The following is a 57,671-nucleotide window of genomic DNA, read 5'->3' on the forward strand; positions in this document are numbered from 1 at the left end:
TCGAAACGTGAGCATACACAGGTACTGGTGCCCCTAATGCTTTTAGAATGTTGATTTGGCGAGGCGTGTTGTTGATATGGTCTTCACCACGGATAACGTGGGTAATTTCCATATCCCAGTCATCAATAACCACACAGAAGTTGTAAGTTGGTGAACCATCAGTACGACGAATAATTAAATCGTCCAGCTCTTGGTTACTAAATTCAATTGGCCCACGAATTTTGTCGTCAAAAATAACGGAACCTTCTTGTGGGTTACGGAAACGAACAACGTGCGGCTCATCAGGTGTATGGTTGTGTGCATGGTCACGGCAGCAGCCATCATAACGAGGCTTTTCATTATTTGCCATTTGCTCTTCACGTAACGCTTCTAAGCGCTCTTTCGAACAATAACAACGATAAGCGGTACCCGCATCTAACATTTGGTCAATGACATCATTATAACGGTCAAAGCGTTTAGTTTGATAGTAAGGGCCTTCATCCCAATTTAAATTCAACCAGTTCATACCGTCCATAATGGCGTCGATAGCTTCCTGAGTTGAGCGTTCTAAGTCAGTATCTTCAATACGCAGGACAAATTCGCCCTGATTGTGGCGACTAAATAACCAGGAATACAGAGCGGTACGTGCACCACCAACGTGTAAATAGCCAGTTGGGCTTGGTGCAAAACGGGTTTTGATTTTACTCATCGAGATTGCCTTAATTGCAAAACATGTTTTTGAAGCGCTTATCTGTTTACTGTTTAGAAGACTAAAAACAGGCACAATTAACTTGATGGCGAGTTTGATGTTCTAAGCAGTGAAATGTCTAAGCATTGCTAAAATGTATATCTATTCTATCATCCTACAATGATTCCTCAATCAAGTTATCAGGATAGAAGACAAGAAATTAGTTTGTTTCGCCAAATTTGACATAAATAAATACACTTTAAAAATAGTTTCTGTTTTTTTCTTAAAAGAATAAAGAGAAAATGATAGGTAATTGATTAAAAAGGCAGCTTTTCTGGTGAATATTGAAACATCTTGATTATTTTTGCAACGAACGAAAAAAATCTATTGAAAAAGCGTTGACTCAGAACTCAGTATCCCTATAATGCACCTCCATCGACGACGGGGCGATTAGCTCAGTTGGTAGAGCACCTCCCTTACAAGGAGGGGGTCAGTGGTTCGAGCCCGCTATCGCCCACCACCGTTGACGATGAAAAATAAATAATTGGGCGATTAGCTCAGTTGGTAGAGCACCTCCCTTACAAGGAGGGGGTCAGTGGTTCGAGCCCGCTATCGCCCACCAATTATTTATTATAATGTAGTATAAGTCATGAAGTGGGCGATTAGCTCAGTTGGTAGAGCACCTCCCTTACAAGGAGGGGGTCAGTGGTTCGAGCCCGCTATCGCCCACCACTTCATCAGTTACTTGCATTGAAACACAATTTAGATGGGTCGTTAGCTCAGTCGGTAGAGCAGTTGACTTTTAATCAATTGGTCGCAGGTTCGAATCCTGCACGACCCACCATCTAAGCAGTAAAAAATCAGATCTTCCAAGATGGGTCGTTAGCTCAGTCGGTAGAGCAGTTGACTTTTAATCAATTGGTCGCAGGTTCGAATCCTGCACGACCCACCATCTCAAGCAAATAATTCAATTTAACAACCACCTAAGTAAACACTCAGTCGTTAATCCATACCTCGACAAGCTGGTTGCAGGTTCAGCCCGTAGGGTAAATCCGAAGGATTTCAATCCTGCACGACCCACCATCTCAAGCCATTATCAAGCAAGTAATCCAATTTAACCGTCACCTAAGTAAACACTCAGTCGTTAATCCATACCTCGACAAGCTGGTTGCAGGTTCAGCCCGTAGGGTAAATCCGAAGGATTTCAATCCTGCACGACCCACCATCTCAAGCCATTATCAAGCAAGTAATCCAATTTAACCGTCACCTAAGTAAACACTCAGTCGTTAAGCCGTACCTCGACAAGCTGGTTGCAGGTTCAGCCCGTAGGGCAAATCTGAAGGATTTCAATCCTGCACGACCCACCATCTCAAGCCATTATCAAGCAAGTAATCCAAACTAATACTTAGCTAAGTAAACACTTAATCACTAAATAATACACATATTTTGTAAGTTACATTTTCTAAGTAACATGATAAGAACTTGGAGAATTATCGGCTACACAGCCCGCCTAATATGTGAAATAATTCAAGATGTACTTTGAAAAGCCACTTAGTTTTTATGTCTATATTCCAATATGGCATTAGCAGGATATATTTTAAAATATAATGACGTCATTTAAGCATAAATGAATGGCTAATTACTCTTCAATAGAATGGACGAGTAATTATCATTTTTTATAAATAGCTTTCATTATATCGTAAATATAAAAATCTGTAATTTAGCTATAAATGCTTAAATTGTGTTTATTTTTAAAATTTTGTATTACCCTTCATCCTGAAAAAAACAGAAACCAGTGGAATCAAAAACAGACCGTCGATGAAAGTTATTTTTCATAATTTTGTGATATTCATCTAGTAAAATGAATAATAAGCTTTCTTAACGTTATGGTTTTGTTATGTTTGGTACTTGTAGATAATAAATCCATCTCTTGCTACTTTAAAAATTTAGTAATTTACTAATTGTAACAGTTTAACTGGCTTTTTAACGTACTGATATTTTGCCGAATTAGAGAGTTTTAGAGATAAAATTGACTGTTTTTACCATTTTTTACATAAAAGTATCATTTATAGTGGGTTTATCACTTTTCATCGAGTTTAATTGTATCAATAACATTAATATTGTTACAGTGTTAAATAATTCTATTTATTTCCTTTATTTTTAGGTTATACATCGGCTACATAGGTCTTTTTTAGATGAATATTCCAAGGATTTAGGCATATCCTCTGGAATATTACTATGCAGTGATACACACGTTGCGTGTAACTTTGTGATATTAAAGTATTATTTTGATTTTAAACACGAAATGTATAGCATGAAATACTTTGTTACATAGTTGCAATGTCAATTTAGGACTAGTTGAAACTAATTATAAGGGTAGTATATCATTCTGTTAGATATATGCTGAATCGTCTGTAGCATTATCAATGTTATACACATAAATATAAAAAATAAAATATGTAGATAATTATCTGCTAATTTTTATTTCCTTAAATATAAATTGAAGCGAGAATGTTTATGAACACGAAATATCCTGTCGCTTGTGCAGTTGGACAAAAAATAAAAGCCCTTAGAAGAGCTCAAGGCTTTACTGTTTTTCAGTTAGCTAAAGAGATAGATATAAGTGAACAGCAGCTATTTCGTTACGAGCGTGGTGTGAATCGTATCGATATAGATTGTCTAGTTCGAGTATTAAAAGTTTTAGACGTTAACATGGGTGAGTTTTTTAGTGAAGTCCTGCAAGAGGATACTCAAGTAGATGAGAGCACGGGTAATAAGGGGTTTGAAAGCTCTGCATATACTCTGGTGTAACTAAATATCTATATTGTTTTAGAATGAAACGTAATTCGCTTTAATTCTTAATTGTTTCAATTAGGAACATAAATTAAATATACCTGCTATTTATAGCTTAAAATGACAATAGCTGTTTTTATCTTATGTTTCATTAAAGAACAAATAAAAGCCCGAAAGGGCTTTTATTTTTGTATCCTTGAAATAATTATAACTTAAGATTTTACTCAACATCTAAGAAAAATATTGGGTAAGATATTTATGCTCCGTTAACCTTCCTGCTCTTTGATTGGCTCTAATATTACGGTTACGATACGTGTGCCTATCATCTCTCCAATTCTTAATTGCAGTTGATCTAATTTTATGATGGTATCTTGCAAAGGTTCCGATATAGAAGCGTAAATAAATTGGTTAAGAGTCCTTTCATCACTATTATCAATTTGGATACCATAAGATGAGTAGATCTCATTTAATCGAGTCGTTCCTTTTAGACTTAGCCCTGTATCGGGAAGTTCAATAGGAGTGTGTTCAGAGATGTTTTTTTCTGAAAAAAGGCGTTCAAGAAAAATACGATTTTCAGGTTTAAGAACAACGAATAAATGGTCTTCAGCATGAAAGGTAGTTGAACCCCTTGGAGGTAAAACACTTTTTTCACGCGTAATCATTGCAATGACAGTTTGGTCAGGTAATGCAAGTTGCGATAATCGGCGACCCACTGCAGAGCAATCCTCTCCTAATGTATATTCCACTAAATCTGCGTCTATTTGTTCTACTGCGGTAATATCTAAAGTGGCCGCAGGGATCAATGGAGGTGGCTGCATTAAATTTAATTTACGTGCAACGTAAGGCAAGGTTGAGCCTTGTAAGGTTGCTGAAATTAATACCACAAAGAAAACCACGTCAAAAATTAAATGGGCATTAGGTAGCCCGTAGATAAACGGGAAAATAGCAAGAATAATAGGAACAGAGCCACGTAACCCTACCCAAGAAATTAATGTTATTTCAGGTTTAGGGAAACCAAATAATTTTAGAACAGGTATTACAGCCAATGGCCTCGCGATAAACGTTAAGACCAGAGCAATAATTAAGCCTTCAAGCCAGACTTCAATAAGAGAACTTGGGTTGACAAGTAACCCTAGCATAACGAACATGATAATTTGGCTTAGCCATGCTAATCCATCATGGAACAAAAATGTATTGCGTTGAAAAACAAACCGATGATTACCAATCACAACACCAGTGACAAAAATAGATAAAAACCCACTGCCTTCTAAATTACTGGCGAGACCGAAAGATAGTAGTCCACATGCCGCGACAAGCACAGGATACAAACCAGTAGCTAATAGCTTAATCTTATTGATAATTTTGACTGAAACCCAGCCAACGCTCAAGCCAACAACAGTACCTATTCCCATTTGGCTAAAAAACAGCAGAATTAATTCACTACCTGAAGCTTGTGGGTTCATTAAAAGTTGTAATAAACCAACAGTTAAAAATATGGCCGTAGGGTCATTTGTTGCACTTTCTATTTCTAAAGTGGATTGCAATCGTTCATTTAAATAGATCCCCGCGTTGCGCAGTAAGGAAAAAACGGCGGCGGCATCGGTAGAACCTACTATAGCGCCTAATAATAGCCCTTCAAGCAGAGGAACGCCGAGAATATAGGCAGCAGCGAGACCTGTTACACCTGCGGTGACAAGAACGCCTAATGTTGCTAGTGTAAAAGATGGTTTCCAAACTAGACGAATTGATTTTACTGATGTTTGTAGACCCCCATCAAATAAAATTAAAGCAAGGGCGAGAGAACCAACGGCATAGGAAACATTCACGTTATCAAATGTAATCTTACCTATCCCGTCTTCGCCTGCTAACATGCCAATAAACAAAAACATGACTAGCATAGGTAAACCGAGCCTAGCAGACAATTTGCTAGAGAAAATTCCCAAAAGAATGAGTATAGAAATCAATAAAATGAGTTGTTCAATAGTTGGCATAATCAGTTTAATCTGTAAGTGAATAAAACGCTGACGATGCATCGTAAAGCGCGCGTAGAAAGCAAAAAATGAAAAAACAGCAAGACGACTAAATATACATAGAGAATAGATTATTTTAGCGAAAAGCTGATAATATCCATTAAAAAGTATATCTACATGATTATAATATAAATAAATTTAAATAATTTGATTATTTATCGCATTTTTTATTATTAAAGTGAGTTAAATCACGTAAAAAAACGATAAATTTGAATAAGTAAGCACCGCAGTTCACTTTATTTTTAATTTTTTAACTAAAGATAATTTTGAAATGAGGGACATAAGCATTGAGGGGAAAAATAGGCACTTATAAAGTAAGCTAAAAGAGAGAAGGCCGAATATTCTTTCGACCTTCACGATCTAATTAATGGAAGCGCGCTTTTTTCGCTAAATAGTCACCAATAAATTGCATGCCTTGTACGATAATTACTAATGTAACAACGGTGATAGCCATTGCGACATTATCAAAACGTTGGTAGCCGTAGTTTAGAGCTAAGTCACCAACGCCACCACCACCAACGGCTCCTGCCATCGCGGTTGCACCGACTAAAGTAATACTTGCAGCGGTTAAACTTAAAATTAATGATGACTTTGCTTCTGGTAAAATAAAATGCCAAACAATTTGCCAATTAGTCGCTCCCATAGAATCAGCCGCTTCAATAATACCCGAATGTACACTGAGTAATGAATTTTCAACTAAGCGTGCGGTATAGGGCGCAATAAAAATGACTAATGGCACTATTGCTGCAGTTGTTCCTATTGAAGTTCCCACCATAAAGCGTGTGAGAGGGATCATAGCAACTAATAAGATGATAAAAGGCAGTGAGCGAATAATATTAATAATCGGGTTCACTATACGATAAATACATTTATTTTCCCAAATACCGTCTGGTCTCGTTACAACAAGTACGATACCTAATAAGATCCCAAATATAGAACCTAATACGAGCGCAACGCTAACCATCGTAAAAGTTTCTGACATCGCTAATAAAAACTGTTTAGTTGTTAAAGCGGTTTCGAATAATTGTGTCATAGTGCCCCCTTATTAACTGCAACTCCACGTTGGCGAAGAAAAGAAACTGCATCTTCAATTTTTTCTTTATCACCAATAAATTGGACAAACATGCTGCCTAGCACGACACCACTGATCTCTTTCATATTGGCAAACAAAATATTTATTTTGACAATTTCTTTCAGTATTAACTCATTAACAACAGGTTGTTGCGCAGAGGACCCTAAAAATTCAAGACGATAAACATCTTGTTGGTGTTCTAAGTTATGTAGAACGCGTTCTGGAATTTCTTCATTTAACACTGTCCCTACAAATTTTCTGGTTGTGTCTTGATGAGGATTTGCAAAAATATCAAGTACAGTTCCTTCTTCGACAATTTTTCCTGATTCCATAACGGCTACACGGTTACAGATTTCTTCAATGACTTCCATTTCATGAGTTACGAGCAAGATAGTAATATTTTGCTCTTGATTGATTTTTTTTAATAATTGCAAAATTGAGCGAGTTGTTTGCGGGTCAAGGGCTGAAGTGGCTTCATCACATAACAAAATTTGTGGGTTATTGATCAAAGCACGAGCAATACCAACACGCTGCTTTTGCCCACCGGATAGCTGCCCAGGGTATTGGTGTTTTTTATCGCTAAGTTCGACATATTCAAGAATGCTATCAACTCGCCGAGTGATTTCTTGTTTATCGACACCTGAAAGTAATAAGGGCATCGCAATATTTTGAGCAACAGTTTTAGTTTCTAGCAAATTGAAATGCTGGAAAATCATACCAATGCTTTTTTTATGTGAACGAGTTTCTGCAGGGGTATGTTCAGCAATATTCTGGCCATTAATAATAACTGCCCCACTGGTTGGTTTTTCTAATTGATTCACCAAGCGGATAAGTGAACTTTTACCCGCTCCGCTATAACCAATAAATCCAAAGATATCACCTTTATTGATATGCAAATTAATGTCTTGCAATGCAACTAAAGACTGCCCATCTTTTTCATAGACTTTTTGAATATTTTGAAAGGTAATCATGATTTACTCTACATTATCAGTTAATTGCACGCGTTCTGAAGGTGGTGCAGCGGGTTGCCACTCATCACCTAATAATTCAGCTTCTTGGCTATTTTTGACTTGCTCAAGGTGTTGTTCTTGATGACTCAAGTACAATTGAGCTGCAATATGGTCAGCCAATCGTTCTGCCCCAACATTAGTTCCGGGGATTAACCCTATAACAGGCCCCATACTGAGCGATGCACTTAAGTTAAAAAAATATAACTGATTGATTTTTAGTGTGTCTTGCTTGTGTTTCGCTTGAAATTCAAAGTGATTACCTAAATAAGGATGTGAAGCTAACTCTGTATTTTCTTCATGAATGGATGGCGTGTATGCATCTCCCCACGTTTTAACTAGCGGTGATAACCGATGAAAGGCGCTGTGCTTGGCCCAATTAATCCGATAACCAGTTGCCAAGATCAAATAATCTAATATAAATTTACCTGTCGTTGTCGTGACATGTAACTTTTTGTTTTTTAATTCAATAAATTTAACTTGAGTATTGAAATTGAAATAAGCATTCTCATGACGAGATACTCTTAGTGTGCTTCCGTGGGGCGCTGGTGTTTTGGCTTTGGCTACATAGTCCGTGTAATGCCATTTTTGAGCATCGGTAAAATAGGCATATGCATTGGTAAAACCTGCGCTTCCAGCAACTTTCCCTCGGTTTACACGAGGCATATCGCTAGCACGAATTAAAATTTCAACCGAATTAGCACCATTTTCTAATGCCGTTGCTGAACTATCCATAGCACCTGCACTATAGCCAACAACACCAATGTCTAAACCTTTAAAGCGACGATAGTCAGTACCTGCATATGAATGTTCCCAATAATTCGTTGGGATGTCATTCATAAAGCTAGGGATATTAGCTTCACTAAAAGACTCCATACCAGTCGCTAAAATTACATGTTGCGCTTGATAACTGACCGTTCCTTCTGGGGTATCAAAAATTAATTCACGGTAGTTATCATTTAATTGCACATCCACTAACCGATATTGATTAAGCACATAGGGTTCTGTCATGGTTTTATACCACTGCAGATATTCTCCCCACTGCAAACGTGGAATTTTATCGAGTTCATCCCATTTTTGAATGCCAAACTGGGCTTTAAACCAAGCTTGAAAAGTTAAAGAGGGGGATGCAAGCGCAGGGCCAACCACATGTTTTGGGGAACGCAATGTTTCCATTAATGCAGGGCTTTGCCATGGGCCTTCTTTGCCAGCAGGGGCTTGGTCGAAAACAATTGCATTGATACCACGTAATTTCAGAGCGAATGCGGCTGTAATACCTGACATACCCGCACCAATGATAGCGACATCAATAATTTGGTTTTCAGGGTTATTTTTTGATAATGACCAAGACGTTATTGGTAAATTTAAATACTGCAAATCTTGTTTTATTTGCGCTTCTAATGCCTCTAAACCCATAATCAGTTCCATTGAATTACTCCTTATCCTCTACTATTTCAAAGGGCTCACCCAGCGATAACATTAAGCGGTTCGCCCATGAAAAGAAGGCCGTTGATTGAACTAAATCAAGTAATTCAAGTTCAGATAAACCCAAGTTTTGTAACTCTTCAATTTGTGATGGTGTGGCTTGGATGGGGGTTGCAGATAAAGAGGCGACTAAATCTGTGATGGCTAGGAGTCTGTCATCAAAACCTTCAGCAAGTACTGAACCCGTCGCAGTTGCTAGTAATTTATCAACATCAGCACGTCGTTCTTTTGCATACTGACTGGCTTTTCTAGCATGTACAGAAGCGCAGTATATGCAGCCATTAACTTTACTCGTTACCGCCGCAGCAAATTCACGTTCCCAGCGGGGTAACCCTTCTGAGGTATAAAACACGCCTCGGTCAACTAAAGTTCGTAATTCTAAAATTTTGCTTTGATGTGCGAGTAGTAAAAAATATTCAGAGTTTAATTGGCCAAATTTTTTCATAACCTGAGCTTCTTCAACAGACAATGTCTTCGCATCCCTTGCTGAAATCCAAGCTTCCCATCCTAAGTTATCTTGTGTAAAAGAGGTTGGAGAAGAGTTCCCTTTTCGGGTTAATAGTTGATGGTTCCATTTACCAGCCACAACTTTGGACGAATTACTTGTAAGGCTGCTATTATCTGTCAGTAAAAGGATCCCTTCGATTAGCCGAGCTTGATAGGTGACATAAGTTATTAATTGGGCAAGTAAAATGATGTCACTCTCTTGCCAACCTTGTTCAGTTAATGCAGCAATTAATTGGTAATGGGTGTCTTTAGGTGATTGCGTTAAAATTTGCAGATATTCTTTTGCTGTGGAAAGTGGTTGGGTAAGAGGTTCATCAGGAATTGAGTCTATTAATTGCAAATAAAATTCAGCGAGACGGGGACTTCCCGTTATTTTCGCGACTTCATGAGCAAAATAATATTTCACATCATTTGTGAGAAGTGTCGATGGCGTAGAAAAAATAGCTTCAAATACGGCTTGAGTATTTTCAGTCGCGACTGAGCGTTCATGGCGAATTTTAGCTAGATTGGAATCTGGTGTTAAATTAGTTAAATAATTAATTACATCATTATAGGAAATAGTCATAAAGCAACTCACTTTTTTTAAACGTTTTTATCTCCTTCATTACATATCAATCACATCACTAATCGAACGATCTATTTGTTATATATTTATAACCAAAAAGAATTACAAGTGACTCTTATATTACTTTTGTATTAAGTTATAACGATATAGTCTAAGTTGTGTTCTTTAATTATGATTATACTGCCCAAAATATCTTTACAGGGTTGTTACATATGTTAAAACAAAAAATAATAGGCTTATCTTTAATTACTACTGCTTTAGTTGTGTTGGCAGGGTGTGGCGATAATAGCGAAAAAGATAATCCTAATAAAAAACAAATTACAATAGGCTTTGGTGTTGGCAATTATATTGACCAAGTGGATAAAGGTATTGTACCGATTTTAGAAAAAAAAGGTTATATCGTTAATTTGCGCCAATTTTCACAGAATAGGCAAATAAACCCTGCTTTTGAAGAAGGCTCTATTGATGCTTCTGTAAATCAAAGCCGTGCCTATATGGAGGCTTATAACAAAAAAAATAATATTAATATGGTGGCATTGACAGACTCACCGAGTGCGCCTCAAAGCCTGCGGTCAAATAAACATAAAACGCTGGATGATGTGAAAGATGGTATGATTGTTGCGTTATCTAATGACCCCGTTAATGCAGAGCGTGGCGCTAGGATCCTGGAAAAGTTAGGTTGGATTACAATTAAGCCTGATGTGAGTACATTAAGTTTTAGTGTTAATGATATCTCCCCAAATGAATATAACTTAGATATTCGAGAAACCGATGCGGCTCAAGGGTTGCGATTATTAGATGATGTTGATTTTGTTGTTGTGAATGGTAACTATGTGGCAAGTGCTGGCCAACGTATTGCTGATGGTTTAGTTGTAGAAAACTCACCGCTAGAGCATCGCGTTATTGTGACTGTCATGCAAAAAGACCTAGATGCTCAGTGGGCAAAAGATTTGAAAGAAGCTTTTGAATCTAAAGAGTATGCAGATTATATTCGTTCTCAGCGTATTTATGATGGTTTTATTGAACCTGACAGCTGGAACAAATACCCTAAATAAAATCCTAGTCTATTTTTTTATTATTAATATTATGTTAACCACTAATTTTTATTAATTAGTGGTTTTTTGCTATAAAAGATAAATATCTTACTGATTTAATATGAAAAAGATTCGTGTTGAATTTGTAGACAACAGGATGTTTTTTCGTTATTTAATAGGTTAGGAAAGGCATTATAAAAATAGTCTGTAGATAATTTTATTTAGAAAATAGAACTGACAGGGGGAAATATGAGCAATGAATTAATTGATGCATTTAATGTAATAAAATCTAAAAAATGGGTTGATTTGACACATAGCTTCGATAAAGACTCACCGCATTTTTTTATGTTTGACTCTGCTGAGTTTAAAACATTATTTGGCTATCCAGAAGGTTTCTTTGCACAGCAATTTACATTTCCAGGACAATATGGCACCCATATTGATGCTCCCTGTCATTTCGTTGAAGGGAAACGTTATTTACATGAGCTTGAATTAAAAGAACTTGTTCTGCCATTGATTGTTATTGACCAGTCTGAAAGGGCAAAAGAAGATCCTAATTTTGCATTTTCTCTTGATGATGTCCTTAATTTTGAAGCGAAATATGGCCGAATTGAATCAGGGAGTTTTGTTGCATTACGTACTGACTGGAGTAAACGTTGGCCATCACAAGAGCTGATGGATAATAAAGATGACGAGGGCAATAACCAAATACCGGGTTGGGGAATGGATGCACTTAAATTTTTATTTGAAGAACGCGGAATAAAAGCGATTGGCCATGAAACATTTGATACTGATGCAGCAAAAGATTTTCGAAAAAATAATGCGTTACTTGGTGAGTATTATGTATTAGAACAGGATACATACCAAGTTGAATTACTGGCTAATTTGGACCAAGTCCCCACTCGTGGTGCTGTAATTTTTAATATTGTTGCTAAACCAAACAATGCTAGTGGTTTTCCTGTTCGTTCTTTTGCAATACTGCCATAGAATTTATAATTATAACCAATCTGCTAATGTAATAGCAGATTGGCTAAAACGACTATAAAGCAAATAAAATCCATGCAGCAGCTAATAACATACACAAGAGTGCTACAACTCCCCCTGATTTAGAAAACTCACCAAAAGAAATTTTTACGCCATATGCCGCTGATTGTTCGACCACGATAATGCCAGCAAGACTACCGAAAACCAGTAAGTTGCTTGAAAAACCAGAACCCAAAACGAGAGCTGCGCCTAACGAATCGGCATTACCTTCAGGTGTTAAGAAGGGAACGAGTAACATGACTGAGGGGTTGTTTCCAACGATAGTACTTAGAACACCAGTAACTAAAAATAGAGCTAATGGATTGTTGAGATCCACACCATAGCTTCGCAAATCAGTTAATAATTGCTGAGGAAGACCTGTGGCGGCAAAAGCGGCATTGACGACAAATAATCCCATGATGAGTAATAAAAGATTGCCATCGACGAGTTTAAGCATATCACTCGAGGCAATGGATCTATTTAATAATAAAAATCCAGCAGCCGTTAATGCTATAAGTTCTTTAGGAATATCAGTCACAATAAAGGTAATGATAACTGCGAAAGTAATAACGCCAGCTTTTGCTGTTTCCCATACATTTAATGTTTCTTGGGTGGTTTGAGGGGGAGTTGATAGCGCATTTTCTTTAGTCAAATACCAACGATTACGATATAACCAAACAAGTACCAACCATGTTAATGGTAAGGAAAGCAGGGCTGGTATTGCAGACGCCTGTAATAAGCCAACAAACGAGATATCGAGTCCTTGCGCTGCGATCATATTCTGTGGGCTACCAATTAATGAGCCCGCCGCTCCGTTATTAGCCGCGAAACAAAAGCCAAGTAAAAAAGGAATTGGGTTTAAACCGCGAGATAAACTAATTGATACTAATAATGGTGTCATAGCGACAACAACAACATCATTCGTGAGCAATGCAGAAAGAAAGCCGCCGACAAGAATTAAAACAGCCAGTAATATTGGTGGTGAAACTTTTAGCATCGCCACCCGGTTTGCGGTCCAGCTATAAAAACCAGAAACAACAAAAGAAGCAGAAACGACCATAAGCCCAAATAACATACCAATAGTTCGGTAATCAATAGCATTCCATGCATGGGGAGGGGTAATACTATCGATAGCCATCATAGCTAAGGCACCAATAACCGCAGCGCCAGTTCTATCAACTTTGAAGCCAGGTAGCTTACCAAAGCCCATCGCAATATAAACCAAAAGAAAAACAATAACGGTTAACGTCATGATATTCACATTTTAATTAAGAAAATTAGATGTAATTTATCGGTGAACACCTGATGAAGCAAGGCTAAATAATGTATTGATAATAATGCGTTGCTGTTGGTTCTATTTAAGACTATCTCAAAAAGACGGTGGCTATAATGAAATAGATAATACGTTTAGTAATTTTATTACAAAATTGAGAAATGATCTGTGCGGGTGAGAAAATGTTGGCAGTTCACTGGGTAGAAAAAGATAAATAGAAAATAAATTGTGATGATTGTCACCAATTGAAGATAAATTGTGATTTTTTCTTTGTGATTAAAATCACGAAAAATGTTTTTTTAGTGCAAAAAAAGAGCAATGTAATTTAGTAACACGATTTTTTTGTGATCTTTGTCAATATAAAGATGGGGTAAGTAGGGGGTGGATGGTGATGATGGTCACAAAAAGGCCCGCGTGGTGCGAATCTGATCAAGCTCATGCTAGAGTGAAAGTGTTGAAAAAATCACAGACGTTATTTGGCGATAACGTTACAACTTTATCATTTTCGTACCACGGGGTTCTGTCATGGTAACATCAAATATCAAATTAAAGGTACAGAATTTTGGGCGTTTCCTCAGTAATATGGTTATGCCTAATATCGGTGCCTTTATCGCTTGGGGATTAATAACGGCGTTATTCATCCCAACTGGCTGGTGGCCTAATGAGACATTAGCTCAACTTGTTGGCCCTATGATCACTTATTTATTACCACTATTAATCGGTTATACTGGTGGCCGTTTAGTTGGTGGAGAGCGGGGCGGAATAGTCGGCGCAATAACAACAATGGGGGTAATTGTTGGTGCTGACATGCCAATGTTTATGGGGGCAATGATTGCTGGCCCATTAGGCGGATATGCAATAAAACGTTTTGATTTGTGGATAGAAGGCAAAGTTAAAACAGGTTTTGAAATGTTGGTGAATAATTTTTCCTCCGGCATTATCGGCATGTTATTAGCCATTTTGGCTTATTTAGCTATTGGGCCTCTTGTTGCAGGGCTATCCAAAATATTGGCAGCAGGCGTGAATGTGATGGTGGAGAATAATTTACTTCCACTCACGTCTATTTTTGTTGAGCCCGCCAAGATATTATTTCTAAATAACGCGATTAACCACGGTATTTTCTCACCCTTAGGTATTCAACAAGCGACTGAAACTGGCGCATCTATTTTCTTTCTTATTGAAGCCAACCCTGGACCGGGTTTAGGTGTTTTACTTGCTTACATGTTTTTTGGTAAAGGAAATGCGAAGCAATCTGCACCAGGAGCCGCAATTATTCACTTTTTTGGTGGGATACATGAGATTTATTTCCCCTATGTCTTAATGAACCCTCGGTTAATTCTTGCAGTTATTCTGGGTGGGATGACAGGAGTGTTTGTTATGAACCTTTTTCATGCAGGGTTAGTCTCTCCTGCATCACCGGGTTCAATATTTGCAGTTCTGTTGATGACGCCTAAGTCATCATTGGTCGGTGTGATTTTATCAGTCACCAGTGCGACGTTAGTTTCCTTTATTGTTTCCGCGATTTTATTAAAGAAAACTCGCATAGGTGATGATGATGAGCTCGAAAATGCTACGAAAAAAATGCGTAATATGAAATCGCAATCAAAATCATCGGCAGCAGTAGAAATCAATCAAAATACCTCTGTTAATTTAGCAGAAGTACGCAACATTATTGTAGCTTGTGATGCAGGAATGGGTTCTAGTGCCATGGGAGCAGGGGTATTAGCTAAAAAGGTGCGTGATGCGGGCTTATTAGGAATTTCTGTTACGAACATGGCAATTAACGACCTGCCGGATAACGTTGATATTGTGATAACGCATAAAGATTTAACACAAAGAGCGAAAACATTTGCACCAAATGCAATGCATATATCGTTGACTAATTTCCTAGATAGCCAAACGTATAATGATCTTGTAACAAACTTAATAGCTAAAAAAAATCCTAAAGCAGCAAATGATGGACGACTGATTAAACAAACGATTATTGCAGCAAATGATGAATCCTATGAAATGGAAGATCATGATGATGCGATATTTACATTGAGTGCAAAGCATATTCATTTAAACCTATCTGCACAGAATAAAATGCAAGCCATTCAATTTGCGGGGCAAAAATTAGTTGAGGGTGGATATGTTGAGCCTGACTATATTGAGGCGATGTTAGCTCGCGAAAAACTGACTTCAACCTATCTAGGTGAATCTATTGCTGTTCCTCATGGCACCATAGAAGCAAAAGATCGAGTATTAAAAACTGGCATTGTTATTTGCCAATATCCTGAAGGCGTACAATTTGGTGAAGAACCTGATGAAATTGCCCGCTTAGTTATTGGTATTGCAGCACAAAATAATGAGCACATTGAAGTTATCACACGAATTACTTCCGCTTTAGATGAAGATGGGGTTATTGAGCGTTTATGTGAAACCCAAGATGTTCAGGAAGTACTCGAAATTTTAGCGTCTCAAAGTGCAGCATGAGGAGAATAATAATGAAAGTCATTCATTTTGGTGCAGGAAATATAGGCCGCGGTTTTATTGGTAAATTATTAGCAGACGCAAATTCACAAGTAACTTTTACTGATGTCAATCAGCCATTAATTGACCAATTAGCACATCAACAATCTTATAATGTTCATGTTGTTGGTCAGGAAAATCGTATTGAGAAAGTCCAACACATTCACGCTGTTAATAGTAATGACCCTAAAACGATAGAGTTTATTGCAACAGCAGATATGCTTACAACAGCAGTCGGGCCACAGGTGCTGGAAAAAATTGCCTCAACGATAGCTAAAGGCATTATTCATAGAAAATCGTTGGGAAATAACCAGCCGCTCAATATTATTGCATGTGAAAATATGGTAAGAGGAACTAGCCAACTAAAGCAACATGTATTGGCTCAATTGCCTGAAGAGTTGCATCAATGGGTTGAGCAGCATATTGGCTTTGTAGACTCCGCAGTTGACCGTATTGTTCCTCCGATGGATGCAGCGAATGATGACCCGCTTGACGTTACTGTCGAATCCTTTAGTGAGTGGATTGTTGACCAGACACAATTTGTTGGTGATATTCCTATTATCAATGGAATGGAATTAACGGATAACCTAATGGCATTTGTTGAACGCAAACTATTTACGTTAAATACAGGCCATGCGATGACAGCGTATTTGGGACAATTATATGGATACCAAACAATTAGTGAGTCAATTGGGGATTTGAGGATCCATACTGTTGTTAAATCGGCTATGCAAGAAAGTGGACAAGTTTTAATTCAACGTTATGGCTTTGATTCACAAATACATAATCAATACATAGATAAAATACTAAGTCGCTTTGCAAACCCATATTTAAAAGATGATGTTAGTCGAGTAGGGCGACAGCCTATGAGAAAGTTAAGTTCTAATGATCGCTTAATTAAGCCGTTGTTAGGCACATTTGAATACCAATTACCAAATGAAAATCTGATCATAGGAATTGCTGCCGCATTGCATTTCAGATGTGAAGCTGATCCTCAAGCAAATGAAATGGCAAAGTTAATTGCTGACAAAGGTATATATCAAGCGGTTGTTGAGCTTTGTGGGTTAGAGCAATATCCCGAGGTTGTTGATAGAATCTGTTCCCAATACCAGTTATTGATATTGAGTAACAAGTGATATTACGGATAATAGATTGATTAATTGAGGTTCAGTCACTTTATGGCTATCTACAGTATGATAGTAAGTAGTATAGCTATAAAGTGATAAAAGAAGCTAATATGGAAAATAAACAAAACATTGAAAATCAGATTCTTGAGCGGTTAAATCAACGGCCGGAAGTAAATTTATTTGTTCAAGAGGTCGTTCTTTTAATTTCACAAGCTATTGATAAATTAATGTTAAAAGTTTTTAGAAAGGATGATTATGCGGTAAAATATGCAGTTGAACCACTTTTAACTGGAAATGGGCCATTAGGAGAGTTATCGGTTCGTTTGAAACTTCTATTTGCATTAGGGGCGATTTCTCGTGAAACCTATGAAGATATAGAATTATTTCTTGCTTTGAATGAATCGTTATCAGCAGAAAATTTAAATATAAATTTTACAGATGATGAAATTTTAGGCAGTATTAAAATGCTTCATTGTATGGAACCTTTACCAGAAATGATGAGATTCAATCAACCAGAGGATCTTGTCGATAACCAATTAATTGAATTGCAAAAACACCGTTTTCAACAAATGATAAAATCATCGTTAGTATTATCTGTAACTGCTTTAATTACCCAAATTATAGAAACCGATGTATTTTAAAATTGTAAACTCAATTCTCTGATATTTTATTGTTTACTTATCAAAGTAAATATGTATGAAATAATGCTTTATTATCCGACTATCAATAGAATATAGAATGAATATTATTGTTGCACATGAAATCACCACTGAAGATAAAGAAGAACTACTTGCAGGGTTACGTAGTTTTAATATCCAATATTTGAATGCAGAACGTTTTAGTGAGTTAGGCGTTTATTTTAAAAATGACTCTGGTGTTATGCTTGGTGGATTACTGGCTTCTGTAAAGGCAAATTGGCTTTGTATCGATTTTTTATGGGTAAGTGAGGACGCCAGAAAAACGGGATTAGGCAGTAAATTGATGTATACCGCTGAACGAGAAGCAATAAAATTAGGGTGTATTCATAGTTTAGTAGATACATTCAGTTTTCAAGCCTTACCCTTTTATGAAAAATTAGGATATGTAAAACAAATGTCCTTGCCTGATTTCCCAGAGACAGGCATGGAAAGGCATTATCTCACTAAAACTGAATTATCATAATCATATTTACTGCATTTAATCTGCTGTAAGTTGACATTGTTGTTATCATTTAAATTTATTTTGTGCGGCTAGCATTTGATACACGAAGAGAAGATATGAAAGTTTGTATTATAGGAACATCTGGAGCAGGGAAGACGACGTTATCTGCCAAGTTATCTGATGAATTTAACACGCCCGTGTATGGTTATGATGAGATTTATTGGGATAAAACTCAGCAGGAATATATCAAAAATCCTCAACCTATTATTAACGCCTTAGTTTCAGCGATAACGTCTAAAACGGAATGGATAGTTGAAGGTGCTTACGATAGGCGTTTAATACCATTTTTTAACGATTGTACGCTGATTATTCGCTTAATTATACCTTATCGTATTTGTGTCTTTAGAATTGTAAAACGATACCTTTCATCGAAATTTACAACAATGGGGCCTAAAGAAACGCTTTTTAATATGATTGAACTGCTACGCTTTGCAAAGCAATTTGATAAGAGACTTGATGATTTCTTTGCTAAAAATCCTTTATTTGCATCTAAAGTCATCATCATAGATAACTCCGAACAATGTATTGATACGATAAAAAAACATTTAGAGCAAATAAAATAAATAGAGTTGGTTTACTACCAAGCACCTGCCTTTATAACTAATCTTTGCGATAATTTTATTTAAGATGATTAAGTTTGGGTTACTACCAACCGAGGCTTATGCGAACACAGCGTTTGTGTCTATGGTACTTCTTATTTTCTTAATGTTTAGATATTGTTTGATTGCTGATCTGAACTTACAAACTTATATAGGTCTAAAACTTAATATAAGTGTAAATATGAGGTATGACATGAGGCTGTTTATAATAGTTTTTGCAGTAATGCTTTCCGCTTGTGCATCTTCTGGGCGTGAGTTAAGTAAAGAAAATCCTAAAGATGACCCTTACGTTGATAGCACATTAAACAGTATTAAAGCTGGTCAGAATATTCAAATAGAGCGGAAAATGCGACGAGGATATTAATCTAGCAATAGAATAATTAATAATAAACTAAGAAGTTTGCCTATGAAGTGCCTTCTACTAATCGTTGGGCAACTAATTACTGGGGGGCATTTCATCGTTATAAATTTTTCTTTTTGGCGATTTAGTATTTTAAAAGCCAAGACATAGGGCCGTTGTTGACATATGAAGATACAAACCTTAGGTATCGGTTAATTCGTATGCTTTTTTTGTGTCTTGCTGTTTCGATTTGGCTTGTATTTCGCTTTATAGGGGGGATTGAGTATGAGTAGTAGACATGACTAGCTTGATGAGGTTTTTGTTTAGGTGGGAATAGCTGGGTTTAGCTTGCTGTGGTGTCCCCTGCAGACTTCGAATTTAACTATTAATTACATTGATAATAAAAGATATTATTATGTTCGAAAAATATAGAGGCCCCCAATTGAGCCCCTAAACGTATTTGCATTGATTTTGAAGTCGAACAGGGTACTTTTTATCCCATCCTAAATTATAGTTTGGGTTCGTAGCACGGAATCGTACTTGTTACCATCTTCAAGTATGTTTTCCAACATCAGGTTGAATGATTTTAGCATAATTTTATTGTATAAGTACCTCTATTGATAGTGGAGGACTCTCATGGAGATCGTTAAGATGATCTCCAACGTAAGCTTGATTACGTTATAGATATAGGACGAAGGAATGTAAGGGGAGATGACTTACTTAACGCTTTATCTTTTAAAGAAACTCTTTTGTGCTATTCAGCACATGAAAACCTAATTCAGTTAAGATCCAACTGTTAGATATGTGCCATTGGATTAACTCCTTTTTTTCCAGTGATCTGAGCGTTCTTTTATTACAGAGTGGGCCATAATTGAGTTTTACATTACCCAATGTTTTTAGTTGTCGTTCTGATAATTTCATGATGTTAACCGTATGGTTAGGTTGTTTATAACGCACTGTGGCTATAGTTGTTCACGACCAGAAAAATGCGCATGCATTTGCTCTGTGAGTACCCATAACGCTTTATTGAGCTTAATATCCCCATCAATCCCATTCACTGAACGCGTGCGAGCGCGTTTACCTTTCGCATTTCTGCCTGATAATCCCCCTTTAATTAAATTTTCTTGTAAACGTTGATACACTGTCCAAAGATCGTCCTTCTTATCTTCTACACGGCGTGGCTGTAATACTTGCGTTTCTGTGATCGGCTGATGCGCTTCACCATAACGATATGTGAGAGCAGATTGAGCAAAGATGTGTTGTGCGGGTGGCGGTAATATCAAGCTTTGCATTTCTTCGCGTTTATCTGCGATGGCATCGAAGGTACCTAATACTTCATAAGCCCCTTCAATGACTTTATTCACCACATCGCCCTTGTGCGGCACTCTTACTTCACCAAACGCGTCACCGCAAACGAGGCCATTACAGCAAATGGCTCTAAAGAAGCCGGGTAACATTTGATAGCTACTCGATCCATCATGGCTATTGAGTAAGATGATTTCAGGCACTTGTATACCCGTGATTTGGTCATGACGACGTAACCGTAACATATGCTTGGTGTACTCTCGACGGCTGGCATCGCGTACACGAGTCTGGCAAGCGAAGAACGGGTAGAAACCTTCGTTTTGAAGACTATCGAGTAAGGTAATGGTTGGTATGTAAGTATATCGGTCACTTCTGGATTCGTGTTTCTCTTCAGAGAAAACACTCGGTACAGTACGAAACAATTCTTCAATGGTTAACGGGCGGTCACGACGAATGCTATTTGCCGCACCAAAGCGAGAAGCTAAACGAGACATAGGGGGTCTCCTCAGTGATAACACTGATAAATTAAAATAAGATAAAGGAAATAAGTGAGGTGATAAGCTGGTGGACGCTGTATTAAAGCGTTATCAATAACTTAGTCAATTAGGTGAAAGATTTGTGCTTGCTCGGGATGTTGCATCGCATAGTCACGAAGTTGGTAAAAATACTCTACCAGCACAGAACTCTCGGTTTTAAACGACCAGATGCTATACACCATTAGACAGACTGCGATACCAGCTGCTTCAGGGCTTAACTCAGCCTCGTTATCATTATGAGGGTTAAACATCGGCAAGGTAATTTCAATCATCTCAGGCCAGATAAAAGCCCCCCCATTCGATAACATGGTGAACTCCCAAAACGCGCCCTGATAGCGATGACAGAGCTTCGCCATCATGTTAAAAATATCGCCCTCGATACGTTGCCAATCGGGTACCGTCCCAAAGTAGAAACGCCAGAAGATATGACGGCCACTGGAGTGAACGAGATTGGTTTTGATAACAGTTGATTCTTGCTCTTGTAAGGTAAACATAATAGAACTCCAATTCAGTCGATATTGATAGACAGTAATAAGCAAAAAAGCCCTACACCTTGCGGTGCAGAGCTTTCTAGAAATGATAGGTATATTGAGTATCATTTTTAGTGACTCATTCTGATGATTGATTCACTAAAATAATATAGATATAAAAATAAATGTAAGTTAATTAATGGGTTAGTCTGATGATGCTTTTATAATGAATCAGATTCGGGGATCCCTTCATCTGCTAATTGATAACCGATGTTATTCACGACGGTTTTGGGATCTAGTTTAATCTCAACAAGGTGCTTTCCTGTCTCTACGGATCCTTTATAGACATCGAGGGTGCTAAAAGGCTGACCTTCTTCATTACTGCCATCACTGACAAGATAGGTAGTATCACCATTACGTATAGTAAACTCACTGATGCTATAAACCCGATTACTTTGACTAGCAAATGAAGTTCTGTTTGCAGGTACAAAGATATCCATCTCTTTTTTTCTACCCCCACTTTACCAAAAGAATAAGATACAGAAGGTGAAACAATGCAGATCTCAACTTCCTTCTTATGGTTCGCTGTTTGAGCGTAAAACACAGGTTTAGCACAACGAGATAGATGAGCTTGGCGTAAATCCTTATGAGGAGTTGCATAGCTCAATGGAATAACCAATAAAGAAGTAAGAACAATTAACGGTAGTTGGATTGATCGTTTCATACATTTTCCTTTTCGTAGATACCCTGTCAGAATAACATAGTGAATCATAAATAATTCTACCATCATACTATTTGCCGCACCAAAGCGGGATGCTAAGCGAGCCATAATGAATTTCCTTTAAAATAAAGTAGATAGATAAGAAGGCGGCGTAAATAAGGGCGAGGTTAATCGATTAAATGGAAAATAGCGGAACGTTCAGGATGTTGCGCCGCATAATCACGCAATTGATAAAAGCGATCGACGAGGGTGTCACTTTCCGTTTGAAAGGACCATAAACTGTACATCATCAAACACACAGCTATGCCCGCAGCTTCAGGACTGAGTTCCGCTTCGTTACCATTATGCGGATTGAATAGCGTAAGCTCCTCTTGATTCAAATCGGGATAAATAAAAGCGCCGCCATTAGATAAAGTGCAATATTCCCAATACCCGCCGTGGTAGTCCTCACAAAACTGGCCCATGGTAGTAAAAATCACCACTTCAAAGGTTGAAAAGCCTTTAACGTTGCCAAAATGAGTTTGCCAAAAGTGCGTGCGCTGGCGGTTGAAAGCGGGTGTTGAGATGATGGGTTCAAGTGTCATAAAAAAGCCCTTTTGTGGATGTTACGAAATAAAAAAGGCAGACCGATTGGTCTGCCGTTATGTTGAATCTACATTGAAATAGTTGAGTTTTAGTGGTCACTAAATAGCCCGTTGAGTAGTCGTTCAATGGCTCCCCCCAATAAGGTTGTGCAAGCAAGCGTCGCCCCAAGTCGAGCCGCTTGAATTTCCGTGTCGGAATACTTGCCTTCAAGCGCAAGTTGTTCATTGACCGTCTTCTGGGCGTAGTAGGTGATAGACACCAGTGTCACAACACTCACAGAGGTGGCGATAAGTTTAAAAATGGACATAGATTACCCTTTAGTCAGGCGTTCACTGAATATGAACGCCGAATAGTGTGTGAAAACTCAGTATTGATATCGGGCGATATCCGGTTTTTGAAAGGATTGTGTTTGGTAGTAAAATAACGCTTTTGCTATTCCGTTAATAATTTGAGGTGTTTCAAGCTTACCTTGGTACGCCCATGCGACGGCATCCGTTCTTGCTAAACGGCTTAATGTTTTTTCCATCATAGGGGTAAAATCTTCCCGCCCTTGTTTATCCTCTAGGTTATACAGAACATGGGTTAGAACAGGCTTTTCAGGGTTAACGAGGCTCCAAATAAAAACTTGGGTGATTGACCAGTCCTGCGCATTTTGTTGTGCGCGTTTTAGGTCTGTGATGTATTGCTCCGTGATTTGAACGCCTTCATTTTGCTGGTGTTTAAATTGTGTTAACGCATTGGCATTGTGTTGCTGAAGCTCAGAGACCTTTTTCCGGAGCATTGCCTCGACATTTTCTGTTTGGTTTAACCACGGTAATAAATACAAGCCAACATCAGGGGCGTGGTCATTCAATGTCTCCGTTAACGCATTCCACGCTTTAAGCTGGTGCTCTGCTTCCTCTGACGGGGTATAATCGGCATTAAATACAATTGGTGTCATCATCGCATAGGGCTGGTCAACATTGCCTCGGAGCAATGACCAGTCATGTTGAGACAGTGTTGTGATGAGCTGTAAAACCTGTGTAAGCCTCTGCTCCTCAAGGGTTGAATCTGTTTTCGGTGTTTCCGCATTGGCAAAGCGCGGTATGAGTTTAGTCATACCGTCTATTGCAGTTTGATACCAGTTATTTAAATCGTGGTTAATGGCGGTTTGTAATGCCCCTTCAGCTAACTGACACTTATAGACTACCAAGGGCCTTTCTTGTTCATCCGTTAAGGTTTCCCATGTAGGCGAAACACAGTCTTTACGGTGGTTGAGTACACCGCCGAGTGTGACACTGCGGTCGTAATCATAAATCAATCCTTGAACACGCAAAATGTCTTGGGAAACGGTCTTAGCAGGGGGGGATGTTGCATCATCACATCCCAGCAATAGCGCGCTGCTGATGCAGACTGCATAAAAAATAGTTTTCATCTTAATACCTTATAATTTAAAGAGTGATTGAATATATTGGTAATGGGGCAAGGCTTGAATGAACGCCTCTTCACATAACCGCTGATTGAGGTCTTCACGATAACGAAAGCCCCGCGCTGTCATGACCACATCTTGCAGTGCCATCACATCAAAGACATGAATGTGCTCCGCGATATCGGCGGCGAGATACCAATGACCGTGGTAATAAATCAACTTATACGGGGCAACGTTCGTGATGTTTTTTCCTTGGTGGGCAAATTGCAGTAAACGCCGTTTTACAATGGCTTGTGTCAGGATATAAAAGCCCCCGAACAGCGAGGGACGCTGCTCAGGAGGCGTATGATAGACAATGAACGGTGAATCAATTGTCGGGTCGAGCAGAACCGTTAACAGCTTCCTGTCTAAGGCCGGAAACAGTGAGGTGATATGCGTAATGGCGGCAAAACGCAATATGTCCTTATCGGTACGAAAGGGACGCTGTGACGCGGCTAATCGATAGCCACCTTGGTGATATTCCAAGTCCAGATACTGAAGGCGTTCATTAAAATCACGCCGCAGGGTACGAGTCGAGACATTGAGCTCTTCTGACAGCGCCGATAAATAAACGGTTTCTCCTCGAAATAATTGACTGATAATAAACGCCAACCGAGACGCAAGCCGGTCATGGCGAGACACAGATGTCGACATGATATTGTCCTTGTTAAAATAGCTCCGGCAAGCGGATAGAATGGGAGTGATAAACCTTATTGTGATAAGGCCTTTTGTCGTAAGTACGCCACAATGATGCAGGCAGGAACGGTAACCCGATAAGCAGGGCCCGCTAGGTCAGCGACAAGCCATGCCGAGCTCACTGCAAGACCAATCGGACCCGCAATCAAGGAAAGTGCTCGGTGTGCGGCAAAGAGTGTACCAATGGTGGCAATCCCGCCGAGCGCATTAATCACGCCAATGGCTGAGAGTGTGGCCACTTCCAGTGCGGCAATGCCAGAGGTACGGATAGCCGCTTGAACCGCAATCAAAATCAGTTGAGGTGTGGGGTTGGTGAGGTTAAGTTGCAACTCACGGGAGAAGGTTTGTAGCTCTTCTGTGGTCAGCTCATTTAAGCTTTTTTCTAATACTTTCAATAACAAATTTAATTCCAAGGTTTCGGTATTACCCTCCTTTGGATAATTGACATCAAGGTGGTCACAGACATCTTGTAAAATTTCACGGTACAACACGCCTTTATTGCCTCGAACGAGACTCATCAAGCTGTTAGCCCCAAAGGCTTGCAGCTCTGCCGCAATCGACATCCAGTATTGCTGGTGCTCAGGGTGGTAGAGTTGATATTCAGGTGAGCTGGTTAAGGTTTCAGTCCAACGCTTTTGCCCATCCTTACTGTCGTGAGTCAGTACAGACACAAGCAAACCCAGTTCTTCATTACTGCATTTACGTAAAAACGCTAAATCGGTATCTAATCGGTAAGTTGCCATCGGTGTTATTCCTCAGTTTGAAAAAGAGAACACTACGATAACAACCTCACCGGACAGGTTATGTCCGGCTATTTGACTTTTTTTCGGGGGAAAATGGAGGGGAAATGACAGGATATGTCCTTGAAAAACATTAACTGATTGATATTTAAATTATTTCAATATCACAATAATACTGTATATCTGATTATTTTTTGATTGTGAACGATACAAAAGAAAGAGTACGTAACTTTATTTTTTCTTATGGCGTTTTGCTTTCATTGAATTTATACAGGCAACCCCGATACTGCGAGCTTTAGGCTGCTGATATGTTTGTTTCGCTAATCTAAACAAATACCCTTTAAATTGGATGGCGTTCATTTCATTTGTAAAATGATGGAATATCGTGTCGTCATTCCAGTCAGGATATAATATATGCAACATTGAAGTTTTATCTCGCTGCACACTTCTGACATATTTTTCCGTTTTTTGTTCATCAGAAGGCTCATTATTAATAGGTGTTAGATTATTTCTACTTCTCCGTTTATTGGCATCTTTAGTCCAAAAGAGCAAGCTTTCATACCCACCTTTATACGAATCTTTTGTTTGTGTTAAAAAAAGGATTTTCCCTTCTAATTGGTTTTTAAATAGAATAGAATTCCAAACCGATTTTATCTCATCAGTCATTCTATTATTGAACTTTCCATTTGAAATATATAAGTGAATACGAATGTATTTTTCATCAGAGGCGCTCACTTTTAGTGAAGTCCAAAAGTAACCTAATATATGTTCATTTAGCATAACTCGCGAACGAATATGGTTAAAAAAATCCGTCACACATTGCATTAAAGCGTTATCTTGCTTATCCTTATTATCCTTATTATCCTTATTATCCTTATTATCCTTATTATCCTTATTATCCTTATTATCCTTATTATCCTTATTATCCTTATTATCCTTATTATCCTTATTATCTACTTTAATTGAAAAAATAAGATGCCCCGCCTTTTTATTCCTTTTCATCATCGTTTGATGGTATTCATAAAGCCTATTAAAGATATTGTTTTTTTGATTCAAAGACCTTTTCAGTAAGGTTATAAATTTAGCGCCACCTAGGATTTTAATCTCACCATCGATGACACCTTCGAAGTTTGCATCAATAAAATCAATTAGATTTATTGATGTATTTGAGCCGGTGGGAAATCCACTATAGAGGACATATTCATCCGCCAACGCAACGATTTGTTCGTTGATTTTCTTGGTCCTTTCAATATTAATTCCATCATCTTTTTTGTCTAACAGTAAAAAATCAAAGTCGTTATGCATCGATTTGAGTGACATTCTTATCTCCCTAGTCTGCTCAATTACATACTGCCTCATCATACAAGTTAATTTGCTATTATAATACAAGTTAGTATTACATATAGATACAAGTTAATTTACCTCTACTGCCGCATGGTTTTCAGCGGATAAGTTTGTATCATTAAAGCCAGGATAGTTTGAATCAATAAACTAGGCGTTTCGCATGCAAGTAGCGTCGTTTTTATATTATTAGATGTGAGATATGTTAGTAAAGCAGTAGCGATTATAGCTCTAGACTAAATCTAATACTTATCGCCCCCTCAGCAATCATCATACACTTTGACTAAAAAGTCATCAATAGGAGGCAATAGAAGCTCGTTTAATGATAAAAAAGATCGTTCATTAGCATTATTAATAATTACATGTGGTACATAAAAACTGCTTCACTGTGAATGTTTCGCCAAGTTTAAACACCATTTGCATTATTTATTCGAATAGGCCCCTAAGTTTCATGTTTATATCTAAATAAAATGGCCTAAGTTAAATTATCCCATCTACCTCATTTTTATTTCGTGGAGACGAGTAGTACCATTTTTTTTTATTTTACATCGAAATATGAACAAACATTCGGATTGCATAGCTTTTTAATTTAGTTCATTATAGCCATGAATTCCCACTATAGGTGATAGTAGATAAAAAAACAGACTGAGCACCGAGTTTAATATCAAAGCAGCATACCCAAAACAACCAAAACTGGCATATAAAAATTAGTGCGTGTCTTACGTCTATATTGGTGAATAGAAATGATTGTCTAGATGTTAAAGTTAACAATACCTAACTTGATTTATTCATTGAGTTAAAGATTGTATTGTTATCACAAAAATAACGTGAATTCCTTATTAAAAAAAGACTAACTTTCACCTCTGATAACTAAGTGATTAAGCCATTATTTTGTGTGTAGGGTGCACTTTCGTGTTTAACTGGTCTTAAAATAATGGGGATTAATCTAGGATTGTTTATTATTATAACAACATCACAATTACAGAGTCATTACAATAATAATTAACTATTGCGATTAAATATAACTAATCATTCTATTTATAAATAAGCCACATGAAAACGAGAGTGATTAAATACACAACAACTCCGGTATTGAGACGCTGTATTATAATGCTTAATTGCAATATGAAACGAAAGGGTAAGAATCTCCTATCCAGTTAATCTCTGACTCTCTTGTTCGATTACAAGGTAATTAGGTTCGTCACCTAATGACGCAATATCATCGCGTGGCTGACATAACCCGAGTCGAAGATATAATGTCACCTTGCTACTATTGCTCCTTAAGACAAAATTATCTACAGGCTCTAACCTTACCCAGCTTACAGAACGCCATGCTATCTTAGTATGCTGTGTTTTATTGTTTATAAACATATTGGGTTATGCTATCAGTCCCTATTGACTGCCAAAGTCAATGTAATCGCTCCAAAGCAAAGCCCCTTTGCTGATGATCGCTCCCCAACCATTTGCAATCAAAAATTAAAAATAACTCTCTTGCCTGATGATACGAACCTTTATTCGAACACAGGCAAATAAAATGACAAATCGTGCACTACACTTAAATCAAGTTGTTCTCTCAACCACGTTTGAAAATGACCGTTTAACGCTCACTCGAGACCACTCACTGCGTGAGCTGGTGTCTCTACTTATGGGAAATATTAAACACCTTTCAAAACGTCTAACTCATAAATTAGATTTATATCAAGGCATTCCCTTGTCACCTAATAACCCTCGTTTGCAGCTCACCTCGACATCTCCCAAAGGTGAGCTCTTTTTAGAAACGCTCAAGTTCACCCGTTACATTCAATCAATGAAAATATCGCAAATACAGCACTTGCATCCCACTCTTGTGCTCTTGGTCTCTCTTGTTAACAAATACCGCTTAAGCGACATACTCACAGACAAAGATAAATACTGGTTGGTAGATAGCCCTGAACACGTTCAGTGCCTTAACGAGGTCTTCCGTGAGTTTCAAAGCACATTGAAGAGCCCTGACTACAAAAAGCAAGTTCATACCTTCGAGCAAGGCGCTCAGAGGAACTACAGACGGGCTCAGCAGTACATTGACTCGTTGTATCAACGTTACTCCAAACTGTTAGTTGTGCGTGTAGACCTGTCTTACAAAAGTGGTATTTGCCATAGAGTCAAAGCTCACCACCTGCGCCAGCATCGCCAAGCCCTGTACAAAGCCATTAATAGCGACCCACTCTTTTCACACTGTGTTGGGTATATCTTGAAATTGGAATTTGGCATGGAAAAAGGCTTTCATTACCACGCCTTGTTTTTCTTTAACGGTCAGAAAGTGAGGCAGGACATCACGCTGGGCAAACTCATTGGTGAACTCTGGCAAGAACGTATTACGGACATGGCAGGCCTGTACTTTAACTGTAATTACCAAAAAGAAAGATATCGTGAACTGGGGATTGGTTTACTGAAACGTACTGATGCGGAGAGTAAGAAAGGGTTGTTGAATGCGGTGAGGTATTTATGTAAAGCGGATGCATGGGTCCGTCTGGCTGTGCCTGAACTTAAACGCACCTTTTGGCGAGGTGAAATCAAACCGAGAAAACGCCAGTAGTTAGCAACCAAGTTATTTTTTACACATCCGGTTAATGATGTGGAGTGATATCCACATCCTATTTTTCGATATCGCTCCTGCTTTTTACCCACATTAAAAACAGGAGTTTTACCATGAGCACGCAAACTGAAAATACTGCATTACTTAATGACCAATTCATTGATATGAAATTTATCACCGTATTAACAGGATTAACGGATAAGTGGTTCTATAAGTTGATCCAAAATGGCGAATTCCCAAAACCCATCAAGTTTGGTCGCATGTCGCGCTGGTTAAAGAGCGAAGTCGTACAATGGCTACAAGCACGCATTGATGAATCGAGAGGAACCAACTCAGCCCTTGGATCCTAAGGTACTAGCGCGAGTCGCCGTGCATTTTTCATAGCATACCCACCCATTACCCACCAACTCACTTTCAACCACACCTGGTGCGATTGAACGCGTTCTAGGCAACGTTGCATCCTAAACATACGAACCTGACTCGATACGCATGCAGCCTATGCTCAGTGGTCTTCTAAGTTTCAAGGTGGGTTGCCGAGTGTGGATCCTGAATGTTGGGTACTCAGAACGTTTAGTTTAAATTTTACAGAAGGAGCACAACCATGCTTAAATTACATGAAGTCAAAATGTCGCTAGCCTTAACGCAGAACAATCGTTTCGCGGGAGCCAATCAGGAATCGAGTTATTCACGAGAAAACTATTACTGTGCTCACTGCGGTGAGCCCGTCACACTGCACAAGACGCCAACGGAGTCATGGTTTACCCATTCTGATCCTCAGACCGCAGAGCACTGTCCGCGGGTCATCAGTAAGATCAAGAGCTTAGAAGACAAGGCACGACTGAGCACACAGGTTCGATCAGTGTCCCCTATTTTAAAGGTCACGGATTGGTTTTGTGTGCAGTGTCATGAGTATTTTACAAACAATCAAAAATGTTGCCCGAAGTGCCATGAGGGGATTTGGTGTATTCCTGAAGAGAATGTGACTGATGAACATCAGCCTAAAACAAAGAGGTAATTTCCAGATAAGCGATTTAAATATTAATGGATTTTAATAATTATGCCGCTATTTATTTTATAATCTAACTCGCACCTATAGCCACCATCAACTGATGGCCGTATAAGCATTCCAGATACTTACAGGTGTACCCGCACCAGATATTTTTTGAAATTGATATACGGTATTACTTGTGAGGTTATTATTAACATTATAAAAAAGCGGGTTACAACAGAGTTAAATAAAACAAAGCTTAATCTTACTTGATTTTAATATTGCTAAGTGCAACCTTGATAGGTGAATACACTAACAAAATGAACATGTAAATGTCGGACTTATGATAGTTGCATGGTGATATTGCTATTAATCTAATAAAATAAATAAGTTATAACTGATTCTTTGACTGAAATATTTGGTTACATAGTTTATTTCTATGTACATTAGAACTTACTGGGCTTATCGCGTTTCGGTCTATTTTTTGTTCGATGATTATTCTGATTTTATTTGTTTAAGGTGTTTTTATCAGCATTATATAGCGATATTTCAACCAGTTTACGCTAAGTCACTTATCCTAGAGAGATACAAACCAGCCCTCAGGTTTACATATCATTCATCAGATTTTATTATCCTTCAAGTAAATCTTACCGTGCGCACTGGCTGAGATGACGGAAATTAATCGATAATTATGTCGACTTAACTCAACTTGTTATTCTGGATAAAGGATATCGCTATGCCAACTCCATGTTATATTTCCATTGAAGGAAAAACCCAAGGCAACATCACTGCCGGTGCATTTACGGCGGATTCTGTGGGTAACATCTATGTACAAGGTCATGAAGACCAAATGTTAGTGCAAGAGTTTTCTCACGTTGTGACTGTACCGACTGACCCACAATCGGGACAACCTTCTGGCCAACGTGCGCACAAGCCGTTCCGTTTTACAGTGGCATTAAATAAAGCGGTTCCACTGCTATATAACGCATTAGCCTCGGGTGAAATGCTGCCGAAAGTCGAACTGAAATGGTACCGCACGTCAGTGGAAGGCAAGCAAGAGCATTTCTTCACCACCACGTTAACCGATGCGACGATTGTCAATATTGATTGCCAAATGCCACATTGCCAAGACCCGGCCAAAGCGGATTTCACCCAGCTTATTGAAGTGTCTCTGTCTTACCGCAAAATCGATTGGGAGCACACCGTTGCAGGCACATCGGGTGCGGATGACTGGCGCGCGCCGCTCGAAGCGTAAGTTTGAATTTAGCGAGCCTTTCGAGGCTCGTTTGCGTTTTTAGCTTTTTCTCCCGTAGAGGAAATTCCCATGTCTTGGACAGACCCCAATAAAAACAAACGACTCGGTAGCCCCGAAAATAACCCGCTTATTCACGGTGGTGGGTATGCGGGTGGCAGAACCTATGCACAGGACCAAGCCTTGCAAGAAGCCCATGGTCAACTGCTAGACCGTATTATGAATGGCGAAATGGGGACGGGATTGGTGTTCACCTGTACGATTGGTGGGCTACCTGAAAACACGTTTCAAGTCACTCAGTTTGATTTGCAAGAAGGGCTTTCCCAACTCTTTTCACTGTCGATTCAGGCGGTCAGCCCGTTACCCGAGATTGATTTTCAAAAGGTATTGGGTGTGGCCTCTTCGCTGACCGTAAAACGAGATGGAAAAATTCTTCGCACGGTACAAGGCATTTTAGCCGGGGCAGAGCAAGGCAATACCGATGGGGTTAAAACCTGGTATCACTTTGTGATACGCCCTGAAATGTGGGTGATGACGCTTAAGCAGGACAGCCGCATTTTCCAAAATATGACGGTGCCGAACATTCTCGAAACGTTACTGAATGAATCCCACATCAAATATGATAAGCAGTTTTACCACCCCGAAGAGCATCTGAAACGCGAGTATATCACCCAAAAGCGTGAAACGATGTATGAGTTCTGGTGTCGGCTTGCTGCTGAAGAAGGGATTAATTACTGGTTCGAAGAAGGACCGCAACTGTTTTACAGTGACCGCCATTTAGGTATGAAAGCGGGGATATCGCTCACCTATAATCCGCAATCTGAAACGGATATCACTGACAGTACCGCCACCACATGGCGCTACGCTGAGCAGTTGTGCAGCGATATTCGTGTGGATAAAGATTATAATCAACTTCGCCCCTCTTACCCACTGAGCCACCAAGTCACTGGGGAAGTGCATCAACAACATGAAATCTTTGAAAGCTATGGTCGCTTTCAAGAAGATGCGCAGGGGCAACCTTTTAACCAAATTCGCTACGAACAATCACAAAACCAGCGGCAAGTAGGAACGGCTACGACGAACTGCATTGAGTTAGCACCGGGGCGTATTTTTACCTTGTCTAACCATCCTAGCCCTCGAATGAATACGACGTGGCAAGTGATTAGCGTATCCCATCACGGTGTGCAACCTCTTGCTGATAACAGTGGCGGTGAAGGGACTCAATTGAGTAACCAGCTTTCCTTTATTCCCAGCACTCAAGAGTGGCGACCGCCCTATCGGTATAAACCCACAGCGGATGGGGATGAGCTGGCTACCGTTGTCGGGCCACCGGGTGAAGAAATTTACACCAATGCGCAAGGTGCCGTGACCGTCTATTTCCATTGGGACAGGCGTGGCAAACCTGACCATAGTGCGTCTTGCTGGGTGCGAGTCGCCCACGGTTGGAACGGCGATGGCTTTGGGTTTATGTCCATCCCCAGAATTGGGCAGGAAGTCATTATTTCCTATCTTAACAATGATATAGATAAACCGATTATCACCGGATGTACGTACAATGGCAGAAATAAACCGCCATTAGACTTGCCAAGTGAGAAGACTCGGACCACGTTTAGAACCAAAACCCACAAAGGGGACGGGTTTAATGAACTGCGATTCGAAGATGAAAGTGGTCGAGAAGAAATTTATCTGCATGCGCAGCGCGATAACAACATTCACATTAATCGCAACAAAACCCAATATGTCGGGAATGATGATAGTCATACTGTGGCGAATGACCGTAAGCATGAAGTGTGCCATGACGAATTTATACACATCATTAATGAGCAGACCGTACAGGTTGATGTCAATCAATTTGAGCAAATCGGGAAAGACCGTATTACACGCATTGATAACAGTTGGAAAGAAGTTATTCACGCGAGTCACTTTCAAGAAGTGGGTGAAAACAAACAGTGTGACATCCAAAATGATTACATGTTAAAGGCCGCAGGCGGTATTCATACTCACACCAAAGTCCACACCTTGCAAGCGAGCGAAACGGTGATTATCAAAGGGAGTGCGGGGTCGATTCAATTGGATGCACAAGGCGTGACTATCACAGGCAATATCCTGCTAAAAGGTAATGTGTCAGTGACCGGAGGGGCACCCGAAGCGGTCGCCTCATTGGAAGCGGCGGTTAATGAAGGGTTACCGTTAGCGGAAGATTGCCGAGCAAAAGCGATGAAAAAAGGAACGGCCTAATGCTCTGGAGTCCAAATACAATTTATAAGGGGTATTGGGTCGCACAGTGCCGTTATACGCGAAACAATGAGCAATTTCATGGTATTATGACGGTTGCTGGTGCTAACCAATCGCAGGCTATCGAGCGGATGCGCCAGTATTTTACGGCTCACTCCGGACAATACACGTTTGCTGATTATGAAATATTAACACCTTTAGTCACTTACATTGAGCAGAGCTCAAAACTGGCGCTACCGTTAGTTCGACAAGTGCGTGAACAACATGATGCAAATGTGTTGGCTGTATTGGTGGATGAACGCAATCTTACCCATCCTAGACCGTCAGAAAAAGGGGATATCCATTACGCGAAGGGGCAACCTGTATTTAGTGATGGGGTTCACCTCTATGCGGTGATTGACAGCGGTGGATACCACAGGCAAACAGGGCAGTATCTTGTGCCGATGTTACATGGCAGCCAATTGCCGTGGCAATCGTTATACCAAGGGGAAACGCAAGACAGCCTTGAAGACCAAGCGCCCTATTTGATACACCTTCTCCCTAATCGTGCTGGAGAGGTCTTTCTTGAGCACTGTTCTAGTTTACCTCACAAAGGCACTTTAGGAATGTTCATTCACAGTCTTAAATCTTTTACCGATATTCATCGTCAATTACGTAAGATGACGTATTTACGTAACCAGCGCCTTAATAGTTGGAATTTTTTCCGTTTTTACGATGTGTCACATTTTATGCCATTTATTGAATCATTGACCCATGGGCAGTTACTTAATGTGGTGAGTGGAGTCAAGGCGTTCTACGGCTACAGTGCCAATTACCCTGATGGGGTCAAAATCACCTTTCATTCTGATTATTTATATGATACTCGCCCCCGTGAGCCATTGTTTATTAATGAAAAATTGTATCGGCATTATGCAGCATTGACCTTGGTGCAGACATTGAATAAAGCCAAACAATTGATAGCGCAGTGCCCGCCCTTGTCAACATCGAGCGAGCTATCAGGCTCTGCCGACTTAGAGGCATTTTGTTTACGTATCATGAATCAGGCTTTTTTAAGTGATATCAGCCAAACACAAGCGTTGTTGTATTATGTCCTTGCTCGCCATGCCTGTACTCAAAACGAAACGTTATGGCAATCAGCAACAGAGCAAGCAAAGCCTTATGAAGCAAATGCCGTGACGTTTAATTATCACCGTTATCGATACTGCTTATCGTCACAAGGAGTGACCCCGTGACCTCAAAATACTTAACCCCAGAAGAAAAACAGCTCCGCAAAGTCGTCGAGGCAGTGAATCAAGCATCCCCCAGAAATTTACAAGCCGATGCGGTCGTTTGCCCCTGTGAGAATGAACATCGTCCAGTGTATCCTGTGCGTTATGCCTACTCAAATTTGTATGGTGATAAAAATGCGAAAGCGGCGGTTCCGCCCGCTATTTCGACGTTACTGTCGGCTTCGTCAATCTCTGACACTAAAGGGTTTTCGGCTCGATTACTGCGCACAGGCTGGGTTTATGTCTTTGAGGAAGGTGAATTTCCCACCCGCCTTGATACTAAAGGACAGTTGCTGATTTTTAAGCATGTTGTGCAACATTACGATAATGGGTATGTCTATTCGGATGATGATAACTCCAGTGAAGCAGTCAGTGCGAAAGAAAAAGGGGATGCAGAGGAAGGATTTATCCCTTATTTGCGTGACCCATTAACTCAATCGGTACAAGCCCAATCTTGTCAATACCCGTATTTACCGATTAAAAAAGACGTCATGGAGGCGTTGTTTTTATTCAGTGATAGCCCCCTGTCTGATTATGTCTTAGATAAAATGGAAACGGATGCCTCTTATCGACAGGCATTTATGCAAAAAATCAATTTGGTGGATTTTAATGGGAATCCCCATGCGCTTGAATTGAACGCTGAGCATATTGACTATCTGGTTGAAGAATATAAAACCGAGTCAGACCAGTTTTCCGCCTTTACTGAGCACACAAAATCTATCGGTAATCCGCTACCAAAAGAGTATTTTTCCCATATCACGGGAATGAATAGTGCCAGTAAAAGTACCGATACCCTGTTAAATCAAGCGAAACAAAATTTAGATTACAAAGAAAAAAGTTGTTTAGTCGCACTGTATGACCCAATCGGCTATCAAAAAGATATTTTATCGCTTTATACCTTTGTGACAGCAACGTATGCGATGTTCCAACGTTATTGGCAGTACCCAAATAAAGTGGGTCACTATCTTTCGGCGTTAGAAACCCAGTTTGATAATCCTGACATCGCGAAAACAGAGCAAGGAAAAGCATTAAAAGATAAATTTACCAAACACATTGATGTTCAGGGATGGAAAACCTATTGGCCGCAAATTGAAGCGGGTAATCAAGAGTTTGAAACATTGCAAGCCAATATCGTCCAACTCTACCGTGATTTTTTAAGCAACCCAACAGTTAAAAATCAGGTCGGTGGCATTAAAAACTATCTTGACCATGCTTTTTTAATTAAAGAACAATATCAAAAAGGGGATTTTTGGCACCCCGCGTTTTTTGATGAATTAGAGGCCTACAGCCAACTGCATGAACAGCTATTCACCCCCTTAAAGAGTTCGCCGTCAGGGCGCGTCACACTCGATTTATTGTTATCAACCGACAGTGATGACGGGGAGGTTTGGAAGGAGTTTATTACCAACTTGCTGGATGTATTGAATGAGGATGTGATAAAAGATAAAGCGCTCAGTGAATTTAAAGAGCGTGTTTTACCGTCATTACGTTTAGCCGTCATGATATGTTGGGATGCCTTGGGGTACGCGTATACGGAAGCACATACCCATCTGAATAATTCTAAACATTATGTGCGACGTATCAGCCAAGCGGGGTTGGATTTTCTGGCACAGAAAGTGCTCCCTGCTTTCTTGGCGTATTTCGGTATTTCCGTGAGTTTTGATGAACTCGCGACCTTAAGCGCTGAAGAGTTCAGAAAATGGATGAGTTCACTGAAAGGGATGAGTCAGCCACTCCAACGTTTTTCGAAAAACATGAAGAAGGTCTTTGACTGGGATAATCGATTAAAATCGGCAGGACTCAAGCGCGTTATTACCACTGCCAAATTTAACCTGATGGCAGGTTACCGTGCTGCGGGATTGCCCACGGATAAACAAGCCTTCATTAGTCACATCAAATTGGGGGCAGATGTCTACACATTGCTCACGAGTATCATTGAATTCAATGCAGTCGCCCATACGAAAGAGTTTGATAAGCAAGACCCATTAAATGCCGCCGCCGTGAATATATTTCGTATTCAAATGGTGGCCCATATTTTAAATACCGCAGAGGCGGTGGTTGAAATACGTCAAGCGGCTAGAGGATATGCAGCAGCGGTGACGTTTCCACCGCTTCAGCGGTTACTCACCAAAATTCAGTTGCCTGAAATCCAAACTAAATTAGGTAAAGTGGGATTAAAAGGGCTCGGGTATACCGTGGCGATTTTAGGGGTTGCCTTACCTATCGCCGAAGCCTCAGCTGAATTTTATAACAGTAATTACATTACGGGCTCGGCAAAAATTGCGGAAGCAGCAGGGACATTGGCGTTGTCGGTGGGGTTAGCGGCATACGGTGCCACGGAAGGAGTGGTGGCGACCGCCGTTGCAGCATTTGCGTGGGAATTGATTATTATCGGTGCCATCGTATTCGGAATTGGTATGGCGGTTTACACTTACTTTAAAACGGATGCGTTTGAAGAGTTATTGAAGCAGTGTTTTTGGGGGAATGGTCGCAAGTATTTTGCAGGGGGATATAAACTAAAAGAAGACCAAATTATATCACGTTCCCCTCAAAAGAAAGAACAGTTAGATTATTACATAGAATATGCAGAGTCATTTCAGGGATATTATCAAATAGAACTTCAAGAATTTGCGAACCTTTTCTTTACCTCCCAACTACAAGCTAATGCAATTCCAAAATCAAAGGCGGGGTTAGGGCAAAGCCATTACGGGGCTGCACATTATGTCATTCAGTATCAGTTTACGCTGGGTAATTTTCAATGTGGTATTTCGGATATTGAATATCAATTGGTTGAAAAGAAAGCCTTGTTTGCTTATCCCGCAGGAACACCTGTGGCCTCTTTACCCAAACAAAGGGATACGGTAGTCAAACATCGTGGGATTGATTATTTGGCTTCACAGCAAACAAAATTTAACGCGGCGTTTGAGGCAGCTTTGCAAGATGCGTTAGCCTGTACGACTCTGCGTGATGGAGAGCTTGTACTGAGTTTTGAGGTTGAAGCGGGGATTTTTGTAGGGGATCCTCTGGGGCAATCTATCCCATCCATTTATTGGTACTACTTGGTGGATCGTCTTAAAGGTGAGATTGCGCCATTGCGTTACCGAAACGGTGATCCTAATGATAAACTTTATGGCTGTATTGATGAGGAAGGCACCGAATGACGAGTTTATATACGGCAACAAAGCACCCGGATCAATTAGAAACCACACCATTAATTGCACAAAGTCATCACTACGATGATCCGTTGGAGCCTCAAAAACTGGTATTTTTAGATGCAGTCAATAAACAGCGTTGTGTGATTAATTCTCCACAGCGGAATAGTCAACTAACCAATACGATACCTTTTTTTATTATACTTTTGGCGATGGCCTGTTATACACTGTTTGGCTTTATTTCTGAACATATAAATAATAAAAAGCATTTTCAAGCTATGGTCGAAAAAGTAGAGGCTAAATATAGTAATGAACCTAACTTAGATGCGGTCACATTAAAATATGTAAATACGTACAGGCCTTATTTTGGGAAAAAAAGTATAAATTACTGGGATTATATATTTGCTTATAACTCTGGCGAGTTTTTTACTGATGGTCAATATGATAAATACCTTGTTATCGGCTGGTTGATCTTTTTCCCCGGCTTTTTGTGGCTATTGGGTTACCTCTCTTTCTTTACCCCTCCGGTGTATCTCATTGCTGATAGGCAAAGAGGAATATTGTATAGCTATGGGATGGGGAAAGTACGTTTAATGCGCTATGAAGATGCACAATTCGGCTATGCAGGTAAAATGCTGGCGATTAAACTGTATGGCATTGATGAAAAAACAGGGCAATTGAAAACGATCCTCTATCGCCCGAATGTCTCACATTACTCCAGTTTCCTGACCAGCACCGACAGTGAAAACCATCGTTTTATCACGTTTCTCAATGCTTATATGCAAGAGGGGCGAGATGCCGTTTCGTCAGTCGATTACCAAGCTCGTAGACCCTTTTTGTCTTTTGGTAAGAACCCACTTCCTGCTGATTTTGAGCTACAGGTCGAACAGATTTTAGCAAAGCTTGATCAGGAGAAAAAACGCAATGCGTAGTCTTGTGAATGGCAGAAAACTCATTTTAAAAAATGATACGACGAATACCGGTGGTACGGTGCTGACAGCTTCTTCTCTCGCCAAGCAAACCCAAGGAGTCGCCTGTGTGGGCGACTCTGTTTATTGCCCTTCGTGCAAAAAAACAGGGGCTATCGTTGAAGGCGATAGATTAATGAAAATCAATGGTATCCCTGTCGCATTAGAAGGCCACAAAGTGGCTTGTGGGTGTTCAGGCGGTTGTGTACTTGTCGCAGCGGGTTAAATTATGGGGCGACATCAATGTTCTGAGTAAAAAAATAAAGCCTAAATAATGGCCACCTTTACGGATGTCCATATAAGGTGGCTAAATGGATGTTGTTTCGTTTGATTTGTGTTCTAACTCCATTCAGGGATCTCACTTAGCTACTTACTCGCTTCTCAGCCAGCTGTATATAGCCCTGTTACCTCAGGCGTGTAATCAGGGCTTTGCATATATCATATCAGGCAGGGTTACCTATTTGGGGTCATAATCTCTTTTATATTTTTATTGAATATTATCAACGCTTCTCATAAGCTTAACCTAAGCTAAATTTTAGAAGGAACTAGCATGGCATATAAATATGACCCGATATCGAAAACACTCATCGATGCTAACGATAAATTCAGTTTTGAAGCTGTACCTAATTATGATGAACTTTACTACCAAGCAAATCTCACAAAAATTAGGGGGATCCTGAATAATGAAAAAGACGATGATAATGTCGCAGCTATAATCACCATTGAAGAAGCGGATTATATTTTAAAAAACCTATCGACTCCGACGCCTTTCAAAGATCCCAAAGAAACACTATTTGGTATTGGTGATATAATGTCTTCATTCTCAGGAAATATTTACGAAGCATACAGAGTAGAAAGAATTGTTAACGAGTTTCGTAACTTCAATATCATAGCAACAGAATATATAGGCCCCAATGGGAATACTTATATCCGCCTATCTGGTCATGAGGGAATTAGAACGTTCTTGGACGGGACTCGATATTTAGCAAACAATCCTCGAATTTTATACATGGGTGTAGGAACTCAAGGGGTGAATAATGTATCTGTGGGAGCTGCTCGTTTTTCCATTGTATTCTCAGCAGCTTACCGAGTTGTAGAACTAATATTTAGGGATGAATACACACTAGTTAATTTTTTCGTAAACATAACTATGGATATGGCAAAATTGGCTATTGGCGCACAAATAACAACAGCAGTTACGGGTGGCTTAGTAACAGCTGCATTAACTGGTGGAACAAGTATTATATTAGTGACTTTAGGTGTCTTTTTTATAGGTTTTGTAGTTGTTGGTATTTTGTATTGGCTTGATAGTGAACTAGGAATCAGTGAATCCATAATAAGAGATCTAAAATTTCACCGCAGGTCTAAAGCTGAAACAAGAAGTCCTCAACCTATATTTTATAACTGGAAGGTCCTTAGCCGTGGATAATAATACAAAAAACAAATTTAATTCATTGTTTTTTCTTGTGATTTCGCTATTAAGTGTGTTTATTTCCTTATCTACATACATTCAATATTTAAGATTAGAGGAAAAAATAACTTTGTCTCTATATTTTATATCCTTAATTTTTTTCTCCCCATTTACCTTATATTTATCGTGTATTTTTTACCAAGCTGCAAAATCATCAAGTGAAATAAAATTAAACAACCAAATATTCAAATATCTTTTATTTATAGCAATAATAGGGTTATTAATAAGCTTGATTATTTTTATAGGTATGAAAAGCAACCTTTTATCTGAAGGTTACATTAGATGTACAGATAAGTCATCAACAATGGTAACCACATACACAATAGATAAAGAATTATGTAAAAAATAAATTTATTAAATGAGGTCGGTCACTCAATGGTACGAAAATTCATGCTAAATATCATATATTTTCGCACCAAATTAATACCTTACATAAAAAGAGAAGCGCTACTTATACATCTCTTTTTATGAGAATTACTACTTAACCATCTCACTATTAATGCTGTAACTTGATGTGTTCGCCATTAAATGGCTTCTTGATATAGATTCATATTTCATTTGAACTCGTTGATATGGCATGGATTCATTATCTTTTATTGAATCAGGAAATATGTCTGAAATCTCAATCAATGAAACACCAGTAAGTTTGATTTCATAATATTTTCCTACCTGACGGTGGTGATGTACTACACCCTAAAACCGTTTCAGCTCAAAATCCTGAAGGGCTATTTACAATAAAAGCTACAGGTAGCTATGCGGATGATAAGTTAGCATTATATAAAGCGGCTGGTATAGATGAGTATCCTTCACGTAAATGGATTAGTCACCATGTAAGCTATAATCCAGCAACGAATGAGATGACAATGCAATTGGTAAATCCTGAATATCATAGCCACCCTCATGTTGGAGGTGCTCATCAATTTGAGGAAAAAACTGGACATAAATATGGAACTCAAGATGCTATCGATGAAGCAACTAAACGAAATAATGCCATATTGAATTGCAAACCTGGAGGGATAAAACGTTGAGTAAATTTTTTACAGATCCTCATTTAAAATTTGAAAAATCACTACACGGGTTAACATCAGAGGAAATAAATACATTTATTCCTCAAGACTTTAGTGGAAAAAATTTCTTTATTGAATTTTATGAGCACTTCAACGGTGGTTATTTTTATGGCGGTGCTTTTATCTATCGTGATAATTTTTATAAAATAGAAGATAATGAGTACAACCTGATGGAAATTGAATCATTTAATTTTATACCAATAAATGATGTCGATTCTCCTTATTTGCTTTCAGTGTCCGATGTATTGAAATATAGATGTAATGTCTCTAAGGCTTTTCTTGATTTTTCTCAATTACATATTCCTTTTGCTGGAGATACAGGGGATAGTGATTATTGGATTAATCTTGAAACGGGAAAAATCAAATATACTAAGTCTACAGATATTGATTGTTTAAATAACATCATTGATATAGCACCATCTTTTCGTGATTTTTGTACGAATATACAATCACAAAGAAGATAATTACTTAACGTTGATCTAATAAGCCAGAAATATACTTCTGGCTTATTTTTAAGAGCCGCCTAGTTTATCTTTTAGTCGCTAACATACTTGTTCTGCGCAACTAAATCAGGACAAATTTATTAAATCAAAATTTTAACCCGGTAGCAGCGAATGAAATCTGGGCTGGGGATATCACTTATTTAAAGACACCGGAAGGTTGGCTCTATCTGGCTATCGTGATGGATTTATATTCTCGGCGTATTGTGGGTTGGTACATGTCATCCAAAATAGATACCGCTTTGATAAGCAAAGCGTTAATGATGGCCTATAACTTACGTTCGCCCTCAAAGGGTTGTGTGTTTCATAGTGACCGAGGAAGCCAATACACAAGTGGGCAATATCAAGCGTTACTGAAAAGTTATGATATGTGCTCAAGTCAAGGTGATATAGGGGCTTGCTGGGATAATGCGGTAGTTGAACGATTTTTTGGAAGTTTAAAACATGATTGGTTATTTAAAAGACCACATGCAAATCGGTCAGAAATGAAACAAGACGTGCTGGATTATCTTCGTTATTACAATTTAACGCGATTACACACGGCAAATAATTATTTATCGCCTGTGGAGTACGAAAACTCCTTCAGAAAAGTGTCCTAATTTTGTTGTGCAGAACATATCCAGTCGAGGAAAGAAGAATCTGAGGCGATCAAAAACAGCAATTTTAAGGCTCATCGTTGGGTTGTGGAAAGAACGCATAGCTGGATGAACCGCTTTCGGCGTGTTCTCACCCGCTGGGAGAAAAAGGTCGAAAATTACGAGGCAATGCTGCATCTTGCCTGTGCCATCATTGTCTGGAATAAAATCCTTTTGGGATAGGCTCTAAAATTCCTGAGCGTTTATACTTATAAAAACCAGTTCTAGCTCACAATTTTTATAATTTATCATTGTAAAAAAAACAGACACGTCTTTAATATACGGCAAATGGTGTGTTACTAGCTTGACTAGGCAAGAACCTGAATGTTTACGCGATCACGTGGTCGTTTAAACATTCAGGTTTTTTTTACCTAAAATTCCTGATAAGTAACAAAAAACAATAAATCATTAAAAATTATAAAGTAACAAAAAACACTAATTTGAATTACTAAAAAAAAGAGTAAAGGTTGGTCTATGAAAACAAATAAATTTCTAAAATATTTCAAAGCAACATTATTCATCCCTCTTCTTTTTGCAACAATATCAGAAGCCAAGGAATATAAATTTGTCGATAGTTTAAGTAATGAGCCACTGATTAAAGACAGTAAACTTGATTTATTTTTAAGAAATCGATTTAAATACCTTAATGAAAATGAAGTTGGCCCAACTTATATTCATACAGCATGGGCACAAACAATTGGTTTAAATTATCAATCGGGTCTTTGGAAAGAAACTTTAGGGTTTGATGTTTCTTATACCAGTGTAACAAAATTAGGGGCAAGTAATTTCTTTGCAAGCCGAGATTTATTATGGAACGATGGCCCTGGTTTTAAATCTTCTAATGCTAAAGGTTTTACAAAATTCAATAATCGCTTTATAAAATTACATTTAGGAGATGACGAAGGATTAAGCTATAAAGCTAAATATGGCTGGCAAGCTGCACACATGTATACCGTTCTTAAAAGCCCTTATGAATCTGCACAAAATAGCTATTTAGGTTATACCGGCACATTAAAATATAATGATTTTTCAATTGATACTTTATATTTTGATAGTGTTATAGAACGTTTTTCTCCTAACAAAGAAAAGTTTCGTAACAGGAATAATGAAGCTATTGAGTATATTGCAGCCGGGGGAATTAATTATAATACTAAAGAACTTAAGGCTACCTATAACTATGGATATGCTAAAGATTTTATCGACCGCCATTTCATTGATTTAAACTATATGCCATATTCCAACATCACACTCGGTTTTCGAGCTGTTGGAAACGTCCCTCTGGAAATGTATAAAAATATGCCTTCATCACGACAAGCTGCAAATGGCAGCTCGTGGGTATATGAAGGAACGGTCAAATGGCAATATGATGACCTAGGAATGAAAGTTGGCGTTGGGTACACCGATGCAGCTAAAAATGATGGTTCACTCGGTTATTTTGACAGGCACCCAGTTAAAAACGCTCGCTGGCGTTTAGACCCAATGTCTTCAGCCGCTTATCATTACCAACGAGACGGAGAACTCGCTCTCACAGGCCTCATTGACTATAAATATGCAGAAGACTTTTATTCAGCAGTACAATTAAATTATGGTCAATTTGATTTTAAAAATAATAAAATAAAAACAGGTGAGCTAAATCTTATTAATGCTTGGCAACCTAGCGATCCACGTTTAAAAAACTTTACCATATTTACTAAATTAACCAAAGCTTGGCTATACCAAGCTGAAGAAAATAGAATTCAACCTGTATTCGATGATAACGGGCACTATATTCGCAGGAATGCTATCGCTGCAGATATTATATTTGATTATAAATTCAATATATTCTAATTCTGTATAAAATATACATAGAGGTAAAAATGAAAAAATCAATTTTAACACTAAGCTTATTTGCCTTATTTGGTATTAGTTCTCAAGCTACCGCAGATAACATGCGAATATTATTAGTAAATGATGACGGGTGTGATGCTTTTGGTTTACAAGAACTAAAATCGCAACTTGATGCAAAAGGCTATGATGTTTGGCTCGTAGGCCCAGCAACTAACCAAAGTGGAATTGGTACTGCAATTACGTTTAAAGCAGGCAAAGAGTTTGATGTCAAAAAACTCAATGACCGCGCCTATTGCTTCCCAGGTACACCTGCAGATTCTCTTGATTTTGGGTTATATGGCCTACTACGTGACACTCCACCTGATCTTGTCATTTCCGGCGTCAACGACGGACCCAATACTGGGACATCGCAATTAAACTCAGGTACAGTTTCCGCAGCAGCACGTGCTGTACGCCTTGGCTACCCAGCAATTGCAGCAAGCGTGGGTTATATTATGACACCAGAAGAAATGAAATCAGGCTGGCCTAGCACACATAAATATTGGCCTGATTCCGTAACACATGTTGTTGAGCTTGTTGATGATTTAAATAAAGACTGGAAGTCTGGCCAAAAAGTATTACCGCCCAAATCAGGTTTAAGCATTAATTACCCTGCATTGCCTAAAGAAAAAATTAAAGGCATTAAATTTGTAGAAAATGAATATCTAGTTGCACCACAAATATTGTATGAAATTACCGCAGAAGGAAAAGCTAAACAAATTATCAATCCAGAAGCATTAAAAATGAGGAATGATAATTCGGATACGGGTTATCTTGATAAAGGCTATATTACCTATACCATCTTTGATGGCGATTGGAATGCCCCTGTAGCAAAAGTCAAAGAATATCAAAATATTTTAAAGATTAAATAATCATTCATTAATCGTATTTTTAATTCATAGAGACATAAGTATGAGCAATGTAAAACAAAATTTTCAGTTAATGGCTAAACCCTCAGACTCAGTCTGTAACATTGATTGTACTTATTGTTTCTATTTAGAAAAATCAAAGCTATACCCCAATAGAAAAAGTCAGTGGCGAATGAACGAAGACGTATTAGAACACTATGTTCGTTCGAATATTCAATAGCAATCAGCTGATATTGTTGAATTTGTTTGGCAAGGAGGGGAGCCTACACTACTTGGACTTGGCTTCTATAAAAAAGCCGTTGAACTGCAACAGAAATATGCAGGGAAAAAAAGATCCATAATTCTTTTCAAACTAATGCATTAAATCTTGATGATGATTGGTGTCAATTTTTAAAAAAAAATAATTTCCTTTTGAGAGTTTCCATTGATGGAAACCAAGAAGACAATGACCAATATCGTTTAACTCGTGCAGGAAAAAGTACCTTTGAACGATTAATGGCAAGTATCGAGCTCCTCAAAAAATACCAAGTTGATTTTAATACGCTAACTGTCGTCAATAATATGAATGTCAAAAAAACCATAGAGACTTATGAGTTTTTAAAAAGCATCGGTAGCTATTATATGCAGTTTATCCCTGTTGTTGAAAGGCAAGCAAAACAGACAACAAGAGATGGATTGTCACTGATTTCTCGTGAATTTGAAGGTGATGCAAACGTCACGGATTGGTCAGTGAATGCCACTGAGTATGGCCATTTTTTAAATACGCTCTTTGACCATTGGCAAATAAAAGATATTGGTAAAGTGTTCGTCATGAACTTTGAACAAACAATGAGTCAAAGTATTGGACATCCCAGTAGCTGTGTCACTAGTGAAACATGCGGTGCGAACCTTATTTTAGAAGCTAATGGCGATGTCTATTCATGTGACCACTTTGTTTACCCTGAAAACAAAATTGGCAATCTCATGGAGGAAAGCATTCCAAATATGCTTCTCTCACCAAATCATCAGCGCTTCTCTTCCCTTAAAAAAGAAAAAATCAGTCATGATTGTTTAGGGGGTGAGTTTAAACCTTTGTGCCACGGTGGCTGCCCTAAACATCGCTTTTTATTAGACTCGAAAGGGCTGCCAAGAAAGAACTATTTCTGTGACACTTACAAAATCTATCTTTCTCATTCCTTACCAAAAATGAAGAAAATTTTGCAAGAAATCCGAGGAAACTAGCAGCAACAGTTAGGGATATATGACATTAAAAAGCCGAGTAATTCATTGCGATTACTCGGCTTAAAGACATCTATAATGCATATTGCTCAATCGCTTTTGCAACGCCATCTGAATCATTACAACTGGTAATATACGTTGCACGCGACTTCAGCTCTTCTGTCGCATTTTCCATCGCAACACATATCCCCGCAGCATCAAACATAGGAAGATCATTATTTTGATCGCCAATACACATAATTTCATGTTTATGCAGATCAAGTTGCTGAGCCAATGCTTGTATTGCCAACCCCTTATTCGCATTCTTATTTAACACCTCAAGAAAATATGGGGTACTTCTGACTAAAGTATATTGTTGAAAATAGCTTGCTGGTATTTTTTTGATCACGCTGGATAAATAATTTTCTTCCGATGAAATCATCAACTTAGTAAATAACAAATCCTTCGGCATTTCATCCATTGGTACATAATGAATCAATGTATTTGAGAGGTATGCTTCGTGGGTTGTATAAAAACCGATCACTTTATTCGCTGTAAATATTTTATGATCACCAAGTGCATGCAAAGATAATGCAAGTTCTTCTGTCTGTTGGTAAATTTTTTGGTAATCATCCATACCTAATAAAAAATCAATAAGGTGATTACCATTAGATGCATCGTGAATAACACTACCATTATTGCTAATGCAATAGTTCCCTGCTTTATCTAATCCTAATTGTTGTAAATACGGTTGAATACCTGAATACGGTCGACCAGACGCTAGGATAATATGGATATTATTCTTTTTGGCTTGTTGTAGAACATTTGCAACATAATCACTAACTTGATGATGAGTATTTAACAGTGTGCCATCAAGGTCGATAGCAATCAATTTCACGGCCATATGTTTTTCCTTTTCAGCTCCCAATTAAAAGCCTTAAAAACTTTATATCTAGGGAGAATATACTTTAGGTTTATGCCTAGTCTTGCAAGTTACACACCCATCTCATACTTAATTTAGTTTTAAACTGAGTTTAAAAGCCTTTCTATATGTAATGCCAAATAAATGATTTCTTCGCGAGAAACCGGTATTTTGTATTCTGTTTCAATCAGTGCTGCAATTTTTTTTGCACATGCAAAATTTTTTAATAATTCTTTTTCAACGAATTCTTCCAGTACCGAATTAAATTGACTACTTTTATCATGGTGAGCTTGACAACGGATAAGTAAATATTTTAAGTGATTAATAAAACGAGAAAAATTATCTGTTTCGGTACTAATCTGGATATGGAAAGAGTAATTAATGATATTGACAATTTTATAAACAGTTTGAGTAAATCTCAGTGTATCACCAACGCTTTTATTATTCAGCTTAGCATTGACAAAGTGCAATGCGATTAATGATGCTTCATTTGCAGGTAAATTAATTCCTAATTTATCATTAATATAATCAACAGCGACTTTACCTGCAATAAACTCAACATGGTACAAATATGGCACTTCATAGAGAGAGATACTTATTTCACTATTTTTACTTCTTTCAATTGCGAAAGTAATATGCTCCGACAGTGTTACAACCAAGCTATCGCTAAGCTCAGCATTCAATATAGGTTTACATTTGTTGATAACTTCAATGGTGAGCTTGATGATATCAATAGGAATACTTTCAAGAAAATTATTTATGTCGTAGTCATTAGGCTTAATAAAAAGTTCATCATTTTCATTACAATGATAATTTTGACCTGCTTTCGAATTAAAGCCTATACCTTTACCAATAATAACAACATCTTGTTGAGTCTCATTTTCAACAAGAATTACATTATTATTAATAACTTTTTTGATTAAATACATAATAGGCTATTCCATTTTTATAAGTTATAAATGCAAAAAAACCTGAAAAGACAAGAAGTATTTTCTTCATGCCACTTCAGGTTTTTGCCTAGTCTAGCTAGTAACACACCATAATTTGTAGATATATCTTTTCTGGATACTAAAATCAAGATTTGCATTATTTTTTTGTGATCGATTCCTAAGTATACCTGCCCAATACCCATCTTATGAATTTTGGCCTATCCCGCGCGTAAAATAACTGTTCAGGTGTATTTTATAAAAATATAAAATGGCCGTTACATAGATATTAAACTCGGACTTTAAATTATATCTCTGTCGTCCAGATCACAAATCCATTATTCTATAATTGCCTTTTAATCATAAAAAATTTATAAAGGCTACGTAGGTATGTAACTAGTACGACTAGGCAATAACCTGAAACAACGTGATGTCATGTATTCACTGTTTCAGGTTTTTTTATATCTAAATTTTGTGTAGATGGAATAAAACCATGAATAACAATGATGTTTTTAGCCATACCAAAGATAAGAAAGTCATTGTTATTGATGAAAAAATAGAGAATTAGTATTACAGATTGCGCTAAATGTAAAATCAAAATAAGTCAGGCATCAACTTTGACTTCAAAATAACAGGTGTGTAACTGGCAAGACTAGGCATAAACCTGAACAATTTCCCCAAGTGTATTTGGAGGCCGTTGTTCAGGTTTTTTTATAGGTGTACTTATGGAAAGTAAACAAGTTGCAGAGCAAATTATTGCTCTTATCGGTGGGCAAAAGAATATTAGCCAACATTGGCATTGTATTACACGTTTACGTTTTAACTTACATAACAATGAATTAGTTAACGTTGACGAGTTACGTAATATACCATGGGTTCTGGGTGTTAATTTCCAAGGCAACCAATTACAAGTGATCTTGGGGAGTCACGTCACCCATGTTTTTACTGAATTACACAAACTTGTAGAACCCTCCACCAGCACGGAGAGCCTTGATGATCAGCAAGGCTCCAATATTGAACCTAAACAGAACTTTATTAATACTTTCTTTGACTTTCTTTCTGGTATTTTTACACCTATTTTACCTGCTATCATTGGAACCGGTTTATTAAAAGGTCTATTAGCATTATTTGATATGTCAGGTTTTATTCAGGCTGGCAGTTCTGAATATCGAATTCTTTATACTATTTCTGATTCGGCTTTCTATTTTTTACCTATTTTATTAGCTTTTTCCGTTGCTAAGAAATTCAAAACTAATGAATATATTGCCGTAACTTTAGCGTTCATTTTGGTTTACCCAATGTTCCAGAATGAACCTGCACTTTCTTTCTTCGGTATTAATATTCCCAATATTACTTATAACTTTACTGTAATTCCTATTATCTTAGGTGTATGGCTCTTAAGTTACATTAATCGGTGGGTTGAAAAAATTATTCCCGCCAGTGTGAAAATCATCTTTGTACCGTTATTGGTTCTGATTATTACATCACTCATCACACTCTCACTCTTAGCGCCTCTCGGGTATTACGTCGGTGAGTACTTACAGCAAACATTCTCTTATTTATTTGATGTTGCAGGCCCTATTGCGGGATTGATTATGGGGGGGTGCTTATCATTATTAGTGATAACCGGAATGCACTATGCCTTTTTCCCAGCGACCTTTTCAAACTTTAAAACCTTAGGTTATGACTTTGTTTTATTACCAATCAGTTTATCCAGCAATCTTGCCCAAGCTGGTGCCACGTTAGCTGTCGCAATAAAAACTAAAAATACCAAATTAAAATCTATCGCATATTCATCCTCCCTATCTGCTGTGTTTGGTATCACTGAACCTGCTATTTATGGCGTCACAATGCGCCTCAAGAAACCCTTTTATGCCGCTTTAGTTGGCGGTGCGATTGGTGGGGGGATAATTGGTACATTTGCGGTTAAAGCTTTCGCATTCAGTATCCCTGGCATCACAGCATTACCAACTTATGTTGAAGCAGGTACAAACAACTTTCTGTATATCTGCCTCGCCATTGCCGCTAGCTTTAGTACTGCGTTCATCATCACCTTATTTTTAAAATGGGATGAAACTGGGCTATCTGCTCCTAATAATCAACAAAATGCACCACCGTCAACAATAGGTGTTGAACCTAAAAACATACAAAAACAACATAATAATCAAAATATTGAATTAAGTTTAATTGCACCAATTACTGGGGAAACCTTAGCGCTAGAACACGTTCCTGATACCGTTTTTGCAAATAGGATCATTGGGGATGGTATTGCCATCATCCCTTCTGACAACAAAGTTTACGCACCTGCTGATGGGATTGTTTCGATGGTCACCCCCTCAAAGCATGCTATCGGCATAACAACCAACGATGGTTTGGACGTTCTTATTCATGTAGGCATCGATACTGTTTCATTGAATGGTGAAGGTTTCACACTCCATGTCAATGAAAAAGACCTCGTTAAATGCGGTGACCTACTCATCGAGTTCGATATTGAAAATATAAATAAACATTCATTATCAACAATCACCCCGGTTTTGATAACCAACTTTGACGAGTTCAGTGCATTACATCTGACAGAGCAACAGCATGTCATTAGTCATGAAACCACACTGCTCACCGTTAATTGATTTAGAAAGAGGAAATTATGAAATTAGATACTAAAAATACCAGTACAGTAGGTTTTCCAGAAGGTTTTTTATGGGGCGGCGCAACGGCGGCTAACCAAATTGAAGGGGCGTTTGATGTAGAAGGTAAAGGACTTTCGACATCGGATGTTGCCGCATACAAAGATCCGTATGCCGGTGGCGGCGTGAATAACTTCACCTTTAACGTCACGTCAAAAGAACTTGAAGAATATTTAAAACCTGAATGCAAAGTGTTATTTCCAAAACGTTGGGGTATCGATTTTTATCATCGTTATGAAGAAGATATCGCACTATTCGCTGAAATGGGCTTTAAAGTATTCCGTTTATCTATTTCATGGGCTCGCATATTCCCTAACGGTATTGATGAGCAGCCTAATGAAGAAGGTTTAGCTTTCTACGATCGCGTATTTGATGAACTGGCAAAATACGGTATTGAGCCGTTAGTGACGCTGTCTCACTATGAAATGCCTCTGACATTGACACAAAAATTCAATGGCTGGCAAGATCGTCGTTTAATTGATTTATTTGTTAAGTTTGCAACCACATGCTTTAAACGCTATGAATCCAAAGTGAAATACTGGATCACGTTCAACGAAATGAACATGAACCTAAATAGCTTATATACTGGTGCGGGGACGTTACCTGACACGGTAAAAAATGTTGAAGAAGCCGCTTATCAAGCATCACATAACCAGTTTGTTGCGAGTGCACTTTCAATCAAATTAGGTAAAGAGATGATGCCTAATGCAAAAATCGGCTGCATGATTTGCCGATTAGAAACTTATGCAGAAAGCTGTAATCCAGAAGACCAACTGCAAGCACTGAAAGAAGACCAAATCAACTTGTTCTACCCAGATGTCAGTGTACGCGGTGAATACCCTACGTATATGCTGCGTTATTTTGAAGAGAATAATATTAACATTCAGGTCGAGCCAGAAGACTTCAATGTGCTTAAAGAAGGTATCGCAGACTTTATCTCACTGAGTTATTACATGACTTATGTCACCAAAGGGGGGCCTGATGCAAAAGAATTATCTGGCCACTTAGTGAGTAAAATTAAAAACCCATTCCTAACTCAATCTGAGTGGGGCTGGCCGATTGACCCAACCGGACTACGTATCACATTGAATAAATTGTGGGATCGCTATGGTATTCCTCTATTTGTGGTCGAAAATGGCCTCGGTGCACGTGATACTTTAAATCCGGATGGAACCGTTTCTGACCCATACCGTATCGATTACATCAAAGAACACGTTATCGCCATGAAAGAAGCTATCCGTGATGGTGTTGATTTGATGGGTTATACTACATGGGGCTGTATTGACCTCATTAGCTGTGGAACGTCCCAAATGACGAAACGTTACGGTTTCATCTATGTCGAACAAGATGATGAAGGTAATGGTTCACTGAAACGGATCCCGAAAGAGTCGTTTTATTGGTACAAACGCGTCATCGCATCTAATGGTGAAAATGTAGATTAATATCCCTTAATTATATTTACCTGCCCCCGACTCGTTCAACGAGTCGGTTTTTTTTATTATTGAAAGTGCTGATTTCTTTTTCATACCTCCACTCATTGCCCCTTTCTGTCATTTTTCAAAATGCAGTTTCTTATGTTGTGCTTTAATAAATGTGGACACTTTGATAAAGGAATATATTTACCTTTAAAATAAGATGTCGATATGAAACGAATATCATCGAAGCAATACACTGAAAGTTTTAAAAAAGAAGCGATTAATTTAATCCTCGAACAAGGCTATACAGTTCAGCAAGCGGCTAATGCGCTCGGAATTACCACTAAGCTGCTCTATGCTTGGCGAAAGCGCCATGAAGCCGAAAATAAGCCTAACGCATTAACCCTTTTTGAGCGACAAGAGCTACTCGCTTTACGCAAAGAAGTTAAGCAATTGAAAATGGAGAAAGAAATCCTAAAAAACTGCCTACATTTCGCGATATCCCCCATCTGACTAGAAACATAGAAAGATCTATACTCTAAATTAATCGGATAGTGGTCGTACGCCTTTTGGAGACATAAATCCCGTCAAAAAACCTGACCCAGGGAAATCTGCGGACCCGATGTTGGTGGCATAGACCCCGTTTAGGAAAGTGATTAATCCGAGTTCCCCATCCGGTATTCACAATTGAGCCGAGGTTACTATGTCAAAATTAAAACCAAAATCCCAATCACTTCCTGTCATCAATCCTAATGCGGCGGGGATTGATATCGGTGGCCGTTTTCATGTTGTCGCCGTTCCTCCTGATCGCAGTGACAAATCCGTCCAAACGTTTAAAGCTTTTACTGGCGATATCCATAACATGGCACGTTGGTTAACTAAATGTAGAATAACGACCGTTGCTATGGAGTCGACCAGCGTATACTGGGTACCTGTGTATGAAATTTTGGAAGAACATGGTTTTGAGGTTGTCCTTTCCAATGCACGTGATACCCGAGCAGTACCCGGTAGGAAAACTGATGTGGGAGATGCACAATGGATCCAGCGCCTTCATGCATGTGGTTTGCTAAAAGCCAGTTTTAGACCCGATGCTACAATAGCTGAACTTCGGACATATATGCGAGTCAGAGAACGTATGTTGGATTATGCGGCAGCGCATATTCAACATATGCAAAAAGCACTCACATTCATGAACGTTCAATTGCATATAGCCGTTTCTGATATCACAGGCGTAACGGGGATGAAGATTGTAAGAGTCATCGTTGCGGGCGAGCACGACCCAGCTATATTAGCAAAATTCAGAGATCCACGTTGTAAAGCAGATGAACAAACAATTTGTGTGGCCCTAAAAGGTAACTATCAGCCAGAACATCTATTTGCTCTACGTCAGGCTGTTCTTATGTATGATGCCTATCAGTTACGAGTCGGTGAATGTGATGTACAAATTGAAGCTGTACTCGATAGGCTTTGCATAAATTCGAGCGAACCCGATGAGCCTATCCCTAAACCAAAGCACAGAGCAAAGCAGGCAAACGCAATGACATTTGATGTGCGAGAAAAGCTTTATCGTTTAATAGGGGCAAATCTCACGCAAATTCACGGCATAGGCCCTTTTCTTGCGTTACGACTGATATCTGAGTGCGGTACAGATATGAATAAATGGCCGACTGAAAAGTATTTTACCTCATGGTTAACATTATGCCCAGGCTCAAAAATTAGTGGTGGTAAGGTCATGTCTTCTCACTCCCGAAAGAGTAATAATCGAGTTGTCGCTCATCTCAGACTAGCAGCAACGACCGTTGGTCGTTCAGATACAGCCCTTGGTGCATTTTATCGAAGGCTCTCATCTAGGATTGGTAAAGCAAAAGCGGTAACTGCCACGGCAAGAAAGATAGCTATACTGTTTTACAATGCAATGAAATATGGCACAAAGTATCAAGATCCTGGCGCTGAATATTACGAAGAGCGGTACAAAGAAAGGGTACTAAAAAATCTCAAACGCCAAGCCGAGAGAATGGGTATGACTTTACAGGCAAAAGAAGAATGTGTTTCTTAGGAAGACGAGCGCCTTCTTTGCGAAAGAGTTGCTATAAGGTGTTGGTTTGTTCAAGAGAATAAAACAGAATATCCCATTAAGCATTTATGCCGTGCGATGAATGTATGGTTTGAAGAATGTGAGTTATCCCCCGTAGAGCGAAATTGAGTTTTGTTTAATCTATGAGCTGAATTAAACTTATCTTTACGTATGAATCAAAGAAAACACTATTTTTGGTGGGGTGAGCAATGGATAAGCTTTTTATATGGGGAGCTGGAGCAGTATTAGGCTTTTTCCTGTTATTGGTTTACTTCCAGTTTCATCAAAGATTTGACAAAGTACCATTTATTTGGGCTATGTTTTTTTCGCTGATTTGGCCTATAACAGTTATAGTTATTCTTTCAATTTGGTCTGTAAATGGTCTGTCAAAAATCTATCATGCTTATATAGATAAAAAGCATCCTAAAGAATGAGTACTTGTTGAGTAATACACCGCTATGTAGATAAAACAAGTCACTCATCTAAAAACGATCAGCTAGTCACTGGTGGCTTAATGAGATAGTCACGCCCTGTGAGTGGGAAGTTGGCTGGGGGGGAAGAGGCCATTATGAATAACGTCATTTTAATCGGTATTGATTTAGGCAAACATTCTTTTCATATTTATTGCCAAGATACACAAGGTAATACCTTGTTACGTAAGAAGTTGATTCGCTCTAAGCTGACAGATTTTTTATCGACATGTCCATCAGCTCTTGTTGTGAGAGCGTCTTAGCTGGTTCATATTTTTCAGCCTTTTATGGTGGCATATCGACTATATCGACTTAGTGAATCTTGCCTCACCCCCTATTATCAGTGGGTTACATCACCCTGCTGGCATACCTCAGGTCACTGTTGCTCAGGTTCTCCACCGTCACCCCCAGTGGGATTGTTGGCCTTCTCGTCATGAGTTACTGGCTCAATATTCCAGACAGACTCGCGGTTTATTCGAATATCCATGCTCGCCCTGAGCTCTGGGCTCATTATACGTTACGTCATCCACCCAAACTTGGTTTGGCTCCGTGACGCAAATTGGCGTGCTAAATGATTTGGTATTTCGATATGTTCCTGCACCGTATTTTTATACCGATGTTTCAGCAATTGGCGATTCACTAAACCGAGTTGTTTCATTAGGTTAGTTTCTCGATAGTGTATCAAAGGAACCTAGTTTGTATTGGATATGATGTCAGTGATGTTACGAACTCCAGCAGAAACGTGGCTTTGAAGGATGACGCTAATATCGATAACTATTGAGATCAACACCTTAATTGACGGGTATTAATGGCACAGTAAGTTTTTTCTAAATACAATATTTTATTCAGTTTTATGTGTTCCATCATAAAACTGATAACTAACATTATTTTTTTGTGTGGAATTATTTGACATGTTGCATTGTTTAAATACAATAAGTGAATACATTGTTAATAAACAGTTAATGATGTATTTCAAAAGAAAAGAGGGGGAGCTAGATATTGATAGATTATACCGTTGAATGAGAGGTTTATATGATAAAAAACATGTATTTCTTTCTAATGATTGTATTGTTCAGCTCAGCTGTAAATGCTGGGGAGGTTAAAGTGACCTTTTTTGGTAAAATAGTTGAAGTACCTGAACTCGTGGGAGCGTGTAAGTTTCGATTGGAGGGTTTTTTTATTAAAAATTCGTGTATGAAGTCAAGTATAAATCTTTTAAATACAATTCATTATAACAATGAAGATAAGTACAAAATAGTATCAGTGTTGAGTTCTCATAAGCAATCAATAAGATACAGTATTGTGAAGTTTAGTTATAAGTAGACTATAAACATTATGGGAATTTAAAATGATCTATTTTCAACAGGACACCCAGTTAGTGTAGTCGCTGTCATGAAAAAATGTTTAATCTGATTGGGTGACTCCTGTGAGAGTATAAGCATACATATTTATTCTATTTGTATTTTCTGTTGTCAATGATCTGCAAAAAAAAACACCATGATGATCTGATAAGAAATACTTCACCTAACATCTAAAAATAATCTTAATCTTGGTGTTTAAAACGATAAGATTCATTTCCTGTTTCAATAATATAGCAATGATAAACTAGACGATCTAATAGTGCGTTCGTCATCTTTGTGTCCGTGAATAATTTTACCCATTCTGAAAATCCAAGGTTATTTGTAATGATCAAGTTAATTGACTGAGAAAGTGAAATAGTAATGTCTCTCTTCGCTGACTTAAGGGTAAATAACCTAATTCATCGAGTATGACAACATCCTATTTCTGCACTTGCAGTGTTAACTTATAATTTACATTTATTTAACATTAATTGGATATAGGATTTTATTCTAGGCAATGACAGCACATGCAAAATGCAGCATCATTTCAAAGTTCTTGAGCTTTTTCTTCCGACGAGAAAATCAACGACGGAAACGGTTCATCAAGGTATATGTTTTTTCACAACCCAGCGATGAGTCTTAAAATCGCTATTTTTTATTGCATCAGATTTTTTCGACTGGTTATGGGGTTCATTGTTTTTTTAGATATAACTCTAGTCATTC

47 protein-coding genes, 5 tRNA genes and 7 pseudogenes (2 of these 59 cut by a window edge) are annotated in these 57,671 nt (G+C 38.5%); 38 read left to right on the plus strand and 21 right to left on the minus strand.

Features of this window, described 5'->3' with window-relative positions; translation table 11 throughout:
* Nucleotides 1-688 carry the 5' end (the start) of a glutamate--tRNA ligase gene (gene gltX, locus FVA72_RS08305; protein WP_110591946.1) on the minus strand. The gene continues 734 nt to the left of window position 1, outside the view, so only the first 688 of its 1,422 coding nucleotides appear in the window; the start codon lies at nt 686-688; the stop codon falls past the left edge of the window.
* A 423-nt stretch (nt 689-1,111) separates the two neighbouring features.
* On the opposite strand from gltX, the gene FVA72_RS08310 reads away from it, so the two are divergent.
* The 6 genes from FVA72_RS08310 (at nt 1,112) to FVA72_RS08335 (ending at nt 3,478) form a co-directional block, all read left to right on the plus strand.
* Nucleotides 1,112-1,187, plus strand: a tRNA-Val gene (locus FVA72_RS08310).
* A 26-nt stretch (nt 1,188-1,213) separates the two neighbouring features.
* Nucleotides 1,214-1,289: transfer RNA gene (locus FVA72_RS08315), tRNA-Val, on the plus strand.
* Between the two features lie 34 nt (nt 1,290-1,323).
* Nucleotides 1,324-1,399, plus strand: a tRNA-Val gene (locus tag FVA72_RS08320).
* Nucleotides 1,400-1,435: 36 nt separating this feature from the next.
* Nucleotides 1,436-1,511, plus strand: a tRNA-Lys gene (locus FVA72_RS08325).
* A 32-nt stretch (nt 1,512-1,543) separates the two neighbouring features.
* Nucleotides 1,544-1,619 (plus strand) — tRNA-Lys (locus FVA72_RS08330).
* 1,565 nt (nt 1,620-3,184) lie between these two features.
* On the plus strand, nt 3,185-3,478 hold the full coding sequence (locus FVA72_RS08335) for a helix-turn-helix domain-containing protein (RefSeq protein WP_036959042.1): 294 nt from the start codon (nt 3,185-3,187) through the stop codon (nt 3,476-3,478).
* A 248-nt stretch (nt 3,479-3,726) separates the two neighbouring features.
* On the opposite strand, the gene FVA72_RS08340 is transcribed toward FVA72_RS08335, so the two are convergent.
* The 5 genes from FVA72_RS08340 to FVA72_RS08360 all read right to left on the minus strand — a co-directional run bounded on the left by FVA72_RS08340 (nt 3,727) and on the right by FVA72_RS08360 (nt 10,126).
* Nucleotides 3,727-5,493 (minus strand): potassium/proton antiporter, encoded by a 1,767-nt coding sequence (locus tag FVA72_RS08340; protein ID WP_227528923.1) that lies wholly within the window; start codon nt 5,491-5,493, stop codon nt 3,727-3,729.
* Between the two features lie 361 nt (nt 5,494-5,854).
* Nucleotides 5,855-6,523 carry a methionine ABC transporter permease gene (locus FVA72_RS08345; protein ID WP_110591945.1) on the minus strand — a complete coding sequence of 223 codons (669 nt, stop codon included), beginning with the start codon at nt 6,521-6,523 and terminating at the stop codon, nt 5,855-5,857.
* Nucleotides 6,520-7,533: a methionine ABC transporter ATP-binding protein gene (locus FVA72_RS08350; RefSeq protein WP_004264860.1), complete on the minus strand. Its 1,014-nt coding sequence runs from the start codon at nt 7,531-7,533 to the stop codon at nt 6,520-6,522. The genes FVA72_RS08345 and FVA72_RS08350 overlap by 4 nt, the downstream gene beginning before the upstream one ends.
* A 3-nt stretch (nt 7,534-7,536) precedes the next feature.
* Nucleotides 7,537-8,997, minus strand: a complete 1,461-nt coding sequence (locus tag FVA72_RS08355) for an FAD/NAD(P)-binding protein (RefSeq protein ID WP_137018943.1) — start codon at nt 8,995-8,997, stop codon at nt 7,537-7,539.
* Between the two features lie 4 nt (nt 8,998-9,001).
* Nucleotides 9,002-10,126 (minus strand): CMD domain-containing protein, encoded by a 1,125-nt coding sequence (locus FVA72_RS08360; protein WP_004264858.1) that lies wholly within the window; start codon nt 10,124-10,126, stop codon nt 9,002-9,004.
* Between the two features lie 212 nt (nt 10,127-10,338).
* Here FVA72_RS08360 and FVA72_RS08365 point away from each other — a divergent pair, with 212 nt between their 5' ends.
* Both FVA72_RS08365 and FVA72_RS08370 read left to right on the plus strand, forming a co-directional pair.
* Nucleotides 10,339-11,181, plus strand: coding sequence for a MetQ/NlpA family ABC transporter substrate-binding protein (locus FVA72_RS08365; RefSeq protein ID WP_110591944.1), 843 nt, complete (start codon nt 10,339-10,341; stop codon nt 11,179-11,181).
* Nucleotides 11,182-11,409: 228 nt separating this feature from the next.
* A complete protein-coding gene (locus tag FVA72_RS08370; protein ID WP_110591943.1) occupies nt 11,410-12,147 on the plus strand; it encodes a cyclase family protein in 738 nt (245 codons plus the stop codon).
* A 52-nt stretch (nt 12,148-12,199) separates the two neighbouring features.
* Here the strand turns inward: FVA72_RS08370 and FVA72_RS08375 are convergent, their stop codons facing one another.
* A complete protein-coding gene (locus FVA72_RS08375; RefSeq protein ID WP_110591942.1) occupies nt 12,200-13,435 on the minus strand; it encodes an SLC13 family permease in 1,236 nt (411 codons plus the stop codon).
* Between the two features lie 546 nt (nt 13,436-13,981).
* Here FVA72_RS08375 and FVA72_RS08380 point away from each other — a divergent pair.
* The 6 genes from FVA72_RS08380 to FVA72_RS08405 all read left to right on the plus strand — a co-directional run bounded on the left by FVA72_RS08380 (nt 13,982) and on the right by FVA72_RS08405 (nt 19,257).
* Nucleotides 13,982-15,931 carry a PTS mannitol transporter subunit IICBA gene (locus FVA72_RS08380; RefSeq protein WP_110591941.1) on the plus strand — a complete coding sequence of 650 codons (1,950 nt, stop codon included), beginning with the start codon at nt 13,982-13,984 and terminating at the stop codon, nt 15,929-15,931.
* A gap of 11 nt (nt 15,932-15,942) precedes the next feature.
* Nucleotides 15,943-17,103 carry a mannitol-1-phosphate 5-dehydrogenase gene (locus FVA72_RS08385; RefSeq protein ID WP_036958981.1) on the plus strand — a complete coding sequence of 387 codons (1,161 nt, stop codon included), beginning with the start codon at nt 15,943-15,945 and terminating at the stop codon, nt 17,101-17,103.
* A 101-nt stretch (nt 17,104-17,204) separates the two neighbouring features.
* On the plus strand, nt 17,205-17,735 hold the full coding sequence (locus FVA72_RS08390; protein WP_036958979.1) for an MltR family transcriptional regulator: 531 nt from the start codon (nt 17,205-17,207) through the stop codon (nt 17,733-17,735).
* Between the two features lie 97 nt (nt 17,736-17,832).
* On the plus strand, nt 17,833-18,255 hold the full coding sequence (locus FVA72_RS08395; RefSeq protein WP_094963173.1) for a GNAT family N-acetyltransferase: 423 nt from the start codon (nt 17,833-17,835) through the stop codon (nt 18,253-18,255).
* Between the two features lie 95 nt (nt 18,256-18,350).
* The gene (locus FVA72_RS08400; RefSeq protein ID WP_094963172.1) at nt 18,351-18,857 is read left to right on the plus strand and encodes an AAA family ATPase; all 507 of its coding nucleotides are present in this window, start codon (nt 18,351-18,353) and stop codon (nt 18,855-18,857) included.
* Between the two features lie 229 nt (nt 18,858-19,086).
* Complete coding sequence (locus tag FVA72_RS08405; RefSeq protein WP_153673958.1) at nt 19,087-19,257, plus strand: hypothetical protein; 171 nt, start codon at nt 19,087-19,089, stop codon at nt 19,255-19,257.
* 938 nt (nt 19,258-20,195) lie between these two features.
* Here the strand turns inward: FVA72_RS08405 and FVA72_RS08410 are convergent.
* The 9 genes from FVA72_RS08410 to FVA72_RS08450 form a co-directional block, all read right to left on the minus strand.
* A complete protein-coding gene (locus tag FVA72_RS08410; RefSeq protein WP_137018945.1) occupies nt 20,196-21,032 on the minus strand; it encodes a DUF932 domain-containing protein in 837 nt (278 codons plus the stop codon).
* A 101-nt stretch (nt 21,033-21,133) separates the two neighbouring features.
* Nucleotides 21,134-21,568: an antirestriction protein gene (locus FVA72_RS08415; RefSeq protein ID WP_137019351.1), complete on the minus strand. Its 435-nt coding sequence runs from the start codon at nt 21,566-21,568 to the stop codon at nt 21,134-21,136.
* 197 nt (nt 21,569-21,765) lie between these two features.
* The gene (locus FVA72_RS21675; protein ID WP_243154750.1) at nt 21,766-22,044 is read right to left on the minus strand and encodes a hypothetical protein; all 279 of its coding nucleotides are present in this window, start codon (nt 22,042-22,044) and stop codon (nt 21,766-21,768) included.
* A gap of 388 nt (nt 22,045-22,432) precedes the next feature.
* On the minus strand, nt 22,433-22,849 hold the full coding sequence (locus tag FVA72_RS08425) for an antirestriction protein (RefSeq protein WP_137018947.1): 417 nt from the start codon (nt 22,847-22,849) through the stop codon (nt 22,433-22,435).
* An 89-nt stretch (nt 22,850-22,938) separates the two neighbouring features.
* On the minus strand, nt 22,939-23,118 hold the full coding sequence (locus FVA72_RS08430; protein WP_243154751.1) for a hypothetical protein: 180 nt from the start codon (nt 23,116-23,118) through the stop codon (nt 22,939-22,941).
* 96 nt (nt 23,119-23,214) lie between these two features.
* Complete coding sequence (locus FVA72_RS08435) at nt 23,215-24,264, minus strand: hypothetical protein (RefSeq protein WP_137018950.1); 1,050 nt, start codon at nt 24,262-24,264, stop codon at nt 23,215-23,217.
* A gap of 9 nt (nt 24,265-24,273) precedes the next feature.
* Nucleotides 24,274-24,951 (minus strand): helix-turn-helix transcriptional regulator, encoded by a 678-nt coding sequence (locus FVA72_RS08440; protein WP_137018952.1) that lies wholly within the window; start codon nt 24,949-24,951, stop codon nt 24,274-24,276.
* A gap of 56 nt (nt 24,952-25,007) precedes the next feature.
* Complete coding sequence (locus tag FVA72_RS08445) at nt 25,008-25,736, minus strand: DUF3944 domain-containing protein (RefSeq protein WP_137018955.1); 729 nt, start codon at nt 25,734-25,736, stop codon at nt 25,008-25,010.
* Nucleotides 25,737-25,964: 228 nt separating this feature from the next.
* Nucleotides 25,965-27,053: a hypothetical protein gene (locus FVA72_RS08450; protein WP_137018957.1), complete on the minus strand. Its 1,089-nt coding sequence runs from the start codon at nt 27,051-27,053 to the stop codon at nt 25,965-25,967.
* 1,555 nt (nt 27,054-28,608) lie between these two features.
* Here FVA72_RS08450 and FVA72_RS08455 point away from each other — a divergent pair.
* The 18 genes and pseudogenes from FVA72_RS08455 (at nt 28,609) to FVA72_RS08545 (ending at nt 47,141) form a co-directional block, all read left to right on the plus strand.
* On the plus strand, nt 28,609-29,649 hold the full coding sequence (locus FVA72_RS08455; protein WP_165119684.1) for a YagK/YfjJ domain-containing protein: 1,041 nt from the start codon (nt 28,609-28,611) through the stop codon (nt 29,647-29,649).
* 113 nt (nt 29,650-29,762) lie between these two features.
* A complete protein-coding gene (locus FVA72_RS08460; RefSeq protein WP_137018961.1) occupies nt 29,763-29,999 on the plus strand; it encodes a helix-turn-helix transcriptional regulator in 237 nt (78 codons plus the stop codon).
* 275 nt (nt 30,000-30,274) lie between these two features.
* Entirely contained in the window at nt 30,275-30,664 is a 390-nt protein-coding gene (locus FVA72_RS22225; protein WP_405030052.1) for a putative zinc ribbon protein, read from the plus strand.
* A 709-nt stretch (nt 30,665-31,373) separates the two neighbouring features.
* Entirely contained in the window at nt 31,374-31,892 is a 519-nt protein-coding gene (locus FVA72_RS08470) for an Hcp family type VI secretion system effector (protein WP_004246976.1), read from the plus strand.
* A gap of 69 nt (nt 31,893-31,961) precedes the next feature.
* Complete coding sequence (locus FVA72_RS08475) at nt 31,962-34,127, plus strand: type VI secretion system Vgr family protein (RefSeq protein WP_137018966.1); 2,166 nt, start codon at nt 31,962-31,964, stop codon at nt 34,125-34,127.
* Nucleotides 34,127-35,356 (plus strand): DUF4123 domain-containing protein, encoded by a 1,230-nt coding sequence (locus FVA72_RS08480; protein ID WP_137018968.1) that lies wholly within the window; start codon nt 34,127-34,129, stop codon nt 35,354-35,356. The genes FVA72_RS08475 and FVA72_RS08480 overlap by 1 nt, the downstream gene beginning before the upstream one ends.
* Nucleotides 35,353-38,553, plus strand: coding sequence for a toxin VasX (locus FVA72_RS08485; protein WP_137018970.1), 3,201 nt, complete (start codon nt 35,353-35,355; stop codon nt 38,551-38,553). Before FVA72_RS08480 ends, FVA72_RS08485 begins: the two co-directional genes overlap by 4 nt.
* Nucleotides 38,550-39,476 (plus strand): hypothetical protein, encoded by a 927-nt coding sequence (locus FVA72_RS08490; protein ID WP_137018972.1) that lies wholly within the window; start codon nt 38,550-38,552, stop codon nt 39,474-39,476. The genes FVA72_RS08485 and FVA72_RS08490 overlap by 4 nt, the downstream gene beginning before the upstream one ends.
* Nucleotides 39,469-39,738, plus strand: coding sequence for a PAAR domain-containing protein (locus FVA72_RS08495; RefSeq protein ID WP_137018974.1), 270 nt, complete (start codon nt 39,469-39,471; stop codon nt 39,736-39,738). Before FVA72_RS08490 ends, FVA72_RS08495 begins: the two co-directional genes overlap by 8 nt.
* A gap of 324 nt (nt 39,739-40,062) precedes the next feature.
* A complete protein-coding gene (locus FVA72_RS08500) occupies nt 40,063-40,941 on the plus strand; it encodes a hypothetical protein (RefSeq protein WP_137018976.1) in 879 nt (292 codons plus the stop codon).
* A 55-nt stretch (nt 40,942-40,996) separates the two neighbouring features.
* Nucleotides 40,997-41,332, plus strand: coding sequence for a DUF1240 domain-containing protein (locus FVA72_RS22230; RefSeq protein ID WP_420720007.1), 336 nt, complete (start codon nt 40,997-40,999; stop codon nt 41,330-41,332).
* A 514-nt stretch (nt 41,333-41,846) separates the two neighbouring features.
* The gene (locus FVA72_RS22005) at nt 41,847-42,011 is read left to right on the plus strand and encodes a hypothetical protein (RefSeq protein ID WP_165119688.1); all 165 of its coding nucleotides are present in this window, start codon (nt 41,847-41,849) and stop codon (nt 42,009-42,011) included.
* Nucleotides 42,008-42,514, plus strand: a complete 507-nt coding sequence (locus tag FVA72_RS08520) for an SMI1/KNR4 family protein (RefSeq protein ID WP_137018978.1) — start codon at nt 42,008-42,010, stop codon at nt 42,512-42,514. Before FVA72_RS22005 ends, FVA72_RS08520 begins: the two co-directional genes overlap by 4 nt.
* A 104-nt stretch (nt 42,515-42,618) precedes the next feature.
* A pseudogene (locus tag FVA72_RS08525) lies at nt 42,619-43,149 on the plus strand (IS3 family transposase); the annotation flags it as partial.
* Nucleotides 43,150-43,164: 15 nt separating this feature from the next.
* Nucleotides 43,165-43,368 (plus strand): annotated as a pseudogene (locus FVA72_RS08530) (transposase); the annotation flags it as partial.
* Between the two features lie 291 nt (nt 43,369-43,659).
* Nucleotides 43,660-45,012 (plus strand): OprD family porin, encoded by a 1,353-nt coding sequence (locus FVA72_RS08535; protein ID WP_137018980.1) that lies wholly within the window; start codon nt 43,660-43,662, stop codon nt 45,010-45,012.
* A gap of 29 nt (nt 45,013-45,041) precedes the next feature.
* The gene (gene surE, locus FVA72_RS08540) at nt 45,042-45,923 is read left to right on the plus strand and encodes a 5'/3'-nucleotidase SurE (protein ID WP_137018982.1); all 882 of its coding nucleotides are present in this window, start codon (nt 45,042-45,044) and stop codon (nt 45,921-45,923) included.
* A gap of 330 nt (nt 45,924-46,253) precedes the next feature.
* Complete coding sequence (locus tag FVA72_RS08545; protein ID WP_243154757.1) at nt 46,254-47,141, plus strand: radical SAM/SPASM domain-containing protein; 888 nt, start codon at nt 46,254-46,256, stop codon at nt 47,139-47,141.
* 70 nt (nt 47,142-47,211) lie between these two features.
* Here the strand turns inward: FVA72_RS08545 and yidA are convergent, their stop codons facing one another.
* Nucleotides 47,212-48,021, minus strand: a complete 810-nt coding sequence (gene yidA / locus FVA72_RS08550) for a sugar-phosphatase (protein WP_231405881.1) — start codon at nt 48,019-48,021, stop codon at nt 47,212-47,214.
* 119 nt (nt 48,022-48,140) lie between these two features.
* On the minus strand, nt 48,141-48,968 hold the full coding sequence (locus FVA72_RS08555) for a PRD domain-containing protein (protein ID WP_137018984.1): 828 nt from the start codon (nt 48,966-48,968) through the stop codon (nt 48,141-48,143).
* 722 nt (nt 48,969-49,690) lie between these two features.
* Between FVA72_RS08555 and FVA72_RS08560 the strand changes: the two genes are divergently transcribed.
* The 6 genes and pseudogenes from FVA72_RS08560 to FVA72_RS08585 form a co-directional block, all read left to right on the plus strand.
* Nucleotides 49,691-51,592 (plus strand): beta-glucoside-specific PTS transporter subunit IIABC, encoded by a 1,902-nt coding sequence (locus FVA72_RS08560; protein WP_137018986.1) that lies wholly within the window; start codon nt 49,691-49,693, stop codon nt 51,590-51,592.
* 17 nt (nt 51,593-51,609) lie between these two features.
* Nucleotides 51,610-53,091: a glycoside hydrolase family 1 protein gene (locus tag FVA72_RS08565; RefSeq protein ID WP_137018988.1), complete on the plus strand. Its 1,482-nt coding sequence runs from the start codon at nt 51,610-51,612 to the stop codon at nt 53,089-53,091.
* A gap of 201 nt (nt 53,092-53,292) precedes the next feature.
* A pseudogene (locus FVA72_RS08570) lies at nt 53,293-53,544 on the plus strand (transposase); the annotation flags it as partial.
* A 223-nt stretch (nt 53,545-53,767) separates the two neighbouring features.
* Nucleotides 53,768-55,120 carry an IS110 family transposase gene (locus tag FVA72_RS08575; protein ID WP_137018992.1) on the plus strand — a complete coding sequence of 451 codons (1,353 nt, stop codon included), beginning with the start codon at nt 53,768-53,770 and terminating at the stop codon, nt 55,118-55,120.
* Between the two features lie 227 nt (nt 55,121-55,347).
* Nucleotides 55,348-55,572, plus strand: coding sequence for a hypothetical protein (locus tag FVA72_RS08580; RefSeq protein ID WP_137018994.1), 225 nt, complete (start codon nt 55,348-55,350; stop codon nt 55,570-55,572).
* A 134-nt stretch (nt 55,573-55,706) separates the two neighbouring features.
* Nucleotides 55,707-55,859: pseudogene (locus tag FVA72_RS08585) on the plus strand (IS110 family transposase); the annotation flags it as partial.
* 261 nt (nt 55,860-56,120) lie between these two features.
* Here the strand turns inward: FVA72_RS08585 and FVA72_RS08590 are convergent.
* The 3 pseudogenes from FVA72_RS08590 to FVA72_RS08600 form a co-directional block, all read right to left on the minus strand.
* A pseudogene (locus tag FVA72_RS08590) lies at nt 56,121-56,269 on the minus strand (IS3 family transposase); the annotation flags it as partial.
* An 882-nt stretch (nt 56,270-57,151) separates the two neighbouring features.
* Nucleotides 57,152-57,387: pseudogene (locus FVA72_RS21680) on the minus strand (ATP-binding protein); the annotation flags it as partial.
* Nucleotides 57,388-57,458: 71 nt separating this feature from the next.
* Nucleotides 57,459-57,671, minus strand: a pseudogene (locus FVA72_RS08600) (IS5/IS1182 family transposase) (it continues 519 nt past the right edge of the window).

The sequence above is a fragment of the Providencia sp. PROV061 genome, from assembly GCF_011045655.1.
Taxonomy (GTDB): domain Bacteria; phylum Pseudomonadota; class Gammaproteobacteria; order Enterobacterales; family Enterobacteriaceae; genus Providencia; species Providencia hangzhouensis.

Bases quoted from the DNA above. Each gene is read 5' to 3' on its own strand.
- FVA72_RS08335 (WP_036959042.1), top strand. From the start codon at position 3,185: ATGAACACGAAATATCCTGTCGCTTGTGCAGTTGGACAAAAAATAAAA.
- FVA72_RS08340 (WP_227528923.1), bottom strand. From the start codon at position 5,493: ATGCATCGTCAGCGTTTTATTCACTTACAGATTAAACTGATTATGCCA.
- FVA72_RS08345 (WP_110591945.1), bottom strand. From the start codon at position 6,523: ATGACACAATTATTCGAAACCGCTTTAACAACTAAACAGTTTTTATTA.
- FVA72_RS08350 (WP_004264860.1), bottom strand. From the start codon at position 7,533: ATGATTACCTTTCAAAATATTCAAAAAGTCTATGAAAAAGATGGGCAG.
- FVA72_RS08355 (WP_137018943.1), bottom strand. From the start codon at position 8,997: ATGGAACTGATTATGGGTTTAGAGGCATTAGAAGCGCAAATAAAACAA.
- FVA72_RS08360 (WP_004264858.1), bottom strand. From the start codon at position 10,126: ATGACTATTTCCTATAATGATGTAATTAATTATTTAACTAATTTAACA.
- FVA72_RS08365 (WP_110591944.1), top strand. From the start codon at position 10,339: ATGTTAAAACAAAAAATAATAGGCTTATCTTTAATTACTACTGCTTTA.
- FVA72_RS08370 (WP_110591943.1), top strand. From the start codon at position 11,410: ATGAGCAATGAATTAATTGATGCATTTAATGTAATAAAATCTAAAAAA.
- FVA72_RS08375 (WP_110591942.1), bottom strand. From the start codon at position 13,435: ATGACGTTAACCGTTATTGTTTTTCTTTTGGTTTATATTGCGATGGGC.
- FVA72_RS08380 (WP_110591941.1), top strand. From the start codon at position 13,982: ATGGTAACATCAAATATCAAATTAAAGGTACAGAATTTTGGGCGTTTC.
- FVA72_RS08385 (WP_036958981.1), top strand. From the start codon at position 15,943: ATGAAAGTCATTCATTTTGGTGCAGGAAATATAGGCCGCGGTTTTATT.
- FVA72_RS08390 (WP_036958979.1), top strand. From the start codon at position 17,205: ATGGAAAATAAACAAAACATTGAAAATCAGATTCTTGAGCGGTTAAAT.
- FVA72_RS08395 (WP_094963173.1), top strand. From the start codon at position 17,833: ATGAATATTATTGTTGCACATGAAATCACCACTGAAGATAAAGAAGAA.
- FVA72_RS08400 (WP_094963172.1), top strand. From the start codon at position 18,351: ATGAAAGTTTGTATTATAGGAACATCTGGAGCAGGGAAGACGACGTTA.
- FVA72_RS08405 (WP_153673958.1), top strand. From the start codon at position 19,087: ATGAGGCTGTTTATAATAGTTTTTGCAGTAATGCTTTCCGCTTGTGCA.
- FVA72_RS08410 (WP_137018945.1), bottom strand. From the start codon at position 21,032: ATGTCTCGTTTAGCTTCTCGCTTTGGTGCGGCAAATAGCATTCGTCGT.
- FVA72_RS08415 (WP_137019351.1), bottom strand. From the start codon at position 21,568: ATGTTTACCTTACAAGAGCAAGAATCAACTGTTATCAAAACCAATCTC.
- FVA72_RS21675 (WP_243154750.1), bottom strand. From the start codon at position 22,044: ATGGATATCTTTGTACCTGCAAACAGAACTTCATTTGCTAGTCAAAGT.
- FVA72_RS08425 (WP_137018947.1), bottom strand. From the start codon at position 22,849: ATGACACTTGAACCCATCATCTCAACACCCGCTTTCAACCGCCAGCGC.
- FVA72_RS08435 (WP_137018950.1), bottom strand. From the start codon at position 24,264: ATGAAAACTATTTTTTATGCAGTCTGCATCAGCAGCGCGCTATTGCTG.
- FVA72_RS08440 (WP_137018952.1), bottom strand. From the start codon at position 24,951: ATGTCGACATCTGTGTCTCGCCATGACCGGCTTGCGTCTCGGTTGGCG.
- FVA72_RS08445 (WP_137018955.1), bottom strand. From the start codon at position 25,736: ATGGCAACTTACCGATTAGATACCGATTTAGCGTTTTTACGTAAATGC.
- FVA72_RS08450 (WP_137018957.1), bottom strand. From the start codon at position 27,053: ATGTCACTCAAATCGATGCATAACGACTTTGATTTTTTACTGTTAGAC.
- FVA72_RS08455 (WP_165119684.1), top strand. From the start codon at position 28,609: ATGACAAATCGTGCACTACACTTAAATCAAGTTGTTCTCTCAACCACG.
- FVA72_RS08460 (WP_137018961.1), top strand. From the start codon at position 29,763: ATGAGCACGCAAACTGAAAATACTGCATTACTTAATGACCAATTCATT.
- FVA72_RS22225 (WP_405030052.1), top strand. From the start codon at position 30,275: ATGTCGCTAGCCTTAACGCAGAACAATCGTTTCGCGGGAGCCAATCAG.
- FVA72_RS08470 (WP_004246976.1), top strand. From the start codon at position 31,374: ATGCCAACTCCATGTTATATTTCCATTGAAGGAAAAACCCAAGGCAAC.
- FVA72_RS08475 (WP_137018966.1), top strand. From the start codon at position 31,962: ATGTCTTGGACAGACCCCAATAAAAACAAACGACTCGGTAGCCCCGAA.
- FVA72_RS08480 (WP_137018968.1), top strand. From the start codon at position 34,127: ATGCTCTGGAGTCCAAATACAATTTATAAGGGGTATTGGGTCGCACAG.
- FVA72_RS08490 (WP_137018972.1), top strand. From the start codon at position 38,550: ATGACGAGTTTATATACGGCAACAAAGCACCCGGATCAATTAGAAACC.
- FVA72_RS08495 (WP_137018974.1), top strand. From the start codon at position 39,469: ATGCGTAGTCTTGTGAATGGCAGAAAACTCATTTTAAAAAATGATACG.
- FVA72_RS08500 (WP_137018976.1), top strand. From the start codon at position 40,063: ATGGCATATAAATATGACCCGATATCGAAAACACTCATCGATGCTAAC.
- FVA72_RS22005 (WP_165119688.1), top strand. From the start codon at position 41,847: ATGCAATTGGTAAATCCTGAATATCATAGCCACCCTCATGTTGGAGGT.
- FVA72_RS08535 (WP_137018980.1), top strand. From the start codon at position 43,660: ATGAAAACAAATAAATTTCTAAAATATTTCAAAGCAACATTATTCATC.
- surE (WP_137018982.1), top strand. From the start codon at position 45,042: ATGAAAAAATCAATTTTAACACTAAGCTTATTTGCCTTATTTGGTATT.
- yidA (WP_231405881.1), bottom strand. From the start codon at position 48,021: ATGGCCGTGAAATTGATTGCTATCGACCTTGATGGCACACTGTTAAAT.
- FVA72_RS08555 (WP_137018984.1), bottom strand. From the start codon at position 48,968: ATGTATTTAATCAAAAAAGTTATTAATAATAATGTAATTCTTGTTGAA.
- FVA72_RS08560 (WP_137018986.1), top strand. From the start codon at position 49,691: ATGGAAAGTAAACAAGTTGCAGAGCAAATTATTGCTCTTATCGGTGGG.
- FVA72_RS08565 (WP_137018988.1), top strand. From the start codon at position 51,610: ATGAAATTAGATACTAAAAATACCAGTACAGTAGGTTTTCCAGAAGGT.
- FVA72_RS08575 (WP_137018992.1), top strand. From the start codon at position 53,768: ATGTCAAAATTAAAACCAAAATCCCAATCACTTCCTGTCATCAATCCT.
- FVA72_RS08580 (WP_137018994.1), top strand. From the start codon at position 55,348: ATGGATAAGCTTTTTATATGGGGAGCTGGAGCAGTATTAGGCTTTTTC.